Origin of the sequence: Psychrobacter sp. Ps2 (assembly GCF_022129405.1) — a bacterium.
GTDB lineage: Bacteria > Pseudomonadota > Gammaproteobacteria > Pseudomonadales > Moraxellaceae > Psychrobacter.
The window spans coordinates 115,343-173,013 of the sequence record NZ_JADQAM010000061.1 but is presented as its reverse complement, the minus strand read 5'-3'; the positions used below and the strand labels follow the sequence as shown (position 1 = coordinate 173,013).

At 43.3% G+C, this 57,671-nt stretch carries 43 protein-coding genes and 1 pseudogene (2 of these 44 running past the window's edge); 13 read left to right on the top strand and 31 right to left on the bottom strand.

The annotated features are described in order from the left end of the window. Positions 1-2,799, top strand: the 3' portion of a protein-coding gene (locus I3254_RS12400; protein ID WP_238053068.1) for a LysM peptidoglycan-binding domain-containing protein. It extends 192 nt beyond the left edge of the window; only the last 2,799 of its 2,991 coding nucleotides appear in the window; its start codon lies off the left edge, out of view; it ends in the stop codon at positions 2,797-2,799. Positions 2,800-2,965: 166 nt separating this feature from the next. Here the strand turns inward: I3254_RS12400 and I3254_RS12395 are convergent, their stop codons facing one another. Together I3254_RS12395 and I3254_RS12390 are read right to left on the bottom strand one after the other, a co-directional pair. Then, positions 2,966-4,174 carry a transglycosylase SLT domain-containing protein gene (locus tag I3254_RS12395; protein WP_160020845.1) on the bottom strand — a complete coding sequence of 403 codons (1,209 nt, stop codon included), beginning with the start codon at positions 4,172-4,174 and terminating at the stop codon, positions 2,966-2,968. Between the two features lie 1,108 nt (positions 4,175-5,282). Continuing rightward, the gene (locus I3254_RS12390; protein WP_238053067.1) at positions 5,283-6,107 is read right to left on the bottom strand and encodes a Nif3-like dinuclear metal center hexameric protein; all 825 of its coding nucleotides are present in this window, start codon (positions 6,105-6,107) and stop codon (positions 5,283-5,285) included. Between the two features lie 380 nt (positions 6,108-6,487). On the opposite strand from I3254_RS12390, the gene I3254_RS12385 reads away from it, so the two are divergent. After that, positions 6,488-7,813, top strand: a complete 1,326-nt coding sequence (locus I3254_RS12385; protein ID WP_238053066.1) for a trypsin-like peptidase domain-containing protein — start codon at positions 6,488-6,490, stop codon at positions 7,811-7,813. Positions 7,814-7,998: 185 nt separating this feature from the next. Here I3254_RS12385 and yfaE read toward each other — a convergent pair whose 3' ends face one another. From yfaE to I3254_RS12345, 8 genes are all read right to left on the bottom strand, one after another. After that, positions 7,999-8,268 carry a class I ribonucleotide reductase maintenance protein YfaE gene (yfaE, locus tag I3254_RS12380; RefSeq protein WP_101205363.1) on the bottom strand — a complete coding sequence of 90 codons (270 nt, stop codon included), beginning with the start codon at positions 8,266-8,268 and terminating at the stop codon, positions 7,999-8,001. A 155-nt stretch (positions 8,269-8,423) separates the two neighbouring features. Then, complete coding sequence (gene nrdB, locus I3254_RS12375) at positions 8,424-9,557, bottom strand: class Ia ribonucleoside-diphosphate reductase subunit beta (protein WP_201608429.1); 1,134 nt, start codon at positions 9,555-9,557, stop codon at positions 8,424-8,426. 97 nt (positions 9,558-9,654) lie between these two features. Next, on the bottom strand, positions 9,655-10,026 hold the full coding sequence (locus I3254_RS12370; protein ID WP_238053065.1) for a hypothetical protein: 372 nt from the start codon (positions 10,024-10,026) through the stop codon (positions 9,655-9,657). 353 nt (positions 10,027-10,379) lie between these two features. After that, positions 10,380-11,309, bottom strand: a complete 930-nt coding sequence (locus I3254_RS12365; RefSeq protein ID WP_201606787.1) for an S-4TM family putative pore-forming effector — start codon at positions 11,307-11,309, stop codon at positions 10,380-10,382. A gap of 3 nt (positions 11,310-11,312) precedes the next feature. Next, the gene (locus I3254_RS12360; protein ID WP_201606789.1) at positions 11,313-12,305 is read right to left on the bottom strand and encodes a nucleotidyltransferase; all 993 of its coding nucleotides are present in this window, start codon (positions 12,303-12,305) and stop codon (positions 11,313-11,315) included. A gap of 110 nt (positions 12,306-12,415) precedes the next feature. Next, positions 12,416-14,692: a class 1a ribonucleoside-diphosphate reductase subunit alpha gene (gene nrdA, locus I3254_RS12355; RefSeq protein ID WP_238053064.1), complete on the bottom strand. Its 2,277-nt coding sequence runs from the start codon at positions 14,690-14,692 to the stop codon at positions 12,416-12,418. A 499-nt stretch (positions 14,693-15,191) separates the two neighbouring features. Further along, complete coding sequence (locus tag I3254_RS12350; protein WP_346015398.1) at positions 15,192-15,503, bottom strand: DUF493 domain-containing protein; 312 nt, start codon at positions 15,501-15,503, stop codon at positions 15,192-15,194. Between the two features lie 506 nt (positions 15,504-16,009). Next, positions 16,010-16,969, bottom strand: coding sequence for a bestrophin family ion channel (locus I3254_RS12345; RefSeq protein WP_238053062.1), 960 nt, complete (start codon positions 16,967-16,969; stop codon positions 16,010-16,012). A 707-nt stretch (positions 16,970-17,676) separates the two neighbouring features. Between I3254_RS12345 and I3254_RS12340 the strand changes: the two are divergent. Further along, positions 17,677-19,176, top strand: a pseudogene (locus I3254_RS12340) (SulP family inorganic anion transporter). Between the two features lie 271 nt (positions 19,177-19,447). On the opposite strand, the gene I3254_RS12335 reads toward I3254_RS12340, so the two are convergent. The 8 genes from I3254_RS12335 to I3254_RS12300 all read right to left on the bottom strand — a co-directional run bounded on the left by I3254_RS12335 (position 19,448) and on the right by I3254_RS12300 (position 28,495). Then, a complete protein-coding gene (locus I3254_RS12335; protein ID WP_101204781.1) occupies positions 19,448-19,756 on the bottom strand; it encodes a metalloregulator ArsR/SmtB family transcription factor in 309 nt (102 codons plus the stop codon). A 543-nt stretch (positions 19,757-20,299) separates the two neighbouring features. Beyond that, on the bottom strand, positions 20,300-20,467 hold the full coding sequence (locus tag I3254_RS12330) for a hypothetical protein (protein ID WP_238053061.1): 168 nt from the start codon (positions 20,465-20,467) through the stop codon (positions 20,300-20,302). Next, complete coding sequence (locus I3254_RS12325) at positions 20,454-20,831, bottom strand: DUF2798 domain-containing protein (RefSeq protein ID WP_238053060.1); 378 nt, start codon at positions 20,829-20,831, stop codon at positions 20,454-20,456. Before I3254_RS12325 ends, I3254_RS12330 begins: the two co-directional genes overlap by 14 nt. 30 nt (positions 20,832-20,861) lie before the next feature. Next, positions 20,862-21,656, bottom strand: a complete 795-nt coding sequence (locus tag I3254_RS12320; protein ID WP_238053059.1) for a siderophore-interacting protein — start codon at positions 21,654-21,656, stop codon at positions 20,862-20,864. A gap of 16 nt (positions 21,657-21,672) precedes the next feature. Continuing rightward, entirely contained in the window at positions 21,673-22,116 is a 444-nt protein-coding gene (locus I3254_RS12315; protein WP_238053058.1) for a hypothetical protein, read from the bottom strand. Between the two features lie 382 nt (positions 22,117-22,498). Further along, entirely contained in the window at positions 22,499-24,421 is a 1,923-nt protein-coding gene (gene rpoD, locus I3254_RS12310) for an RNA polymerase sigma factor RpoD (protein WP_101204784.1), read from the bottom strand. Between the two features lie 530 nt (positions 24,422-24,951). After that, complete coding sequence (locus I3254_RS12305; protein WP_238053057.1) at positions 24,952-27,174, bottom strand: CHC2 zinc finger domain-containing protein; 2,223 nt, start codon at positions 27,172-27,174, stop codon at positions 24,952-24,954. A 139-nt stretch (positions 27,175-27,313) separates the two neighbouring features. After that, entirely contained in the window at positions 27,314-28,495 is a 1,182-nt protein-coding gene (locus tag I3254_RS12300) for an outer membrane protein assembly factor BamD (RefSeq protein WP_057759574.1), read from the bottom strand. Positions 28,496-29,246: 751 nt separating this feature from the next. Here I3254_RS12300 and I3254_RS12295 point away from each other — a divergent pair. Beyond that, positions 29,247-30,482: an RluA family pseudouridine synthase gene (locus I3254_RS12295; RefSeq protein ID WP_238053309.1), complete on the top strand. Its 1,236-nt coding sequence runs from the start codon at positions 29,247-29,249 to the stop codon at positions 30,480-30,482. 40 nt (positions 30,483-30,522) lie between these two features. Next, complete coding sequence (locus I3254_RS12290) at positions 30,523-31,401, top strand: polyphenol oxidase family protein (protein WP_238053056.1); 879 nt, start codon at positions 30,523-30,525, stop codon at positions 31,399-31,401. A 233-nt stretch (positions 31,402-31,634) separates the two neighbouring features. Here I3254_RS12290 and I3254_RS12285 read toward each other — a convergent pair whose 3' ends face one another. Next, positions 31,635-32,888 (bottom strand): YeeE/YedE family protein, encoded by a 1,254-nt coding sequence (locus I3254_RS12285; RefSeq protein WP_238053055.1) that lies wholly within the window; start codon positions 32,886-32,888, stop codon positions 31,635-31,637. A gap of 746 nt (positions 32,889-33,634) precedes the next feature. Here I3254_RS12285 and I3254_RS12280 point away from each other — a divergent pair. The 5 genes from I3254_RS12280 to guaD all read left to right on the top strand — a co-directional run bounded on the left by I3254_RS12280 (position 33,635) and on the right by guaD (position 42,017). After that, complete coding sequence (locus I3254_RS12280; RefSeq protein ID WP_102092149.1) at positions 33,635-34,252, top strand: flavodoxin family protein; 618 nt, start codon at positions 33,635-33,637, stop codon at positions 34,250-34,252. Positions 34,253-35,171: 919 nt separating this feature from the next. Beyond that, complete coding sequence (locus I3254_RS12275; RefSeq protein ID WP_238053054.1) at positions 35,172-36,884, top strand: FAD binding domain-containing protein; 1,713 nt, start codon at positions 35,172-35,174, stop codon at positions 36,882-36,884. A gap of 81 nt (positions 36,885-36,965) precedes the next feature. Further along, positions 36,966-39,539: a xanthine dehydrogenase molybdopterin binding subunit gene (xdhB, locus tag I3254_RS12270; protein ID WP_238053053.1), complete on the top strand. Its 2,574-nt coding sequence runs from the start codon at positions 36,966-36,968 to the stop codon at positions 39,537-39,539. Continuing rightward, the gene (locus I3254_RS12265; RefSeq protein ID WP_238053052.1) at positions 39,532-40,503 is read left to right on the top strand and encodes an XdhC family protein; all 972 of its coding nucleotides are present in this window, start codon (positions 39,532-39,534) and stop codon (positions 40,501-40,503) included. The genes xdhB and I3254_RS12265 overlap by 8 nt, the downstream gene beginning before the upstream one ends. Positions 40,504-40,607: 104 nt before the next feature. Next, entirely contained in the window at positions 40,608-42,017 is a 1,410-nt protein-coding gene (gene guaD / locus I3254_RS12260) for a guanine deaminase (RefSeq protein ID WP_238053051.1), read from the top strand. Between the two features lie 89 nt (positions 42,018-42,106). Here the strand turns inward: guaD and I3254_RS12255 are convergent, their stop codons facing one another. From I3254_RS12255 to uraD, 6 genes are all read right to left on the bottom strand, one after another. Then, a complete protein-coding gene (locus I3254_RS12255; RefSeq protein WP_238053050.1) occupies positions 42,107-42,637 on the bottom strand; it encodes an ureidoglycolate lyase in 531 nt (176 codons plus the stop codon). Beyond that, complete coding sequence (alc, locus tag I3254_RS12250; RefSeq protein ID WP_238053308.1) at positions 42,637-43,734, bottom strand: allantoicase; 1,098 nt, start codon at positions 43,732-43,734, stop codon at positions 42,637-42,639. The genes I3254_RS12255 and alc overlap by 1 nt, the downstream gene beginning before the upstream one ends. A gap of 147 nt (positions 43,735-43,881) precedes the next feature. Next, the gene (gene puuE, locus I3254_RS12245) at positions 43,882-44,862 is read right to left on the bottom strand and encodes an allantoinase PuuE (protein WP_238053049.1); all 981 of its coding nucleotides are present in this window, start codon (positions 44,860-44,862) and stop codon (positions 43,882-43,884) included. A gap of 81 nt (positions 44,863-44,943) precedes the next feature. After that, positions 44,944-46,299 (bottom strand): urate hydroxylase PuuD, encoded by a 1,356-nt coding sequence (locus tag I3254_RS12240; protein ID WP_238053048.1) that lies wholly within the window; start codon positions 46,297-46,299, stop codon positions 44,944-44,946. A 110-nt stretch (positions 46,300-46,409) separates the two neighbouring features. Continuing rightward, positions 46,410-46,778, bottom strand: a complete 369-nt coding sequence (gene uraH / locus I3254_RS12235; RefSeq protein ID WP_238053047.1) for a hydroxyisourate hydrolase — start codon at positions 46,776-46,778, stop codon at positions 46,410-46,412. A 65-nt stretch (positions 46,779-46,843) separates the two neighbouring features. Then, the gene (gene uraD, locus I3254_RS12230; protein ID WP_238053046.1) at positions 46,844-47,377 is read right to left on the bottom strand and encodes a 2-oxo-4-hydroxy-4-carboxy-5-ureidoimidazoline decarboxylase; all 534 of its coding nucleotides are present in this window, start codon (positions 47,375-47,377) and stop codon (positions 46,844-46,846) included. Positions 47,378-47,900: 523 nt separating this feature from the next. Here uraD and I3254_RS12225 point away from each other — a divergent pair. Further along, entirely contained in the window at positions 47,901-48,566 is a 666-nt protein-coding gene (locus I3254_RS12225) for a TetR family transcriptional regulator C-terminal domain-containing protein (RefSeq protein ID WP_102092158.1), read from the top strand. A gap of 142 nt (positions 48,567-48,708) precedes the next feature. Here the strand turns inward: I3254_RS12225 and I3254_RS14335 are convergent, their stop codons facing one another. The 6 genes from I3254_RS14335 to tolQ form a co-directional block, all read right to left on the bottom strand. Further along, the gene (locus tag I3254_RS14335; protein ID WP_269117551.1) at positions 48,709-49,284 is read right to left on the bottom strand and encodes a solute carrier family 23 protein; all 576 of its coding nucleotides are present in this window, start codon (positions 49,282-49,284) and stop codon (positions 48,709-48,711) included. Positions 49,285-49,295: 11 nt separating this feature from the next. Continuing rightward, positions 49,296-50,114, bottom strand: a complete 819-nt coding sequence (locus I3254_RS14330) for a solute carrier family 23 protein (RefSeq protein WP_269117550.1) — start codon at positions 50,112-50,114, stop codon at positions 49,296-49,298. Positions 50,115-50,594: 480 nt separating this feature from the next. Continuing rightward, positions 50,595-51,887: a translocation protein TolB gene (locus I3254_RS12215; RefSeq protein ID WP_238053045.1), complete on the bottom strand. Its 1,293-nt coding sequence runs from the start codon at positions 51,885-51,887 to the stop codon at positions 50,595-50,597. 136 nt (positions 51,888-52,023) lie between these two features. Beyond that, complete coding sequence (locus I3254_RS12210; RefSeq protein ID WP_238053044.1) at positions 52,024-53,046, bottom strand: cell envelope integrity protein TolA; 1,023 nt, start codon at positions 53,044-53,046, stop codon at positions 52,024-52,026. Between the two features lie 73 nt (positions 53,047-53,119). Then, positions 53,120-53,578: a protein TolR gene (gene tolR, locus I3254_RS12205; RefSeq protein ID WP_238053043.1), complete on the bottom strand. Its 459-nt coding sequence runs from the start codon at positions 53,576-53,578 to the stop codon at positions 53,120-53,122. After that, positions 53,575-54,297, bottom strand: coding sequence for a protein TolQ (gene tolQ, locus I3254_RS12200; RefSeq protein WP_102092824.1), 723 nt, complete (start codon positions 54,295-54,297; stop codon positions 53,575-53,577). The genes tolR and tolQ overlap by 4 nt, the downstream gene beginning before the upstream one ends. Before the next feature lie 628 nt (positions 54,298-54,925). On the opposite strand from tolQ, the gene I3254_RS12195 reads away from it, so the two are divergent. Together I3254_RS12195 and putA are read left to right on the top strand one after the other, a co-directional pair. Beyond that, the gene (locus tag I3254_RS12195; RefSeq protein WP_101204806.1) at positions 54,926-56,221 is read left to right on the top strand and encodes an NCS2 family permease; all 1,296 of its coding nucleotides are present in this window, start codon (positions 54,926-54,928) and stop codon (positions 56,219-56,221) included. Positions 56,222-56,961: 740 nt separating this feature from the next. Further along, positions 56,962-57,671, top strand: the start of a protein-coding gene (putA, locus tag I3254_RS12190) for a bifunctional proline dehydrogenase/L-glutamate gamma-semialdehyde dehydrogenase PutA (RefSeq protein ID WP_238053042.1). The gene runs 2,554 nt beyond the window's last position; 710 of the gene's 3,264 nt are visible here — the first part of the coding sequence; it begins with the start codon at positions 56,962-56,964; its stop codon lies beyond the right edge, outside the window.

Sequence of the window (57,671 nt, the reverse complement as noted above, 5' to 3'; positions counted from 1 at the left end):
GCGTTTTTGGATGCAGAGAGTTTGGATGAGTTGGCTGACTTGTTAGAAGCTACTGACATGACCATGGTAGAAGGTAACCAGCTTGCTATTCAGCAATATGGTGATTTGTGGAATCGTCTACGCGCAGGCTATCGTATGAATGGTGGTAAGCCAATCTATAATCAGCGTATTGAAGGTCAAAAAAGCTGGTTTACCAGTAGACAGGATTATCTCAATCGCCTAACTGCACGTGCCAGTCGCTATATCTATCATACGGTACGAGAGGCAGAGCGTCGCAATATTCCAACAGAGCTTGCTTTGTTACCAGTTATCGAAAGCTCTTATGATCCAAGTGGTACGAGTAGTGCAGCAGCTGCGGGATTATGGCAATTTATCCCAAGTACAGGCCGTATCTATGGCTTGAACCAAAGCAGTACTTATGATGGTCGCCGCGATGTTATCGAATCAACACGTGCTGCCTATGACTTCTTGACAGCATTGCACAACCAGTTCGGTAGTTGGGAGCTAGCATTGGCTGCCTATAACGCTGGACCTGGTCGTGTACAGAAAGCAATCGATGCCAACGCAGCGCGCGGACTGCCAACAGACTATTGGTCACTTCAATTACCGACTGAAACGATGAACTATGTGCCGCGTTTCTTAGCTGTAGCCGAAATCGTTGCTAAGCCTGAGCAGTATGGTGTGTATCTACCAGCTATCGCTAACCGTCAGCATTTCCGTAGTGTACCAGTTAACTATGGTGTGAGCTTGGCGGAAGTATCGCAGTTGACTGGAGTCAGCTATGATGAGCTAGAGCGTCTAAACACTGCACTGACATCAGGCCGTGTTGACTCTTCAGGTCCACAGCGTGTCATCATTCCTAACGACGTCAGCCTCAATGCCGATGCCAAATTAAGCGGGCTCAGAGGTAACGGTACAGGTAATGTACTTGCATCGAACAATGCAGGTAGCTCAAGCACGACAGCGACTACGCCAAGCTATAATAACAAACCATATACTGCCTCATCTCTACCATCTACTGGTAGCGCATTGGCTGATTATGCGGCTAGCGCAAGTGTACCTCAGCAGACTACCAGCTATATCTCACCATCTGCGACGCCAACTAGCAGCTCGGTATACAGTGGCAATTCTTCAGCTCGTACTGAGCCACCACTGACCACAGCAGAGACTAACAAAATCAATGCTGAGCTTAAGAGCAGTAACAGTCTACCGACTACCTCAGCTCAAATTACTCAGAACAATACGATTGTCCAAGAGCCACCGCTTAGCAAAGAAGAGCGTGATTTCATCGCCAATCAGATCCGTAGAAATACTTCTGAGACCAATGTTATCAATGCTGATGGCAACATTAATCTATCAGCCGTACAAACACAGCAGTCTATCTTAGAAGCGAGTGGTGCAGAGAAAAAACTTAGCTTTGCTAAAACCTCGGTAAGTAAGCCAAAACCTCAAGGCACTCGTACCACTTATACGGTCAAACGTGGCGATACGCTCTCGAACATTGCGAGTCGAGCAGGGGTTAGCTGGCGTGATATCGCAGAATGGAACCAGATAGATGCTAGTGCCAATCTGCTCTCTGGCAGTACGTTATATCTATATGATGCCAAGACTATCGAGCCATTGAGTACTGCTAACAACGCAGCCGCTAGTCAGCCTGACAGTTACGTCGTACAAGGCGGTGATACGCTTATCGGTACGGCTAATCGTTTTGGCTTATCGGTCACTCAGCTAGCCAGCTATAACAACCTGAGCAGCCGTGCCGATCTGCTCAGAGGTCAAAAATTATGGCTCATACCGGGTAAAGTGACTGCACCTGCGACGACGCCTGCAGCGCCTTCTACCAAGCCAAGTAAATCAAGCACTGCGACCAAAAACTATAAAGTAAAAGCAGGGGATGGTTTAATTGCATTGGCGCGTCAATTCAACGTGTCGACAGATACTTTAGCCAGTCTCAATGGTATCAACAGCACCAGCTCGCTATATGTTGGTCAGACACTTAAAGTGCCAGCCAGTGTTGATTTTGATGCTGCAAGCACGACAAGTGCTAGCAGTAGTAACAGCTCAAGCTCGGTCGCGACCACCAATTACAAAGTAAAATCAGGTGATACGCTGATTGGTATTGCGAATAGCATCGGAGTGAGTGCAACGGAGCTGGCTGCGGTAAACAGCAACTTTGATGCGAAAGCTCGCTTGCAACGTGGTCAAACGATTAAAGTACCTGCTTCTAAAGAATTGGTCGATCGTCATTTGAATGACAAAGCGGTCAGCTACAAAGTAAAATCAGGTGATACCTTAACGGGTGTCGCCAAACGTTATAATATTGGCTTAAGCGATTTGGCATCAGCAAATAATTTGAATACCAATTCGAATCTGATACTGGGCCGTACTATCACTATTCCTGCTAGCGGCAGTGTGGTAAGTGCATCTAGTAGCAGCCAAAGCAGCAGCTCTGCTAGTAGCAGCAGTAGTAGCTCAGCAAGCAGTGGAATAAAACTGAGCAACACTGAAAGCTACAAAGTTAAATCTGGCGATGGTTTGATTGCTTTGGCACGTCAGTTTGGCATCTCAGTAGAGGATTTGGCGGCGACCAATGATCTAGCGACCAATGCTCAGCTACAACGCGGCCAAACGCTTAAAGTACCAAAAGCGACGGTAAGCTACACGGTTGGCTCGGGTGATAGCTTGATTGGTCTAGCACGTAAATATGGCGTATCGACGCAAGAGCTGGCTGATATGAACAATATCGCCGCTGATACGATGTTGCAGCGTGGTCAGCGTCTGACTGTACCTAATCGCTAATGAATAAAATATTAATGGATACCGTTTAAACGAGACGTCATTAATGTTAATCATTAATCGTAACGCATGAAAAAAGCTGCTCTTATAAAGAGCAGCTTTTTTTTATTTAACAAGAATAAATAACTGTGAAAGTTTAGCTTACAAACCGCCTAGTAATAGCTAAAAATTAGACCGTCTGAGTTTTAATAGTCTCAAGATAGCTTCGGATATTACTGACATAATGCATGGCTTGACCATAGCGGCTATTCGACGCTCTATTATCTGCTAAATAAGCATAGACGTTCGCCCAACTCTTATCATCGATACCTTGAGCTCGTAGTTCGCGTTGGATTCTTTTTACCGCATTGGGACCCATGTTATAACCTGCAAGGGCAAACCAAATACGGTCAGTTTTTGGCACATCAGAGAAGTCTGCTTTCACTTGCTCTAGATAGCGTGCACCGCCACCAATACTTTGGTAAGGATCAACGCGGTCTGAGACGCCCATCGCTTTTGCAGTGTTGTTGGTCAGCATCATTAACCCGCGTACGCCAGTCGGCGAGACAGCGTTGGCATCAAGATGTGACTCTTGATAACCCATCGCGACCAGCAGTTCCCAGTCGTGATTATAATTGCGTGCTTGCTCTTCAAACGAAGACTGATAGTCTGGTAACTTTTCCGTCAACGTTCTCTGGAAATGATCCTGACTATAGGCATCTTTTAATAAGTTTTGATTGTAGAACGCGGCAAGTTTTTGTGTGTTTTGTAGCTTGATGCTATCGCACAAAAAGTAACTGGCCTTTCTTGATAGTGGGTCATTGGATGAGCTAAACGTCCAACTTACCTTAGGATGTAGACCATTTTTAGTCAGACTAGAATCATAACCACAGCTAACATTGATAGACGATAGATTCAGCTGGCTTTTTAGCTTAGTGCTAGCCGTAGTCAACGCCATGTCAGCGTTGCCGGTTCTTAGTGCTTTTAGCGCCGCTTCTTCACTGGCGTAGGCTTTTAGATTGATATCGACACCGAGCTCGTCGGCATAAGTGCGCACCAGATCAAAACCAAAACCATGTTGGAAGCCATCGGTAGCAAAGTAAGTGCTATCGCCTGGCACCGCAGCAATGGTCAAGGTATTTTCCAGCATGACATTGTCATAGGCTGGTACCGATGTGTTCATGGTCGTCAAACTCTCAGCAGGCAACGAGAGTAGAGCGATGCTAGAGATTTGTGCCAGCTTCTTGGTTCTGGCAAAATGATTAGACGCAATAGGGGTAACGGATGAAACGATGTTACTTTTGGTGTTCAGTAGGCGTTTAGATGGACGCAGTAAATAAGAAATACGGCGTTTGGCCCCTTGCGCAGATACTTTTACACGATAAGTAATACGCTGCATGGATGTCTCCTGATTTTAGCCATCCTTCTTACCGCAAAAACACGTATAAATATATGTGCATAATATTGACATATATCGATATCGTATCTTAAATAGAGTGGCATTTTTAATAGGATAAATGCCGCTCTATCTTGTTTGACTATAGCGCCACTAGCGTACTCTCTCTAAGAGTTAGTGGGATAGTTTGTCGTCAGCCAGCTATCGATATGTCATAAAAGCGTTCTAAACAGTGTTTATAAGTACTGGTTTAAAATACTGAACGCACAACGACGCGAAGGATATAAATCAGATGATTCCTTCATCGATAACTAAATATGGCTAGTGGCCAAACAACTATATATCAAACATAGGTAAGGTCATGATTAAGTTATTGAGACAAAGACATAGCTTGAAACATTGATGTAAGGTTTTGCCAATGAGGCAAATACATTCAACTGTTTTAACTATGCTAACTTTGATGGCTGGCTATACTTTGAATCACTAATATTAAGTTACTAGTAATAGGATAGCTGGCTACTAAAGTTGTTTGTCCAGCAATGAGGGTAAGCAAAATAACCAGAATTGATAGTTTATAGCTGTCTATCAAACTGACTATGTCATACCGTCATCGCGACACCAAAAATAAAAAAATACCATGCCGCTAACATATATAGTGCAAACATAGTATTTCAATAGGTAGCGGTTTAAAATCTTATCGCTGATATAGCATGATAAAGTCTTAAAAAACTACCAGCATTATTTTAGTGCCATAACCGGAAGCTGTAATAATGGGAAGTTTCATGACAAAACGTTCTTTCTTACGGGTAGTAATATGCGGTTACTAATTGCATTATTCAAGTAGAGTTAAGAAAAAAGCGATAAAACTTAACAATTAAGATATAAACGGTTAATTTTCCAGATATTTGGTACACGATAATCAAAAATAGAATAACAAAGTTCAAATAGCAGTCAAACTAGACTTTGTGCTTATGGTTTGACTGAAGCTGTTAGCAAGTCTAGTTTGGCTTTTGAACTATCGTTTTCTCTAGAAGTTTTTCTCTACAAGCTTTTCTCTACAAATTTTTCTCTATAAATGACCACCGTTTAAACTGATTTTTAAATGGCTAGTTTATGCTGGATTTTCGATATCAATAAAAGTAACCGGCAGACCAAATTTTTGAGCGACTATCTCTCCTAACGCTTGAATACCGCCACGCTCCGTTGCATGATGACCACAAGCAAAATAGTCAATCCCAAGCTCACGCGCGCTATGCGTGGTACGCTCAGATATCTCACCAGAGATAAACGCATCACAGCCCATAGTAGCAGCCTGCTCAATCATATCCTGCGCACCGCCCGTACATATACCTACACGTTTGATCAGCCTGCCATTTGTCTGAGTAGAAGAGTCTGCATGATATTCAGCTGAGATATGTAATGGCGCGCGACCTAAAGCTTGAGTAATGGTTGAAATGAGATCGTCAGCAGTTTGCGGTGTGCAAGTAGCGATATTGCCCACAGGATGGGATTCGGTAGGATAGAGCGCACCAGTAATCGTCATGCCGAGCATGTCAGCAAGTTTTGCGTTGTTGCCAGAGATTGGGTGTGCATCAAGCGGTAGATGATAGCCAATCATAGAAATACCGTGTTGCATCAGCTTGCGCACGCGTCGACCTTTCATCCCAGTGAGCGTAGCAGGTTCGCCTTTCCAGAAGTATCCATGATGTACCATAATCGCATCGGCATTGTCAGCGATGGCAGCATCTATCAAGGCTTCACAAGCCGTGACACCAGTGACGATACGTTGAATCGGGCGTCCACCATCGATTTGTAGACCATTTGGCGCATAGTCTTTAAACGCGCTGGTAGATAAGTAGTCGTCACAGAACTGTGTCAATGCCTGAGCGCTAATGCTTTGAGTATTGGATTCAGCTGTCGTATGATTTGCAGTCATTATGTTTTCCTGTCATCAATAAAATGTATGTCGTAAGGTGCTATAGATTAACTAAGCAAAAATTATGTATTATCTATCATGTTTGAGAGTGTTTGGTTTTGCTCTTTTGACTTTATGTTCAATTTTCAAGATGCTTAAGTGTTGAGGATCGTAAAAGTTATTTTAACATGCCGTTGTAAGCAAGCAGACAAGCTGGATAACTGAAATGGTACACGATACGTTACTATTTACTGGTATTGCGGTTATAATTTATACACGTGAGTCTGCCTAGCTGTATAGCATTTAACCATTCTATGAATGGGTAAAGATTAGCTAAGCGGTCGCCGTTATCTCACATCGTTTTTTACTGTCTGTTTGCAATAAATTTATAGAGGTTTTATATGTCGTCATCCCGGAACACCAATAACAAGGCGTCTTTATTAAAATGGTTACCTTGGGTCTTATTGCTGCTAGTGTTGGCAGCGTTTATCTGGTTGTTCACGAGTATGAAGTCGACGTCAGAGGCCACATGGGAGCCGCCGAGAACCCCGCCTGCGGAGCAGCAAGCAGCAGAGCCAGTGTCGGACACGCCAGCGCCTATCTCTTCTTATCATAATGCAGTGGCGCGTGCGTCGCAGTCTGTAGTCAATATCTATACGACGCAAACGATGACCGAGCATCCTTATATGGATGATCCCGTACTGCGCCGGTTTTTTGAGTATCATGGTGGCCCATCACAAGAGCAGGGCAATACCAATTTAGGCTCTGGTGTGATCGTATCAGAAGATGGCTATATCGTGACCAATGCCCACGTAATCGAAAAGGCCGATGAGATCACAGTCGCGTTCAATGATGGTCGTAAGAGCCGTGCCAGAATCATCGGTACAGATCCTGATAGCGACTTGGCCGTGATCAAGGTCGATATGACAGGGCTGACACCACTTGGCTTCCGCGAAGATCCAATTCGTGTGGGGGATTTGGCGCTAGCAATTGGTAATCCATTTGGTGTGGGTCAGACAGTGACGCAGGGGATTATCTCAGCGACTGGTCGTACTGGACTGGGCGTTAATAAGTTTGAAGACTTTATCCAGACTGATGCGGCGATTAATCCGGGTAACTCAGGCGGCGCACTGGTCGATGCTCATGGCGAGCTAGTCGGTATCAACACCGTGATATTCTCGCGCTCTGGTGGCTCGATGGGTATTGGCTTTGCGATTCCAACGGCATTGGTTGAGCAAGTGATGAATGCCTTGATTAAAGATGGCCGTGTTAGTCGTGGTTGGTTAGGTATCGAGATTCAGTCACAGCTACGTGACCCAACGCAGCTAGAGACGTCAACAGGCGTAGAAGTACTAAACGTCATTGACAACAGTCCAGCGGCAAAAAGTGGTCTACGTGTCGGTGATATTGTCCTAACCATCGATGATGTCGAGATGACAGATGCCAATACCTTGATTCAGTATGTTGCTCGTAAGCCACCAAACACTGAACTGGATGCGCAAATACTACGTCAAGGTAAAAATACTCAAGTAAAAATCACGCTAGAAGAGCGTCCAGCACAAGAGCCACTTGAGCGTCCTGTCGTACTACAAAATGAGAGCATGGGCGGAATGGAGCAGCCAACCATCCAAGGCGATGAAGAAACGCCAATGATGTCAAAGGCAGAGCGTGATCGTATGCGTGAAGAGCTGATGAAACTGTTTGAACAAGATGCCGCGTCGCAGTAAGTCGTGGTGGTTCTTATCACTAGGTGCTGACTCATAATGTATATATGAGTCAGCATTTTTATTTAGCTGATAACAACAAAAAGCGCGCTCCTTATATAAAGGAGCGCGCTTTTTGTTGGAATTGATTTTTCTAAATTTTAAAGGCTAATTTTACTTACTTATAATCCTTCTTGCTTATAACCCTGCTATAACTTCTCAATAGGGTCATGATTGATATAAATAACACCTTGCACACGGCAACAGCAGGGCAGGATTTCATCTTCTTCAATCATTGCCAGTGGGTCAAACGGATAATCGACCGTATGCGAGCTGGCAATACGTTTGACTCGGCAACTACCACAGTAGCCTTCGCGGCATTGATAGTTTACCTCGTGTCCGGTGCGTAGCAGTCCATCTAGCAGACTCTCGTCATCATGCAGATAGAACTGCTTTTTACTGGTCATTACCCAAGTCATCGTGAATCCTATTGGGATATGTCTGTGCTACTGCTATCCCTACTATTAACCCATAAGACGATTACCGCGATAGAAATTTTATAACTTCAAATTTCTACCGCTTAAGCCTTTATCATATAAAGTCTTTCTAGCTCAAAGCTCTTACAACTCAGCTCTTATAATTCAAAGTCATCAAAATCACTGTCTGACAAATCAGAGTCAATCTGACCGACCAAGTATGAGCTAATCTCAGTCTCTTGCGGTGCTACTTGCACATTGTCAGACGACAACCACGTGTTGATCCACGGGATTGGGTTTGATTTTGAGTTCGGGAACGCCGCTGGCAAGCCGACAGTTTCCATACGCAAGTTAGTGATGTATTCGATATATTGGCAAAGGATATCTTTGTTCAGACCAATCATCGAGCCGTCTTTAAACAGATAGCCTGCCCATTCTTTTTCTTGCTCAGCAGCCTTGCGGAAGATTTCAATGCTTTCTTCATAGCACTCTGCGGCAATCTCGACCATCTCAGGATCGTCACGACCATTACGCATCAGGTTCAGCATGTGCTGCGTACCAGTCAAATGCAGCGCTTCATCACGAGCGATTAGCTTAATGATTTTGGCATTACCTTCCATCAATTTGCGCTCAGCAAAGGCAAACGAGCAAGCAAACGACACATAGAAACGAATGGCTTCTAGGACATTGACTGCCATGATGCATAGATACATCTGCTTTTTCAGTGATCTTAAATCAACCGTCACTTGCTCGCCATTGATGTTGTGCGTACCTGGACCGTACAAGCTATATAGCTGTGAGTTGCGATACAGCTCATCATAGTATTGGGCGATATCAGAGGCACGGCCCAAGATGTGCTCGTTTTGCATAATGTCATCAAAGATAATATTTGGGTCATTGACGATATTACGAATGATATGCGTATAGCTGCGTGAGTGAATGGTCTCAGAGAACGACCATGTCTCAATCCACGTCTCAAGCTCAGGGATAGACACTAGCGGCAGTAGCACCACGTTTGGACTACGACCTTGGATAGAGTCGAGTAGGGTCTGGTACTTGAGGTTGCTCAAAAATATATGCTGCTCATGCGAGGACAGATTACTAAAGTCGATACGGTCTTTTGATACATCGACTTCTTCTGGACGCCAAAAGAACGATAGCTGCTTTTCAATCAATTGCTCAAAGATAGGGTGCTTTTGTTGGTCATAGCGTGCCACGTTGACGGGCTGACCAAAGAACATCGGCTCTTTTAGCGCATTGTTTGGCGTTTGAGAAAAAATCGAGTAAGTCATGGGACTGCCTTTATAATTGATACGGTTATTAATTTATAGGGGTTTGACTGGTTTTGATCTGATGCGATAACACGTTTTTGGATTATAGCGTTTTAGCTTAGAGGTTCTCTAGCGATATCTGTGACGACTCTTGCCCATCGTTCATATAGGCTTTGAATATTTCGCTCAGTTCACTATCATCGAGCGCTTCTAACTCATCAAGCGCGCTTTTGCGTAGGGTACTCACATCAGACTCTTCTGCTGCTGTTTTTACGTCTTTTTTAGCTGCTCTCGATACGGGTTTTTTGGCTGCCTTTGCTACGCTTTTTTTGGCGACAGTTGTCTTTGGTGCTTCATCCACACTTAACTGCTGACGCACCTCTGCAATATCAACCTCGACTTGTACGATATGCGAGCCACCATCGTTTAGGTCTGAAAATACATTTGGGATAAACAAACCACCGTCTTTGATGATTGCGGTATATTGCACATGACCTCCGTCGTTTTAGTTCTATCTGTATGTTTTCATTATAACAGTAGCCAATCCCGCCTACCGCTTGTATCTGCTTAGTCGCTGGCGTGCAGTCTATTGTGTCTGACCGCATTCCTGTTGTCTCGATACTGCGTTCAGCCACAGACTGCATCGCCATCGTCGTCAGCAGGATACCGCTATAGTCGGGGCTAAGGAGCCTTGTTAGGGCGGGGCTTATACTTCTATAAAGACTCTACTATTTATACATGTTCTGTAGGGTGCGCCTCGTGCACCTTTAAATACAGTTTTTATATCATCGATGCGCTAGGCGCACCCTAGAACTAAGTCTACGACTGTCACCCACGCTATTATTAATAACCATCAAGATACTTCTGCATACGCTTAGCAGATTCATCTTCTTGCTCGTTTCTATTTTTTTTATGCAGCCAATTAGGAATAGGTCGTGCAGATTTCCTGTGCTGATATATCGCTGTTTGTAATTGACGACATCGAGCAGTAAAATCATCTGAAGTTAAATCATTCGATAAAATAGAATCTATTAACTCTCTATTGATATCTTTTAAGCGAGCCATTTCTTTGACAGTATCATTCTGCTCTGCAATTAGCTTGTAAAAAAATAAGAAAATTGGTAATAAGAGGGACAATATATTCGTAAAAAAAGATCTCAATGTAAAATCATTTAAAATACCTAGAGTCAATATAAAGACTACAGTAATAATAAGAATAATGGTGGCTGCTGTTATAACCTGTTGTCTCAACTCACTATCCCAGTTAAGATTTTGTTGCTGACAAAAGGCAATTGCTTGAGGGTACTTGAATGTCGCAGCCTTAATCGTATACCAATCTTTGAAACCTGTATAATTCGGATGTTTTTTTTCAAAAGCATTGCTGTTTTTTAAAATTATGCCAAAGTCAGGTTTTTCGCCAACATTTATTTTATCCCAAGCTATTTTAAATACACTTGTATCAAAAGTTTCTTGTATTTTGGCAGATGTTTCTTTCATTTTCTTTATGAACTGGCTAATAACTATAACGGAAATAGCAGCCATCATGCCAATAGGAGCAGATATATAACTTATATCCTTACTTTCAAAGCCTAAAGCTGAAGATAACGTATTATTACTAAAAACAAAGACTAAGATACTAATAGTTAGTGGAATAATGACACCGACTACTAAGTTGGCAACCATCCATCTTTTAACATTAGAATACATTTGCCTTTGCGCTTGTAATATCTGAATGTTATCTGAATTATTTTGGCGCTCTGCTATGTTAGTCATTTTTCATTCCGTGTAATTTGGAAAATCACTGCCAAATATATTTTGCCACTCTTTAATAGACCTTTCTTGGTCTTGATGAATTATTTCCAAATTATAGGCTTTTCGAGCTGTGATTAAATCAGATTGAGCTTTGATAGATATTTTTTTTCTATCCTCTACACTAAGTGTATTAATGTCCCCATCTATTCCTTTAGGGTCGTCAAAGCTATCATAAATTTTAATACTTAAGAATTCGAGTAAATTTATAAATGCTATATCAATGTATTCAGACAGAGCATTGTTCTCACAAAAATTGAGCACTAAACTTTCTAGTAGGTATGAAGGCATACGAGGCATTGTAGATCTTTTTTGCCAATATTTTGCAAGCCTAACTATATTAAGAACCCTACCTTTTTGTCTTTGGTTGATAGCAGTAATTCTTTTTTGATCAATCCTAGGATCTGTTTTCATCCAGTGACCGTGACCGTTTGGTATGATATAAAAGGTTCTACCATGTACATCTTCATTAGTAAAAAATGCTGGCACAATATCAAAGTTCCATTCATAACTATTGAGCAAAAACGTAGCAGAATGCATATTTCGATGAATTTTTGCTGTAGAGTAATGAGGGATGGTTTTTAATGATGAAATAAATTTATTTATAATCATTCTTGAGTTAAGTAATGAGGAACTGTCATGACAGAAATTTCTATAGTCTTCTGAGTTTTCAGGAGTATGAATATATACTGTTCCATCTGTATCTTCTGACCAAGTACAGCCATTAGCACTCAATGTAAAAATTAGATCTATATCATCTAAATCTCTTATTTTGGTCCTTCTAGCAAAAGATCCATAGCCAATATTTCTATCACTATACAAAGGTAAAAAATCTGAAAAACTATCGATTTTTTTAACTAGAAAGTCTCTACTATTTCTAGCTATAGTAGTTCTTTGGTTATCTAAATTCACACTACCTTTCATAAACTGATCAAAAGCTGAGTTTACTGTTTTAGGCATTATTTCATCCTTGATAGATTAAAGTTTATCGCAATAAACAGCGAGCTTAACTAGATAAGCCAACCTCGCTATCCATCAGAAATTCTATTTAAAGAGCTTCTTTTGCAAACCTAGATCTTACAAGCACCGCCAGCACAATCATCTTCCATATCCGCTTGGGCATCGTTCGCACCATCACGAGTGTTATGGTAGTACAACGTCTTCACACCCATTTTATAAGCGTTTAGCAAGTCTTTTAGCAATATCTTCATCGGTACACGGCCCCCAGCATAACGAACTGGATCGTAGTTGGTGTTGGCAGAGATACTTTGATCGACGAACTTCTGCATGATAGCGACCAACTTTAGGTAACCGTCATTGTTTGGCATTTGCCATAGGAGCTCGTACTGATCTTTTAGCTTATCAATCTCAGGCACGACCTGCTTTAGGATACCGTCTTTTGACGCTTTGATAGAGACCAGACCACGTGGTGGCTCGATACCGTTGGTCGCGTTGGCGATCTGACTAGAGGTCTCAGACGGCATCAAGGCGGTTAGGGTAGAGTTGCGTAGACCGTGCTCGGTGATCTCGCCACGTAGCGTTTCCCAATCGAGATGTAGCGGCTCTTGACAGATTTTATCCAAGTCCGCTTTGTACGTATCAATCGGTAAGATACCTTGTGAATATGTAGTTTCATTGAATGCAGGGCACGCGCCTTGCTCTTTTGCTAATTTGTTTGACGCTTTCAAGAGATAGAACTGCAACGCTTCAAACGTCTGATGGGTTAGACCAAGCGCGCTATCGTCAGAGTAGCGTGCGCCATTCTTGGCTAAGTAATACGCATAGTTAATCACGCCCACACCAAGCGTACGGCGACGCATACTGCCGTTTTGAGCCGCTTTTACTGGATAGTCTTGATAGTCGAGCAGGGCATCAAGTGCACGCACGATTAGCTCGGCTGGCTCTTCGATATCGCTGACGTTTTCGACTTTACCCAAGTTGACCGCTGATAGCGTACAAAGAGCGATTTCGCCTTCTTCGTCATTGATGTTATCGAGTGGTTTGGTCGGTAGCGCGATTTCCATGCATAGGTTTGACTGGCGAATCGGGGCAACCGTCGCGTCAAATGGGCTATGGGTGTTGCAATGATCGACGTTTTGGATGTAGATACGACCGGTACTGGCGCGCTCTTGCATCATTAGGCTGAACAAATCAGCAGCTGGGATTTGACGGCTACGGATGTTAGGATCGTTTTCGTACTTGGTGTATAACTCTTCGAACTTGTCTTGATCTTCAAAGAACGCATCATACAAGCCTGGCGTGTCACCTGGTGAGAATAGTGAGATGTCTTGGCCTTTGATTAGGCGAGTGTACATCGTTTTGTTTAACTGTACGCCGTAATCCATATGACGGACACGGTTGTCTTCGACGCCGCGGTTGTTTTTGAGTACCAGTAATGACTCAACTTCTAAATGCCATAGCGGATAAAATAGAGTCGCAGCACCGCCACGGACGCCACCTTGTGAGCAGCATTTAACTGCCGTTTGGAACAATTTGTAGAACGGGATACAACCAGTATGCTGTGCTTCACCGCCACGGATAGGGCTACCAAGGGCACGAATGCGACCTGCGTTGATGCCGATACCAGCACGCTGTGACACATAGCGTACGATGGCGCTAGTGGTTGCGTTGATAGAGTCTAGGCTATCACCACATTCGATCAGTACGCACGAGCTAAACTGGCGCGATGGCGTACGTACACCTGACATAATTGGCGTCGGTAGTGAGATTTTGAATTCTGAGGTCGCATCATAGAAGCGTTTGACGAAATCAAGACGATCTGACTTGTCGTATTGGCTAAACAGACACATACCGACCAGCATATATAAGAACTGCGGGCTTTCATAGACAGTCTTGCTCACGCGATCCTGTACCAGATATTTACCAGCCATTTGCTCAACAGCAGCATAAGCAAGATTCATATCGCGCCAGTGATCTAGATACTCTTCTAGCTCGTCAAATTCAGCACGGCTATAGTCAGCTAGGATATGTTGATCGTATTTACCAGCATCAGTCAAAGTTTTGACATGGTCATATAGGTGCGGCGGGGTAAATTTGTTATAAGCAATCTTACGTAGATGGAAGATAGCCAAACGCGCAGCCAGATACTGATAGTCAGGCGTGGTTTCAGAGATTAAGTCGGCGGCAGATTTGATGATGGTTTCGTGAATATCACGAGTCTTGATACCTTCATAAAACTGAATGTGCGACTTTAGCTCAACTTGAGACACAGACACGTTGTCCAAGCCATGAGCTGCCCACGCTATTACCTTGTGAATTTTGTCTAAATCAATAGGCTCTAAACGTCCATCACGTTTGGTTACTTGGATTTTGTCAATATGTGTCATGCTGGCCTCTATTTTGATTGCTTATTGTGATGCTGCGCGCCAAAGGAGCGGCAGACATTCTTTATGACGCGATTGTAGTCGATGGTAGCAGTAGTTTTTTGGCAACAAGCAGCCACTACCCATAGTGATAGCAAAGATCACTGAGTACTACATATAGCGTGTTTGTTAATCGGTAGGCACAATATAGCGGGAAAATTTTGAAAATACTATATTGATTTTAGGATAAAACTATGTTGCTACAAGGTTGTAGGCAGTCCAAATTTTGGCAAAGGACGATGGGATAAGGGTTAGACGCAAATGCGGTCGATCATAAATTTTTTGTAAAAATAGTGCGGCCGTTTGCTTTTTATTTTCTCAGTGATTGTCGCCTGATAACCATCATCATGGCGGCAATAATGCGGGCGCAGATTGTACATCAAACCACAAAAAATCGCCACCCATATGTTATTACTAGCGAGTGACGACTTGGACCAAAAGGCTCTAAACCTGTCTGAACGATTTACAAAACCATGCGGACCGTCTTGGCGTTATCGAGCGAGGCATAAAGCGCATTCACTTGCTCAGCAGCCGTTAGGTACAGATTGACCCGTGCTGAATGAAAGCGACCCGTTCTAGAAGGTTTCACTTCAATAGAGGCCAAATCAAAATCAGGGAATTGGCTACCCAAGATCAGCTTGATTTCATTAAGCAGGCTCTCGTGCTCACCTTCATGACCAATGATGCTGAGTGGGTAGTTCATCGGGAACTCCCAAAGCTCTGGGTTTTGAATATCGGTCTTTTTGCCTACCAATGCGCCTTTATTTGGCGTCAGGTCAGTGACTTTAACTGATGGCTGATTGCTGGTTGAGTTATTTGCGCTGTTGTCGTTGTTGTCTTTTGAATCATCACTCATGATATGAGCCTCGCTTATATAGGTAAATAGGAAAAAGTTAATCAGTTATTAGTAGTAAGTAACATTAAGTCATTCGAAAATCGCTGCTATAGACATTTAGTTAGTTAGACATCTGCTTAAATGATGCCAAAAGCATAACGCCAGAAACTGAGACAGGCTCAGTATGGTCGTAAGTGGCATTTAAATCGGTCAAGCTATAGTCGATTCAATTTAAAAGTAGTACAAGGCAACCGAGTGTAGATGTATGTGTGATACTTCAAGCGAGGTTAACGCTGTCATACTTTTATAATGGAATGGCTATATTAGGCAGAGAATATATGCACTGTTTATAGTGGTCTATGGACGATTATTCAAGTAAAGTCTGTATTTAGTCCGTTCCATCTTGAAGTAAGCTAAGTGGCTTTTATTAAAACTGTTAATAGAAGCTATTGCAAATAACCATTGATAGGAGTGATATCAGGCGGAATATCCGTCTCTCCCAATGCTTCTCTTAGATTAATCTCGATGGTGCGTGATAAGGCAGTCAAAGGTAACTGATTAGCGGCCAAGCCAAAAGGCTCTTCTAACTCTTCACTAAGCGCGTCCAAACCAAAAAAGGTATAAGCAATCACCGCACAAATCAACGGGGTCGCCCAACCAAGTGAAGCTACTAGACCAAAGGGCAACATAATGCAGTATAGATAGGTGGTGCGATGTACCAGTAGCATATAAGCAAAGGGCAGTGGAGTGTTATGAATGCGCTCGCACGCTGCCAGTACAATTGTCATAGAGGTCAGGCGCTCGTCCATGTTTTGTATGACTTGCTCCGATACCAGTCCTTGACGCCGAATATCGCCAAGCTGCTTACCCATTAGGCGCATTATATAATCAGGTACGTTTTTCGCTTGGCGCATACGGTCATGATGTATCGCTGCAACAAGAGGCTCGATATCCGCCCAAGGTGGCGTACCACGCAATCGATGACGCACCGCATGGGCAAAAGAAATGGTCAGATATACCATCGTTCGCTGAGTATCGTGTGCAGTCGCATTGTCATCCTCGCCATCATCTATGGCATTCGCATCGTCATCATCTATAAAAGACAGCACTTGGCGCGTTAAGCTACGAGAGTCATATACCAGCTGACCCCACAGTCCGCGCGCTTCCCACCAACGCTGATAACTGGCATTGTTTCGAAACCCAAGAAACAACGATAAGGCAATCCCGAGCAAGGTAAACGTTGCCATACCATAATAAGGAAACGAGTCAGGCATCCAGTGCTGAATAATCGTGATGAGCGTACTAAGAATAGTAATCAGCAAAATTTGCGGATAAATTTTTGGAATGATTGATCCACGCAGAGTGAAAAATATCTTAAGGGCATTGGGTGTTTGCCGGACAATCATGTCAGTTTCCTAGCGATGAGGTATATGGAGACACTATTCAATGTCTCGTGTGATTCTAATATAGAAATGAGTTCTGTAAAGCCTAAAAGATTATAAATTTATTTAATCAAAAGAGTAGGGTGGTTACTTAAGCTCGGTAATTGAGATAGCTAAAAAGTTAAATCCTCGGCGAAAAGGGCGATGTTTTTATTAATCTACTTTATGTATGTTAAAATGACGCCAAATATCACTTCTTAACTCTATAAAAGCTGTCACCACAAAGATGAATACGCCACCCTAGCTGTACCCCTCCTCAGTAATGATTGCTTCCTATAGCAATTACTCTCATAAAGCGTCTGACGCTTTTTCTTGTGCGCATGCACTGCTTTAACGTTTGTATCACTATTCGATATATCTAATGGATCGTAAAGATTACCCCACTAAAAGTACGTTATGACGATCACTCGCTAACTATGAACGTTCACATTTTTATATTTGTCATTTGATAGGCAATGGGCAAAGTATCTAGATAAAGATGTACCTAGATCGAGATGCGTCAAACTTTTCATGTGAGCTGATTTTTAACTACTTTTTAGATACTTTCCAAATAGATACTTTCCAAATAGATGCTTTCCAAATAGATGCTTTCCAAATAGATGTTTTCTAAATAGTGATTAGATACTTCGTTTATTGACAGACTAAAGCAGTTCTCCAAAACTGAGTTAAATATGTTAAATACAATTAAAGAGCATTGGCTATCCAATGTGAGAGGCGATGTCTTGGCTGGCATGGTCGTCGCTTTGGCGCTTATTCCTGAAGCGATTGCGTTTTCTATCATTGCTGGTGTCGATCCCCAAGTAGGGCTTTATGCCTCATTTTGTATCGCAGTAGTGATTGCGTTTGTCGGCGGTCGTCCAGCGATGATTTCGGCGGCGACGGGTGCGATGGCGTTACTAATGGTGACGCTGGTCAAGGATTATGGATTGCAGTACTTGTTAGCAGCCAGTGTGCTGACAGGTGTTATACAGATTATCTTTGGCTTCTTAAAGCTGGGGAATCTGATGAAATATGTGTCGCAATCTGTGGTACTGGGCTTTATCAATGCCTTGGCTATTTTGATTTTTATGTCACAGGTTCCTGAGCTGATGCCGCAGGCAGGTTCAAACCTAGTACACGTATACGGTCTTGTGGCGCTAGGTCTAGTCATTATCTATGGCTATCCATATATTCCAAAGATCGGTAAAGTGATTCCATCGCCATTGGTCAGTATTGTGCTGGTTACGGCTATAGCTATCTTATTAGGTACAGAGGCGCGAACCATCAATGATATGGGTCAGTTGCCTGACACTCTGCCGATGTTTTTGATACCTGATATCCCGTTGAACTTAGATACGTGAATCGTTATTTTTCCGTATTCTATCAGTTTGGCGATAGTTGGCTTACTTGAGTCTATGATGACCATGACTATCGTAGATGATTTGACTGATACCAAAGGTGACCGTACGCAAGAGTGCAAAGGTCAAGGTATTGCCAATGTGGTTAGTAGCTTTTTTGGCGGGATGGCAGGCTGTGCGATGATTGGGCAGTCGATCATCAACGTCAAATCAGGCGGCTATACACGTCTTTCTACTTTAGTGGCAGGCGTGTTTTTATTATTGATGGTGGTGTTTTTAAGTGATTGGTTAAAGATTATTCCAATGGCCGCATTGGTCGCTGTGATGATTATGGTGTCTATCGGTACTTTTAACTGGGGTTCCTTTAAAGAGCTAAAAACCAAGCCGCTGCAAAGTAATGTGGTCATGATTACGACCGTTGCTGTGGTGGTCGCAACGCATAACTTGGCCTATGGCGTATTGATTGGCGTGCTGCTGTCAGCATTGTTCTTTGCCAATAAGATTGAGCGCTATATGAGTGTGCATAGTCACATGAATGAAGCAGCGCAAACGCGTTATTATCGAGTGGACGGACAAGTATTTTTCTCATCAGCAGAGCGTATGATTGACTCCTTTGATATTAAAGAATCTGTCTCTAACGTGGTCATTGACGTGTCGCGCGCGCATTTTTGGGACGTGACAACAGTCGCCGCCATAGATAAAGTGATTATTAAATTTCGCCGTGAAGGCACTGAGGTAGAGCTCATCGGTTTGAACGAGGCGAGCCAAGCGATGATAGACAATTTCGGTGTGCATGATAAGCCAGATGCTGAGCAAAGCTTAGGCGCGCATTAAATTAGCTATGTATCAATAGTGTCATATTGATAAATACAAAAAGGCTGAGTATATCTCGGCTTTTTTTATGCAGATTAAAACCTGATTAGAAGACTATATTCTTTTATGGATAAAGTTTTTACAAGCTAATAGGATGGCAGAAGAGAAGGAATAGCTAGAAGGGAAGAAGTACTGGTTTGGATGATGCGGTATGAAGATAGTTAATCGTTATATTGAAATATCTAGATGTTTTTTAACAAAGAAAAATAGCTCTAAAGATTATGAGAAATTTTTAAAGCTTCAACAGCTCTTTTTCAACTTCATTGAGAAATGCTTCGATGTTAGCTTCATGACGCTGATAAAACGTCCATTGTCCATGGCGTTCGGACGTAACCAATCCTGCTTTTTTTAACACACCCATATAATTTGAAATGGTTGATTGCGACAATCCAGCTTTTTCTTGGATGTAACTGACGCATACACCATCCAGATTAGCATGCTCTGGTAATGACGCTGGAAAGTTCGACCTGTCCTTCAACCACTTTATGATTTGACGACGCATGGGGTTGTTAAGTGCAGATATTATGTTTTCTGTATTCATAAAATGTGTGATATCGATACCTAGTTAATAATCAACAACTGTCAGAGTGGAACATTAGGTTTTTAGTTTACTCATTATAAGTATAAACACTAAAGCGGAGTAGTGTTTATTTACCGCCAATGTGCCAACCATATACAAATAAACGGCTACTAGTAGGATACTGCTTATAATTAGCGTTTATATTCTGACTATACGTTTCTATAACAGTAGAGTATACAGCCAAAACTAGCTTAATTATGACAGTTGTACTGTCTAGTCATCGGAATATTGTCGAATAGTAACAATATATGACGGGTAAAAAAAGACTGTTTCAAATCGAACTTAACACTAAAAGTTGTTACGACTGACTTATTAAATACACGTTAGTTCTTTGCCAAACCAGCAGTAAAATAGTATTAGAAAGTTTCTGACATGACAAGGGCGTGTTGAATATTCAACACGTCCTTGATGCTTTATGTTCTTAAATTTTATTAAGCTTTTTTATTAATTTGGTTAGCATCGCGGTAGAGTACCGAAAAACCTAATAAGCATAGTTGTGATATCTTAGCTTTTTAGAAATGCCTCAATTTTTGGTTTAATAGTCATAGAAACAATGACCATTAATGTCAATCCTACTGGTAATGCAACTAGAAATCCTTCTAACCAACCGTTCAAAAATGCTGTCTGATTAGCAAAACCGATCGTCTTTGAGGCAGTACTAAAGGCCAGCATAGACTCCATTATGCAAGCCATCACTACACCTGTGATGAGATTGCGTTTGTACGCTTTGGTAATTAGGTAGCTTGTGATTAATAAATTTTGTGACCAGACCCATCAGTAAAAAGCCAATCGGCATGATCGCATACGCCGCTAGTAGCGCTCTAGACCAGTCTATAAAAAATGTATCGGAATATCCGACATTCATATAGGTCATCACACCTGTTAAGAGACCACCTATGACAGTCATTAAGGCAAGTATTAATAACACTTTGTAGAGCAATGGTGTTTTTTTAGTGCCATCATTCTTAGCGCCACCACTTTTAGAGCCATCAATGAGCAGGGTCTCGGTATTTGACGGCATAGTATTTGGAGCCATAGTCATTTTCCTATCATAAAGAGCAATTACTTAGTCGGTGTTTTTTTCTGCTTGTCGATCGCTTACAGACTGGTCTTCTGCAACACCTGCTTTCCAGTAAGAAAAGGCATATAGTTCATCTTTAGACCACTGTTGCTCGACCTTTAGGTAATGACGTAGGGCTTTGACAGATGAGAATTCGCTAGCGATATAAGCAAAACGGCTCTGTTCTACAGTTGGTAATGTGAGAGATTTTACTGTGTCGATTAATTGACTGCCTTGTGTTGGATCTGGGTTATGTAACCATGTCATGGTGATATTGGCCGCTGTCGGCAATTCTTGCTCATCTTCTGTACCGTGCACTCCAATGATGCATTGACCAGTCGCACTGGCAGGCAAGCTTTCTAATATTGAGCCGAGCACTGGTATCGCTGTGGCATCGCCAATCAGTAGAAAATAATCTGCATCAGGACAAAGCGCTTTGGTTTTAGGCTTCATTAAGATACCGATCTCGTCGCCAACCTCAGCATGAGTGGCCCAACCTGAAGCAGGCGCCTCGTCACCATGAGCGACAAAATCAATCCAGATCTGTTGTTTTGCTACATCAGCGCCGCGATGAGTATAAGTGCGAACTACAAAAGTAGTATTGTCATTTAGGTCAATTGGCTGAGCTTTATCGACAGGGATAAGTACTTTGTTATTTGCGCCAACTGTCATGGTCGCGATATTGGCAATAGTATCTGCTTGGCCTGTGAGGTATATACGGATGTAGTGCGGAGTAATCATTTGCTTGTGAGCCACGGTCATGATTTCGCGTACTGGTTTTTGATTTATTGTGTTATTCATACGGATCTGTCCTTACTTATTTATCGGTAGTCTTGCTGCTGCCAACGTTGTCTATCATGGTGCGACTGACACGGAAAAATAACGCAAGCTCTACGAGGCTTAAATCTTTCGTTAATTGCTGCCTTGTCCATTCTTCTGCTGCATCAAGCTTTGTCATAAGTTCTTCGCCTTTAGAGGTCAGCTGTAGTAATTGGCTTCGACCATCAAGCGGGTTATCTGTCTTCAAGATTAGCTCAGCCGCCAAAAGGTCATTTAAGGCACGAGTGATTTGCGCTTTGTCTCGCTGCATATGTTTAGAGATAGATAGCGCAGTGCTATTGGGGTTATAACAAGCACCTTTTAAGGTTCTGATATTGGTCACGGACAACTCGACACCTTGCTGACGAATGCCTTCTAGCAGCAGGTTGGTATAGGTATGCATCAATTGATGTAGTGTTTCGCTCAATGAATTGTTAGACATAAAAACTCTTTGATATAGTTGATAGAAGCAACTATATAGAATAAGGTTGATAGTGTCAACTATAAAGTGATTTTTAAAGGAGAGTCTGTGTCTATAATTAGATAATTTTTAATGAAAGAAGGTAGTAGAAGGTAAAGAAAATAGGGATATATTGAACGAGGAGCTCTCGGATTAAAGGGATTTATGACTAGGAGGCTTTGCAATTAAGAAGCTTTATAATTAAATAGCTTTGCAATTAAAAAAAATTGTAATTAACAAACGCTGTAATTAATAATTTCGAGGATTAAAAAGCAGGCATAAAAAAAGCTGAGATATACTCAGCTTTTTTATTTTTAACGATTATCAAAATCCTATTAGCTAGGCTCAATATTTTTCTGAAAATTTAGTCATTTTCAAGGAAAGAGCGCAAGTGTTCAGAACGTGATGGATGACGCAATTTACGCAATGCTTTCGCCTCAATCTGACGAATACGCTCACGCGTTACATCGAACTGTTTACCGACTTCTTCTAGAGTATGATCGGTTGGCATATCGATACCGAAACGCATTTTTAGGACACGCGCTTCACGCTCAGTCAGGTTGCCGAGTACATCACGAGTTGCTTCTTGCAGACCAGCAGCAGTCGCATCATCAACAGGGCTTGAAATCGTACCATCTTCGATAAAATCACCTAGGTGCGAATCTTCATCATCACCGATCGGAGTTTCCATAGAGATAGGTTCTTTGGCAATTTTCAGTACTTTACGGACTTTAACTTCGTCCATCTCTAAGCGTTCGCCTAATTCCTCAGGTGTTGGCTCGCGCCCCATTTCTTGTAGCAATTGACGTGAGACACGGTTGATTTTGTTGATGGTCTCAATCATATGCACAGGAATACGAATGGTGCGCGCTTGGTCAGCAATAGAGCGGGTAATCGCCTGACGAATCCACCATGTGGCATAGGTCGAGAACTTATAACCACGGCGATATTCAAACTTATCAACGGCTTTCATCAGACCGATGTTACCTTCTTGGATAAGATCCAAGAACTGTAGACCACGATTGGTATATTTTTTGGCGATAGAGATAACCAGACGTAGGTTAGCTTCAACCATTTCTTTTTTCGCGCGGCGAGCTTTTGCTTCACCAACAGCCATGCGACGTGCCACATCTTTCATATCGTGGATTTTCATATCGAGCTGCTGCTCATAATCACGGATACGACGTTGTAATAAAATAACGTCATCAGTGACTTTTTCTAGCGTACCAGCAAATGCAGGCTTACCTTTGATACGTTCAATCAACCAATCAACATTGGTTTCATTGCTAGGGAAGGTCTTACGGAACTCTTCACGCGGCATACGACCACGGCGAATCACCAAACGCATGATCTGACGCTCTTGCTTACGCACGTCGTCATAGACGTCATGCATGATAGCCATGACTTGGTCTGACAAGCGATTGTTTAGCTTTAACATCATAAAGCGTTCAGCAAGTAGGGCATATGCTGTATCAGCCTGTACACTACCACGGCCATAATCAAGCAATGCTTGCTTAGCTTTGATAAATAGATGCTCGATCTCTTCTAGGCGTAAACGAACTTCTTCTGGATCAAGACCGCTGGTTTCTTCTTCAGCTTCGTCTTCAACGTCATCTTCATCTTCGTCGTCATTATCAAGCGCGGCTGCTTTCGCATTGACCTTAGCTTTGATAACCGGTGGGTTTTCTTTTTCTTCTTTGATGCGCTCACGCTCTTCTTTCGCCGCTTCCTTTGCTTCTTGAGCTGCGATTTTGTCTTCTTCGGTCTCAGGGTCTAAGAAACCAGTGATGACGTCAGATAGCTTTTTTTCGCCGTCTTGGACTTTTTGATACTCGTCAAGGACAAACTGTACGGTACCAGGCCAGTAAGACATGGCATGCTGTACATCACGAATACCTTCTTCGATACGCTTAGCAATGGCAATTTCGCCTTCGCGAGTTAGTAGGTCAACCGTACCCATTTCACGCATATACATACGTACAGGATCAGTGGTACGACCAGGCTCAGTTTCAACAGAGGCGAGTACTGCCGCTGCCTCATCTGCTGCCATATCATCATCACTTGAATCATCGTTCATCAAGATGTCATCGGCATCAGGAGCTGATTCAAAGATTTTGATACCGACATCGGTCAGCATTTGCACAATGTCTTCGATCTGATCGCTTTCGGTAATAGAGTCGGGCAGCTGGTCATTCACCTCAGCGTAGGTAAGATACCCTTGCTCTTTGCCCATTTGGATTAAGGTGGCCAGTTGAGATGTGGACTTAGAAACTGACTTATCGTTCATAAATACTCGCTTACTTGCATCGGACATTTTTATATTGTGACACGCTATCGCTCGCTCTTTGCGTTGATCTTATCAATCGATTGATCAAAATATGGCGTAGAGGTTGTCAATAATATCAAAAATGAGTTGATATGAATAAAGGCTCAAAACACTACAATAACAATGCTGATAAACAGCTAAAAATTAGAAAAGCTAAAAAGACTTCAATACAGTACCCAAAAAAATATAGTACTTAAAATTTAATACTCAAAAATAGTATCTAAAAGCTGATACGTAAAAATAATACCTAAAATTTGTGCTTAACGATGCATGCTCACAATCATTCACCAAGCAGTGCTGTCAATATACAGCGACACAGTTTAACACAGACCACAGTCGTCAAGCACGAGCTAGTGATAGCTACCGACCATTTTTTACTGATTATTTGCCATCAGCTAAATGATTTAGGAGCGACTCATGCTACTGGGCATAATCATTAGTAGTGGGGGCAGCTGCTAGACTTTTAAAGGGTCAACATTTGAAATTAAACATTAAGACTGCACAGTGACCATCTGTGCCGATTGCTCTGCCTGCTGTGCGCGTAGCCAATCATTCAATAATTGGGTTTGTTTACGGACGATCGCAAGCTTAATATGATCAGGGTTCTGTATCAGCTCTTGTATTTTTTTCTTCATATTGCGCTCAAGCAGCTGGCTGACTAGCTCTTCGATTAGGCCATCAAGCCCCAGAATATTACGTGCGGTTAGCGCTTTATAGAAGCCGCCCCAATTACGGCTAAGCATGTCTTGGGTCGCAGGCTTTACGTTTGATAAGATAAAATGCGCCGCTGCATTGACATCTTTTGGTAGGTAATTAAGACAGCGCTTGATAGTACTTACGATATCTAGCAGAGCAGCATCTTGCAAGTCTTCCCACGCAAGAGGACGCAGCGTATCAGGCGATGCTTTTTGTTTGATATGAGCAGGTAGGTGTAAGCCATTAATCCCTGACTGTTGCCAAATCGACTCAATAGGGTCATCGATTAACGCGCGCGGCTGAAACAAAAAGCACAGCTGCAATTGCTGACTGATGGTCATATCACCATCAAAATCTAGCAGCGCATCTTTGGCCTCGACATTCTGACTGCGCCTGCCGCCAAGCTTTTGATAAACGTCATTGTTGAGCAAATAGCGAAAGCTACTGCCTTTGGGTAACGCAGTCGTCAGCGAGCGTACTTGAGACATAAGCTTGGCTTTGCCTTCAGCCAGACTCATGTCATAACGCTCACTCAAGTATGCAAAAATATACTGTGATAGCGGCATGGCATTAGCGATTTGCTCACGCATGGCATCGCTGCCCTGACTCTTAATAAAAGTATCAGGATCATGATTGTTAGGCAGGGTTAAAAACCGCAACTCTTTATCATCGGCCAATACAGGCAGCGCAACTTCAAGTGTACGCCAAGCCGCTTTTTGGCCTGCGCTATCTCCATCAAAGCTCAAAGTAAGCGTTGGATTGAGTGTCAGTAGACGTGATATTTGGCTTTCATTAATCGCTGTACCCATCGAGGCGATTGCCCCATAGATACCTGCTTGATAAAGGGCTATAACATCCATATAGCCCTCGACGACCAACCAACTGTCTGCGCGCTGCTGACGTGATTCATAATAGCCGTATAGTACATGCTGCTTATGAAAGACGGGCGAGTCTGAGGAGTTAATATATTTAGGTTTTACTTCGTCATCGAGCGCCCGACCACCAAAGCCAATGGTGCGGCCTTGATTATCACGAATTGGGAAGATGACTCGGTCGCGCAATAGATCGTAGTCGCGGCCAGACTCTGATTGACGTACCAATCCTAAGGCTTTTAGACCATCAATATCCTGCGGAAATTGATGCTCAAGATGCTGCCAACCAAATGGCGCATAGCCAAGACCAAAGGTCTCAAAGATATCTTCTGTAATACCGCGCGATAAAAAGTAGTGTTTGGCATGGGGATGCGTGGTCAGATTGTGCTGATAGAACTGCTGGATTTGCTCTAGCAGCTCATACAGGTTGCCATCTTTATCATCGCTTTGCTCAATGTTATGAGCATCATGCATACCAGCGCTAGTATCGGTATCTGTCAGCCATGCTGGCGGATAGCCACTGTCATCTGAATGGTTTGGTGAATACGGCTCTGAGGAATACGAGTCTATCGAATAGGGCGCTGAATCATAAGCGTCTAACGGTGGGAAATTCTCATAGCCCTGATTGTCATCATAACTGGGCTGATCGATGTAATTTTGGTCGCTTTGGGCGACATTGTTTTGATGACTGTCTTGATAAATCTCTTGACGATTATTTTGATGGTTGTTGGCTTGATTTGTACCATCTTGCTTTGCTTTGCTATGTTCTACAGTTGGGCTAGGCACATTGTGCACAGGCGGCGGTGCAATAGGTTTGGGTGCGCGACGTTGATAACTAACGTTTTGCTGTTCTTCTTTCGGTACTTCAATGCCTGTTTGCTTTGATAGTTCATTAACAGCTTCAATAAATGTCAAATTTTCATAATCACGCAAAAAACTGATGGCATTGCCACCGACGCTACAGCCAAAGCAGTGATAGATGTTTTTTTGTGGATTAACATAAAAGGAAGGCGATTTTTCACCGTGAAAAGGGCAGCAGCCTTTATATTCACTACCAGCGCGTTTAAGCGTGGTGTGTTTGCCAATGATACTGATCAGGTCAGCTTGGCTATTTAATTGTTCAAGAATATGGTTAGGAATGCTCATACAAAAAACAGTTTACCATAGGTCGATTATGTTGGGGCAGAGGTAATAAGATACTGCTAGAAAAATAAGGCCAACATAATGTTGGCCTTATTATCAATGAATACAGACTGTGTTAGTTAGGCTAAAAGACTTAACGTAATCAATTATTATCCATATCACTCACACTGTCGTCATTTAACGTAGTGCGACGTGTTGGATTGGTATTTAGGGGATCGACGTTGGCTTCTCGTGCAGTCGAGCCAGTACTTGATTGGCTGGTCACGCGCTCAGCTGATGCTTCAGGCAGACCTAAGCCTACGCTAATACCATTACGCGCAGCAGCATTATTGGCGACTGGAGTATTGGCAGGCGTCGTGTTAGTCCCTGCTAGTCTCAACTGGGCTGCATTACGAATCATTTGTGTCTTGGTGGCGCCGTTATACTCGCCAGACGCGACTGATTTGTCAGTCGTGTTCGAACGACCAAGCTTGCCAAAGGTGATCTTGTTGAGCCAAGTACGGTCACGTTTGGTACTCAATTTCACACTACCATTACTGGTTAGCATTTCTGGGTAGTTGATCTGCAACAGCGTTTTGTATTCATTGGCCAAATCGGTTAGACCCAGTTTTTCATGGCTATAGGCTAGTACCGCAAGAGCATCTGGGGTTGATTCACTTAGCGGGTAATACTGGAATACCCATTTGGCACGGTTGACCGCTGCTACATAAGCTTCACGCTCGATATACCAGTTGGCTGCGCTCATTTCGCTCTCAGCAAACTGATTGTAAATGAACGTCATACGCTGAGCGGCATCTGGTGCATACGGGCTGTTTGGATATTTATTGATAAGCTCTTGGAAGTTGGCAAAGGCAATACGCAAATACGCAGTATCACGCTCAGCTTGGTTCAGCTTAAAGAGCTTTAGGCTCTCAGATGAACCTTCCATATTGGCAACGCCGCGCACATAGTAGGCGTAGCTGACTTGTGGGTTAGATGGGTAGAGACGGATAAACTGCTCAGCACTTGCTGCTGCCATTTCATACTTGTCGCCTTCGTATTGTGCATACATCATGTCCAGCAAGGCTTGCTCAGCGTACTGTCCGGTTGGGTAGAATGTGCGCAGATTGGTCAGCTCTTCGATACCTTGGATATAGTGACCTTTGTCAATCTGATTGACGGCCTCGTTATAATACCCTTGCTCTGATTTTTCAGCTGTTTCTACTGCCTCGCCATCTTTGGCGCCAGTTAGATTTTTGAAAGTCTGGCAACCCACTAGGTTGACGCTAAGCGCCAGTAGGGTTATTGAGGACAGTTTGATAAACGTATTGCCAACAGCTTGCATACTTCTTCTCCGACACAAGACGCATAATAGCAGCGGCGCTATCATGCTATATAAAAGGTTAGTGATAAAAAACGATGCTAAATAGTCAGCGATCCACCAGCAAAAATTTTTTATCGAATGCAGTTTTTTTTATGACGTATTGTACTGATAGATTGGGTCTGATACATAGCGCTTTTATAGTAAGCCAGTCATAGACCACATGCATTCAACCATAATCAAACGGTTTAAATGGCAAACATGATCAACAAAACTCAATGCTATTTTCAAACTGTATCTAAGTACGGCATTCGCATACAGTGCCATAGCATACAGCAAAACATGGCTATACTTTATAGAATAACATTTGCTACGTCTATTTTTTCGCCATCTATATTGTATAGGCAGTTTAACATGAGCGGCTGTCACGAGCGATATCGAATGTCGCTAGCATGAGTAAATATACAGTAAATTACAGCAATGTCATGTTCTAGAGAGTTAAGCGAGGCATCTTACAGCCCAAAGGTATGCTCAAAAATTAACAGATAGCATGCAGCTTCTATAGGGCTTATGCGTGCGACATGATACACTAGAGCGGTATTGTCTTCGCTTTTTTTGTACCTTAAAGGTGGTTATCTACTATTTATAGGCAAGAAACGATAATCAAAAAACGACAATTTTTTATACTGCTATTTATAATACTATCTTCGAAGTCACCTTACAAAACACTGTTAGGGACTTTGCCATGTATCAATCCGCTATGAATAATGATGCCATGACTACCAATTTATCACCGAATCAATCGCTAGATACTGATTCATCAGCACAAGAGTCACCAATGCCAAATGATGTTTTGAACAATAATGAGCTACCTGATAATCAACCAATGATGAGTGATCAAGTGCATGATGATGCGCTTGATAATGAAGAGTTGCTCATCGATGATGGTAATGATCTGAACGATAGCGACATTGATGATAATGATATTGATGACAGCGACATGGACGGTGACGACGATGAAGCCCCAGTAGCGGGTCAAGCTGTACCAGTGATTGTAGATATGACGCATGTGGTCACAGAAGATCAAGCTGGTCTGCGTATTGATAAGGTCGCCTCACAAGCGTTTTCAGACTTTTCGCGTGTACAACTTCAGAACTGGATTACTGACGGCAGTCTGCTCTATAACGGCAGTGTTCAAAAACCGAAAGTCCGTGTCAAAGCAGATGACGTATTGCATCTATCAACGACGTTACAGCAGCATGGTGAAGACCAACCAGAAAACATAGATATCGATGTTGTCTATGAAGATGATGACGTATTGGTAATCAATAAACCTGTCGGTATGGTGGTTCATCCAGGCGCGGGTAATCAAAACGGCACCTTGGTCAATGCATTGCTATATCATTATCCTCAGCAGCATCATTTACCGCGTGCAGGTCTCGTACACCGTATTGATAAAGACACCTCTGGATTGCTATTGATTGGCAAAACCAAACCTGCTCAGATGGCACTGATGGAACAACTAAAAGACAAGTCTGTTTATCGTCACTATAAGTGTGTGGTGGCAGGGGACCAAGCAAGTTTATCTCGTCATCGTCGTATCGATGCGCCGATTGGTCGACATCGCAATCAGCGTACTAAAATGACGGTGATGACCGCTGGTCGCGAAGCGGTAACGCATCTGCTAAATGTCACACCATTGAACGAAAATTACTGTCTACTAGATGTCGGACTTGAGACCGGACGTACGCATCAAATTCGTGTGCATCTAAGTCATATTACTTATCCATTAGTCGGTGACCGTGTCTATGGTGGCCGTCGTCAGTTGCGCTCTGGGTTGACAGAAGCCCAGCGTCAAGCTATCAATAATTTCCCGCGCCAAGCATTGCACGCCTATACGTTAGGATTTGTACATCCGACGACAGGTGAAGACATTGAAGTCACGACGCCACTACCTGAAGACATGCAAAAACTCATGGCAGTACTAAGCGACGGTTATTATGAAGAGTAAACGCTAACGTTTACTAGATGAGAGGTGAGAGCGAGCAGCCATGACGAACACGTTCCCGATGACAATGATTGCGCAAATTGATAATGTGGCTGTTTTTCAGACGGCTGCTTTTGTGCATGATGATATTGATGATTCTGCTGCTAAAAACCAGCGTACAGGGTATGAGGGTCAGTCAAATTACGGCGAGCTAAATCTAGGTCTGCATGTCAATGATAATGCACTGCAAGTATTAGATAACCGCATGAGTCTATTGGCTGCTATCAATGAGCAACTGACAGATAAGTCTGCACAAAATGAGCAGCATGAGGCTATTAATCGCTTACATTGGGTCAGTCAGGTTCATGGTAAACATATTCATGATGTCGATGCTACTACACTGAATATGGCGCCACTGTCTGCTGATGCGATGGTCAGTCAACAAAATGGTCGCGGTCTGGCAATCATGACGGCAGATTGTGTGCCTATCGTGTTATATCAACCTACCAGTGGCAAAATCGCAGCGATTCATGCAGGCTGGCAAGGATTGGCCTGCGGTGTGATACAAGAAACTGTTAATCGCTTTACCGATTCAGGCCCTATACAAGCTTGGATAGGCGTTTGTATCAGTCAGGAAAATTATGAAGTAAATACAGACGTTCGCGATAAGCTATTGGCTGGGTGTATAGCCAATCAGACGTTGCCAGAGACGCATATCGATAACTTTGTGTCTCTATTTTCCATATCGTCTTATGATGACAAGATAAAGTTGGATTTACCCAAGCTTGCTGCCATGCAGTTAGAAGCTGCTGGTGCTACAGTTGTGAATGATTTACCTGTTGACTGTAGTTACGCAGATACTCACTATTACTCGTATCGCCGCCAGACTCATATGCAGCAACCTGCAACGGGTCGGATGGCGCTGGTCATCGTCCGTCGCTAGCAGCTTTATAGTCAGCGAACTACTAAACCGCTACGGTGTTACCCTCCCTAGATGTACTAGTTGTACAATCTACGGTCGGCTGCCTTGTAGCTGTTTTAGATTTCTTTGGCTATATAATAATGAGTAGTGGCAAGGAAGTGATAAACAACAAAAAACAGCAGATTATTCTGCTGTTTTTTATTTGAGTGCTACATTCGTATTAACATAAGGTCTGTATTAATACAAAATCTGTATTAACAAACGGAGTCGCTAGATTTTGGCACTGATAGGCCAAATAGAGGACGTAAATATAGTGCCAAGAACGTACCTGCCATTGCCAGTATGCCCCAGATATAACCATGTAAGCTAAAAGAGGCGATACCACCAAAGTAAGCGCCGATATTACAACCGAACGCTAGACGGGCGCCATATCCCATCATCAATCCGCCGATGACTGATGCTGCAAAGTTACCGGCAGTAATCTTAGTAAACTTAAACAAACCACCCGCAGCAGAGGCGATAAACGCGCCAATAATAATGCCGATATTTAATACAGTGGTTGAGTCAGCAAATATAGAGGCTTCAAGCGCTGCTGCATTAGCGCCTTGCCAATAGCCCCAGCTAGCCACATCCATGCCAAAGCCGCTTGCAATTTTAGAGCCCCACAATGTAAATGCTGACGTAATGCCCCACGGTTGACCACGTGTAAGTAATGTCAGACCGTTAAGTAAAGCCAGAACGATTGCGGCAGCAAAAAGCGGCCAAGAACCACGAAAGATTCGTTTCCAACCAGACTCAGAAGGTACGGGCGCCATCTTTGGTGCGTTTCTTTTTTTCTCAACGACTAACGTCACCCATGCGATAATGCCGAATATGGCCAGCGACACCAGCCATGCCCCTGTATAACCAAGACCTGTAGAGGTTGCCAAAGAGAAAGGCGCGTAAGCGGGCATATCTTCTGTCCAGAATGGCAAGTGATAAGCACCAATCGTGGCACCCACTATGAAGAAAATAAAGGTGATGAACATAACAGAGCGTCCACCGCCTACCGCATAGAGCGTACCAGAAGCACAGCCGCCGCCCAATTGCATGCCGATACCAAATACAAATGCGCCTACAACTAGACTGACCCCTAATGGCGCGACATAACCTGCGACAGGACCGCCAAATAGCGTCGTGCCATAAGCAAGGATTGGCGCAAACAGCGTGACAGCAACCGCCAACATTAGCATGTGAGAGCGCATCGCTTGACCGTTGCCCACTGCCATCATACGTCTAAAAGCAGAGGTAAAGCCAAAGCGGGCATGAAAAAGGGTATAGCCTAACAAAAGACCTATGCCAAGTAGCAATGATTGAGAGATATGTTGAGTGGCCAATAGATACGCGAGCACCATCAATCCTACGATGCCACCACCCATAATTAAGGGTTTTTGCGGTGCGTTTAGGGCCAGATCATCTCTAACGATAGGGTCTTTTGTGTCATTTACAGGTTGAACGAGAGTAGTCAAGGTAATAGCTTCCTTATCCGATGATGTTATCAGATATCATTTTTATAAGAATTTATATGAGTATAGTTACGCAGGTTTGCAGGATTGGAAACTGTATTTCTGTTAATTCGATTGATTTGATTAAGCAGTAAGAAGCGTTACAGCATAATCCTATTGTCATTAATGTAAATACGAAGTGGTTAGAAAAAGTAGAATTAGTATATGATGATATGGAATAAATAAACCGCTGTGTATATGACCTGATATCAATAGTTGTCTATAGTACTGATAATTATAGGTTTATTAGGTATCAGGAATTTGTTTGTGTCATATTATCAGTTAATGCGACTGACCCATTTATATAAAATATATTAAAAGTATATGTGCTCTGATTAGTCAGACTTTAATAAATAACTTAAAAACAAAAATACGTCTGATACAATGGACTTGAATTCAATGAATTTCATCGCATATATACTGGTATGTATATGCTGCCGTATAGAGACTATGTAATTAAAGACTATGCAGTTATAGACAGTGCAATTAAAGACTATGCGATTGCTCTATCATTATTGATGTTTTTACCAGTTAAATTGACTCAAAGAAACGTTGCTCGGCTCGATTCTATTGTATCGCCTGAAAGCTTAAGAGCTTGAGCTATCGATAAGCATTTATCGTGAAAGTGAGGCCACTAACTATCGATTGTGGCTAAGTATCCAATATTTTGTAAGTTTATATTCAACCAATTATTTATTATTAGAGTACGTATGAATACACCTGCTAAATCGTCTAACACCTCTACATCTACTGATAACGCGCCTAATGTTTCAATCGCCGTTATTTTCCATAGTAATTATGGTCATACCAAGCGTGTCGCTGAGGCGATAGTACAAGGTGCGCATCAGCAATTGCCAGAAGCGCAAGCCAAGGCTGTCGATGTGTATGATGTTGATTGGGACTACTTAGATCAGGCAGATTTGCTGGTTTTTGGTAGTGCGGTGTATATGGGCAGTGTGACGGCTGAGTTTAAGACCTTTATGGATGAGACATCCAAGCGTTGGTATCATCGTAAATGGGAAGGTAAATGGGCAGCAGCGTTTGCCAATTCGGGCGGCCTGAGCGGTGATAAACTTGCTGTATTGCAGCAGATTTCTCTATATGCGATGCAACATGGTATGAATTGGATTGGTCTGCCATTGATGCCGACAGGTCATGAGGCTCACGACTTAAACCGTCTGTCTAGCTTTTTGGGTTTGATGACTCAGTCGCTTGATGGCCCACCTGAAGAGACACCAGGTTCGGGCGATATTGATACTGCTATTTGGTTTGGTGATCATCTAGCCAAAACGATTATTAAGCATCAACCAGCTGATGCTAAGCTATAAAAACAGCTAGAACCGACAGAGCGATCGAATAAAAAAGCAGACATTATTGATGTCTGCTTTTTTTTGCGCCAATTTTTATTGAGCGGTAAGTTCTATTAAGTGCTAGGATTTTTATGGAGTAACAAGCTTAATAGGGGCGGGCTTCACGGGGATAGGACTGTCAACGAATTGAAACGATTGACAACCTCCTAACAACATCGTTGCCACTAGCAAATAGGTAAAGGCAAATGACTTCATAGTAATATCTCAAAAACGATTTTAGCCCAACGATATGTCACGATTACTTATCATTAGAAGTCACAACAGTGAAGAGTCAGGCTTATTTGCAGACATTATATATAAAAATCAGCTGCTGATAGCAGTTTAAAGGCGATATATGTATTCGGTACTGTTTTTACGCAGGCTATCTCGCTGTTTATAGTATGGCTTATCTAACGCTCAGCTTTATTATTCACTATGTATAAAATTAGAAATATTTATAAAAACAGTGTCTGGTTTTGAGTGGCTGAGTAATGAATAAAATCTACAAACCGTATAGATATTCCCTTAGATTTAAGTTATTCACCAATTATTTGCCAACTGTTCGATAGTATCTATAGGCATTTTAACGGGTTGTGTTATAAATAAGAATAGTGATAATATGTTGAAAGCTGACCAAATAGTCAAGTATCCTATAGTACGAGTTTTCTAACAAAATTGTTCGATGCTTGCTGATATTTGCAACCGATTTACCTGATATAAAAAGTGCGCTGTGCTGATTTTTTTATCTCTTAAGAATGTATTAGCAAATAAAACAGAATAACCGTACTTAAAAAGTTGCAGCATGATGTAAACCAAGTGCTTACGTTCAGCATTTAAACCATCAAACTCCTTAAGCCTTATGCTTATCTTCATTATTTTATTTTAGCCGAGTCTTGCTATGATTAGTTTTTACTTAAATGGGAAACGCCACGAGCTAACCCAGCTTAACCCTAATACGACGGTGCTTGAGTATCTACGATTGCATGAAGGCCAGACGGATACGAAGGAAGGCTGTGGTAGTGGTGATTGCGGTGCCTGTACTGTGATGGTTCAGCGCCTGCCTAACGCTAGCCAGCCAGCGCTTAATGATGAAAATGGCGACGAAAAAAATGCTACGCCACCGTTCTATACGATCAACTCCTGCATTACGCTAGTGTCGCTCATGGATGGTCATCATCTGATGACGGCTTCTTATTTGGCAGATAATCCTGAGCATCATCCAGAACGTGCTCTGCTGCATCCAGCGCAGCAAGCGATGGTTGAATGTCACGGGTCGCAGTGCGGTTTTTGCACGCCTGGGTTTGTGATGTCGCTGGCTTGTGTTTACGAAAACAATCGTATGCAGACAAGTCAAGAAGCAGCAAGTCAGAAGGATACCAAGCAATTAAGTTACGATGAAGTGGTTGCTTCAATATCTGGCAACCTATGTCGCTGTACAGGCTATCGACCGATTATCGAGGCAGGCCTATTGATGAGCGATATCGGTCAGCAGAGAGAGGCGGAGCATTCAGCGGTGAAAGACTTGACTATCAGTCTAGCCACAGACGCGATGCGTAGTACAAAAGAATCAGCAGTATCTGGAAACGTGCCAGCTGAACAAAAAAATCAAGAACCACATGGTATTGCCCCTGCAATCAGTGATGCTGGGCGACAGTTATATATGCCCAAGTCACTAGATGAACTCAATCAAGTATTAGCGGCCTATCCGCAGGCTACGATTTGGGCAGGCGGTACGGACTTGGGATTGAGCGTAACTCAGCACTTAGTCGATCACGAGGTCATTATCCAGCTTTCAGCTGTTGAGGCACTAAAATCATGGTCATTATTTGACGCAAAGTCTGACTCAAGCAATGAAGAATCGGATAACGAGCAAAGTTCTAGTCAAACACTAGTACTGGGCGCTGGCATGAGCTATCAGCAGATGTTGCCTGTGCTTGAGCAGTATTTTCCAAGCTTTGCGCAAGTATTTGAGCGTATTGCCTCTCCGCAAATCCGTAATATGGGCACCATCGGCGGCAATATAGCCAACGCTTCTCCAATTGGTGATTTACCACCGATTTTATTGGCGTTAGATGCGTCAATTCAGCTGCGTTATTGCGCGCCTAATCGTAAAGAATCAGGTGAAAATTTAGATAATAGCGATTCGATTTATACGGATGAGATCATACCTTTATCAGAATTTTTCTTAGATTATAAAAAGACCAAACTGCAAGCAGGCAGTTACGTAGTCGCTATCCATATTCCTCTGATGCATGACAATCAGCACTTATTTATTCATAAAATTAGCAAACGTTATGAGGATGATATTTCTGCTTGTTTACTAGCGGCGCGAATCGATGTATCAACAGATGGCATGACGATAGAGAATGCAAAGCTTGGGCTTGGTGGCATGGCTGCCATACCGTTATTAGCCACAACCTGTCAGCAAGCGCTCGTTGGGCAAGCGGCTGAAGTTGCGAGTTTTGAGCAAGCAGCACAAGTCTTGTCTGCAGACGTTACGCCTATGACCGATGTCAGAGCCAGCCGTGAATATCGCTCACATGTGGTACAGCGTCTACTGGTGAAGTGCGGTAAGCAATTGGTAGCAGGTAGACAGACTGAGACTGCTTAATTAGCAGAGTTGTAAATTGCTAATACCGCCTTATCGTTATATTTGCCAAGAATAAAAGCGTCCTAATAAAAGAGATCCGCCATGAGCCATCATTCGTCCTTATTTGACAGTTATAGTATCCGCCGCGTGCGTCCGCCAAAAAACAAAATTGGTACCTCGGCTAAGCATGATAGTGCGATTAGCCATGTCATGGGGACGGCGACTTATGTGGATGATATTGCAAAACCGCAAGGCACGCTACATCTGGCAGTAGGTAAAAGTAGCCACGCTCACGCACGTGTATTGAGTATGGATTTGAGCGCTGTTAGAGATGCGGATGGGGTGGTAGATGTCTTAAGTTTTAAAGATTTGCCTGCGCAGACGGATATCGGTGCGGTGTTCGACGGTGAGCCACTGATGGTGGATGACATCACAGAGTATGTGGGTCAGACGCTATTTGTGGTGGTGGCGACCAGCCATCGCGCTGCCAAAAAAGCTGCGACCAAGGCAGTGGTTGAATATGAGCCATTGCCAGCGGTACTGAGTATTGATAAAGCGTTAGAGCAAGAGTTATTTGTGCGTCCGAGTCATTTTATGAAGCGTGGTGACGCGGCGACTGCACTTGAGAATTCACCGATTCGCATTGAAGGTCATATTCATATGCGCGGGCAAGAACACTTTTATCTCGAAGGCCAAGTGTCTTATGTCGTGCCTTGTGACGATGGCGGGCTAGAAGTGTACACGTCGTCACAGCATCCAAGCGAAGTACAGCAGCTGGTCGCCGAAGTGACAGATCTGCCATTTCATGCGGTAAACACAGTCGTGCGCCGTATGGGTGGCGGGTTTGGTGGTAAAGAAACGCAAGCCGCTGCATGGGCATGTCTGTGCGGTATCGTGGTTAAGCGTCATAACGTCCCTGTCAGTATGCGTCTAGATCGCCAAGATGATATGGTTGTGACAGGTAAGCGCCATGAGTTTGCCAACCGTTACGAAGTTGGTTTAGACGAGTCTGGTCGTATATTGGGCGTGGACATGCAACTGGCTGGTTTGTGTGGCTATGCGCCAGATTTGTCTGATGCTATTGTCGATAGAGCGATGTTTCATTGTGATAATGCTTATTATTATCCAGCTGCTCATGTAGCAGGTCATCGCTGTAAGACACATACGGTATCTAATACTGCCTATCGAGGGTTTGGTGGTCCGCAAGGTCTGATGACTGCTGAGTATATGATGGACCATATTGCCTATACGCTAGGGCAAGATCCGCTACAAGTGCGCCTAGCAAACTTATATCAAGATGGTCAAAGTACCCATTACGGTCAAACCATTGAGCATTTCGATTTGGCGACCATCATGACCAAGTTGGCAGACGATTGCGACTATGACAATCGTCGTCAACAAATCCTAGAAGCCAATCAAAAAGCTGCGGCTGAAGGCAGTGATAAACGCTTAGGACTTGCGTTGACGCCAGTAAAATTCGGTATTTCATTTACAGTACAGACGCTCAATCAGGCAGGCGCATTGGTACATATTTATACTGATGGCAGTATCCATCTCAATCATGGTGGTACGGAGATGGGGCAGGGTTTATATATAAAAATTGCCCAGATTGTCGCCAATGAATTTGACGTTGATCTGGACACGGTCAAAGTATCAGCGACACGTACGGATAAAGTGCCTAACACTTCACCAACCGCCGCGTCATCAGGGACAGATATTAATGGTAAGGCAGCACAGAACGCTTGTCTAAGCATTAAAGCGCGCATCATTGAATTTGCGGCTGAGTATTTCGAAGTAGCGCAAGAAGACATACGTTTTGAAAAGAATCATGTCTATATCAGCGATAAAGAAACGCTGACTTTTGCCGAGATGATTCAACTGTCGTACCAGAACCGTATCAGTCTGTCGTCTACTGGCTACTACAAAACACCGAAGATATTTTATGATCGCTCTAAAGCATGGGGACGTCCGTTCTTTTACTTTGCCTTAGGCGCTGCCTGCGCTGAGGTTGAGATTGATACGTTGACAGGTGAGTACAAAGTACTACGCTGTGATGTGCTGCATGATGCAGGACAATCGATCAACCCTGCCATTGACATTGGTCAGATTGAAGGGGGTTTTGTGCAAGGTATGGGCTGGCTCACGGCAGAAGAGCTGATCTGGAATGATAAAGGTAAGCTCGCATCTGATAGTCCTGCTAATTATAAAATCCCAACCGCGCATGACTTGCCTAAGCAGTGGAATGTCAAATTGTACGATCGCAAAAACGAAGAACAAACGATTTATAACTCTAAAGCCGTTGGCGAGCCGCCGTTTATGTTGGCAGCCAGTGTTTGGTGTGCCCTCAATAATGCGGTCGCGAGCCTTGGTGATTATAAAAAGAATCCAGAGCTGACCATGCCTGCGACGCCAGAAGCGGTCTTAAAAGCAGTGATGCGCATGCAAGGCACGTCGTGGGATTTAACAACTAAAGCAGATACAGATACGGTTGATAGTTTAGTAAAAGGCGCAGAAGAGAACAGTGACCTTTACAATGAAAAAGCAATGCCACAAGACGTACGTCATGCCAAAGACATCGATCCAAAAGAAGTTAAAGGGAAACAAACTGATGACCAGCCTAATGCGATAGAGCATCCAAATGTAGCAGGGGCAAGAGGTCCTGCACACAGTGAATGAGTCGCTAGCACCGCCAGTCGTCTGGTATGAAGGTCTAGCGCGATATCAGCAGCGCGGCATCGCTCATGTGTTAGCGACAGTCGTGGCTGTAAATGGATCTGCTCCTCGAGCGCTACAGGCAAAGATGATCGTCGCGCAAGATGGCATCGTAGACACATTGGGCGGCGGCGGTCTAGAACATGACGTTATCAATACTGCACGGCAGCTATTAAATGGTGAAATAGCAGCAACGGTATCAAAAGAAGTAAAACCAAAAGTCGCTGAAACTGACGGTGAAAGCGCATCAGTACCTTCTAAAGGGGTACGCCGTGATGCTGTCTATACTAAGCACTACCCGCTAGGTGCGAAATTGGCACAGTGTTGCGGCGGTAGCGTCACCGTTATGTTCGAATGCTTCAATGTAACGCCGCCGATGTCAGTACTAGTGTTTGGTGCAGGGCATGTAGCATCAGCGCTAATGACCATCCTCGCTGAGCTACCTTGTCAGGTAGATTGGGTGGACAGTCGCCCAGAGATGTTTAAGCGTTACTTAGTTGATGAATCTACTACTAATCAATCCAAAATTTATAACTTACCAGCGCATATCCGTCCGCATATCGATGATGAGCCTGTAGATTTTGTACGCCCATTTATCGAACAGGGTGGTCAGCGTTTTATTCTGGTTATGACGCATGATCATAGTGTTGATTTTGAGTTAGTACGGGCGGCATTAGATACTATTTCTGACATGAGTGCATCACGTGATAAATGCTCAGATACTTTGACACCTTACATAGGTTGCATTGCCTCGGCAACCAAAGCCAAGCGTTTTAGAGATCGTTTGATGCAGCGTGGCTACAGTGAGCAACTGGTCAATCAGTTGGTCATGCCAATTGGATTGCAAATTGGCGGAAAAGAGCCGATGGCGGTGGCGATTTCTATCGTGGCACAGCTCCTACAGAAGTATCATCAGGCTACTCCTTGAACGGCTCACTTCATATAAATTTTATACTTTTTATCAAATTATTAAAGCGCTCAGTACTATTTATCAAAACGCTCAGGACTACTAAGCCATTGTGAGATCTACGAATGACCCTACATATCTATCAAGCTCGACTGCTACACTATTTGACCGAAAGCGATCGTCCTGAGCGTACAACCTCTGATTATTCACAGACATTAGCTGTGGAACGAGACATTACGTTGCTACCAGTGATTGAAGGTGTACAGGTTTATCCTGAATATATCGCTGATGGTGCGCTTGTCGTAGATGGTGTGACAGGGTGCATTGTAGAGTATGGGCATAACGAGACAATATTAACGAAATATGTTAATACCACTGAGCAAGCAGGACAGTTAGTAGTCAAAGTACATGATTATCGTGACAAACTTATCATGCCAGGCTTTATCGATACTCATGTGCATTATCCGCAAATAGATATGATTGCTGCTTACGGTGAGCAATTACTTGACTGGCTTAACAATTATACTTTCGTCACCGAGGCCAATTTTGGCGATCCGAAAGTAGCGCATGATACGGCACAGTTCTTCTTAAACCAGCTGCTGGCAAATGGTACGACGAGCGCCATGGTGTTTTCTACCAGTCATCCTGAATCAGTGAACGCATTTTTTACGGAAAGTCACAAGCTCAATACTCGTATGATCACGGGTAATGTCTTGATGGATCAAAATGCGCCTGATAATTTGTGTGTGCCTGCTGAGCAAGGCATTCGAGATACCCAGAACATCATTGATAACTGGCATGAGCGCGGCCGTCAGCATGTGGCGATTACCCCGCGCTTTGCTATTACTTCGACACCCAAGCAACTACAAATGGCAGGTGAGCTGTATGCCAGTTACGAGAGTGTTTATCTGCAGACGCATCTTGCAGAAAATCATGATGAGATAGCTTTTGTGAAACAGCTGTATCCCAATCATAAAGGCTATCTAGACGTCTATGATACGATGGGATTACTGGGTCGACGTACGACTTTGGCACATGGTATTCACCTTGAAATATCTGAGTATGAGCGTCTGCGCGCAACTGGCACACAAATATCACACTGTCCGACGTCCAACCTGTTTTTGGGTAGTGGACTATTCGATTTACCCAAGACGTTAAGTTATACCGGTGTCAGTATCGCCACTGACGTTGGAGCAGGGACGAGTCTGTCGATGCTGACGACTCTGTCAGAAGCGTATAAAATCCAACAACTACAAAGTAATCAACTATCCGCTCACCAAGGGCTATATCAAATTACTTTGGGCAATGCACAGTCTCTAGTATTGGATAATAAAATTGGTAACTTTATGCCCAATAAAGAAGCAGATTTTGTGGTCATCGATATGGGTGCAACGGCATTGCTTGAGCGACGTATGGCGCAGACCAAAACACTGGAAGAGCAGTTGTTTGTACTAATGATGCTAGGCGATGATAGAGTAATTGATCAGACAGTCGTCGCAGGCGTGAGTCGCTATCGTAAACCCATGTCTTGGTAAATTAGCGAAAAATATGAATAACGAAAAAGCCCTGTTTATGTTAAACATAAACAGGGCTTTTATCAGTTTGATTTGTGCTTAACGACAGCTTAGTTGCATTCATCTTCTAACTCAATAGACACATGCCAATCCGTGATATCAACCTCATGACAATTATTACCCTCGCCATTGATACGATCAACAACTAGGAAATCACTGTCACGCCCAAGCGCGAGTAGAGGGTGATGCCAGACATTAGCATCGTACTGTACACCTTGGTGAGATTTCGCGTAAAACACTGCTAGGTCATCAGGCGACTGCGGCGGCACACCAGCTTTAGCAACTACGACGATATAGTCTTGGCCTTCCATAGATACAAATGCTTGTGTCCCAAGCGGATGATATTCCATGACCGAAAGGGCAATCGGATTCTCACGCTTTTTGGCTCGAAAGATACTCATGCCAACTGCACCACCGTCTAGTTTACTTTCGGCAAGTGCATGATGACGAACCGCATAGCCATTATTGATCTCATAAGTATTATCAGCGGTTTGCTCATTATCACTATAGCGCTCGATGACCGAGCCATAGGGGGCAAAGTTTGCCTTGGTCAAAGGCTTAGCCGTTAGTGTGACACTCATTATTCAGCCTCTTTGCTATCAATATCAGTACCATTGTCAGTATTAGCCTCAGCAATTTTGCCATACACGCGTACACGGCTGATACCACCATCTGGGAAGATATTGACCCGAATATGGGTGATAGGCTGGTCTATCTCAAGCTTATCTTTACTAAAAGTATGAACGTCGTCAGCATTGGTTTTTTGCGGCTCAAGCAGGGTTTCCCAAAACATACTCTGAGTCACTAAAGTTTGCTCTGGTGTATTTGGTGAGTAGACGGCTTGAATCGAGACTTTATCAGGATAATTGCCTTTAAAATGAGCAGTATCTATCTCGATAGAATCAACGATACCTGCTTGGCCTAGCGCAATGATACTCCAATCATTGCCTGGTTCACGGCGACGACGAGTCTCCCAGCCATCTCCCATATTAGGCGCTTTAGTCGGCAATAGTAAATTACTAGCAGCACCAAAATGCGCGTCGTTACTGGCAATAGCACGACCACCATTTAGCGCACCTGCCAAATCGAGCATTTCGCTCTGTTTGTTCAGACTAGCGTCAAGTTGAATATCACCATAAACCCGTAGTCGGGCAACGCCACCATCTGGATAAATATTCAAACGAATATGGGTTACCGTTTGTCCATGATCAATCTCGATAAGCTCATGATTGTGACCTTGTAGTGGAGTCATACCCACTAGCGCCTGCCATTTTTTACCATCCCAGTCTTCTTTGTTTAGACCAGCAAGCTCAGCTTCATCTTGCTGCAGCAGCTCGGGCGCGTATAATGCATCGACACTGGCAGAAGATGGAAAGTTACCCGTAAAATGACTGGTATCAATATCGAGACCGGCTATTTTGGTTGGGCGGGCCAGTTGGATAACCAAGTAATCGTAACCCAAATGACGCTTACGACGTGTTTCCCAGCCGTCCATCCATTTACCATTGTCATCGAACTTACCCACGACAAAGATAGGTGCATCAGGGTTTAGAATACGGCTTTTATCTGCAAAGAAATCATCGGTAGCGAATAGGGATTTTGCACCCAAGCGACTGTCGGCTACGTTTGATTTTTTGGTGAATGCTGGCAGAGTATCAGGTAGATTGTTTGCGGAGATAATTTGTCCAACTTCTGAAGTGTTTTGACTCACAATGATTCCTTTTTTAATAATGGTGTTTATTAATAATGTATGGCTTATTTTATATATTAACCTATGCTCATTAGTACTCGATTAGCTAAGCAGAACTAGAACAATAGCCTAAGCTTACATCCAGTTGGCAGTATTGTCTGAGGTGGCAGGATGATTTTCGTACCAGTGCTTGGCAATGTCATCACGGCGGCATATCCATACGTCAGGCTTGCTGGTGATATATTGCAAAAACTGCTTTAGCGCTTTGATGCGTCCTGCACGCCCGATAATGCGACAATGCAAGCCAATGGTCAGCATCTTAGGGGTGTGCTCGCCTTCTTCGTATAAGGTGTCAAAGCTGTCTTTCAGGTACTGATAGAAGGGCTCTGCATGAGTGAATCCCGGGCTAGAAGAAAAACGCATGTCGTTGGTCTCTAGGCTATAAGGTATGACCAAGTGCGGTTTACGTGTGATCATATTGCCGTCTTGGACTTTTACATTGAGCCAATATGGTAACTCATCACCGTACGAGTCAGAGTCATAGGTATAGCCACCTTGTTCAGCGACCAGTTCACGAGTATTTGGACTATCGCGTCCTGTATACCAGCCGAGAGGTTGACCACCGAGCATACGTTTAAATATCTGGGTAGCACAGCGAATGTGTTCGCGCTCCGTCTCACGGTACATATCCTGATAAGTAATCCAGCGTAGACCGTGACTAGCAATCTCATGACCATCTTCTAATACACGCTCGACAATATGCGGTGTTTTTTCAGCAGCGGCAGCACAGGTAAACGTGGTGATTGGCACGCCATATTCTTTAAAGACATCTAGCACACGCCATACGCCGACACGGCTACCGTATTCGAATGCAGACTCAATAGACTGGTGACGGTTGTTAAATTCTGGTGTGCCTAAGATATCAGACAAAAAACGCTCTGATTGACCATCGCCATGGATGACGCTATTTTCTGCACCTTCTTCGATGTTTAATACAAATTGTACGGCGATTTTTGCGCCGCCTGGCCAGTTCGCTTTTGGTGGATTGCCAGCGTAGCCTTTTAGGTCGCGAGGATACGTGCTCAGATCAAAGTCACTGGTAATTTTTTTGCTCATTATCTATATTCCTATATCGCTTAGAGCCTTAAATATTTATTTGAATATTGCTCGTAAAGGACAGTTATTTTTTATCAAAAATTAAAGTGATGATGCATAGGCCACGAGCTGTTGGCGCTCCGCATCCGTCAGCTGAGTAATATTACCAAGCGGCATATAGCCAGTCTGTACTGCAGTGACGATTTTAGCTTTATGTATTTTCAGGTCTTCTGGCGTCTGCAAAATAATACCTGCTGGCGGCGCAGCGAAGCCTTGTTGTGTTGGCTGCACCGCATGACAAGTGCTACAGCGTGTATGTACGACATCCATCATGGCGTCATCTGTTGACGTGCTCACAGGTACAGCTTCGGTAGTAGCTGCATCGTTGTTAACACTGTTATTAGCACTATCATTAGAATTGTTATTAGCATTCGCAGCGATATCAGTGCTTGAGTCAGTAGTCGCGCTTGCAGCTGGCGGCGTGCTATCAGTCGTTGTAGGTGCTACGGAAGCAGTAGCAGACATTGCAGGTGCTGGCTCAATCGGTTCAGGTCGCATCCAGATAATCAACAATACGGTTAATACGGCTGGAATAACCAAGTAGCGTGGTTTTTTATGACCCAAATGCTTTTGGTTAAAGTAATGACGAACAGTCGCGGTGATGATACCGACGAAGACCAATACCAACCATCCTTTCTCATGAGCATACATCATTGGGTAATGGTTGCTGATCATGGTAAAGATAAGCGGTAGGGTGAAATAGTTATTCATCAGTGAGCGATTTTTGGCTTGTAATGCCAATTCAGCCACTTCTTTACCTGGTTTTTCGCCGCGCCGCACACAGTCAACGAGTGCACGCTGAGCCGGCATAATACCGAAGAATACGTTACCTACCATTACCGTGCCCAAGATAGCACCGATATGTATAAATGAGGCGCGATCACTGAACAGCTGGTAAGAACCCCAGCTCGCGATGACCAGCAAGATAAAAATCAAGGTACTAAAGATAAACGCGTTTTTACCCAAATGACTACGCACGATAACTTCATAAATGAAGTAACTACCAAACAAGAAAAGCAAGCTGGTGGCAATGGCACCGATACTAGTAAAAGGCACTTTGCTTGGGTCAATTAGGTAGGCAGTTGCATTGGCATAATAGACGATAGACATCATCGCCGCACCCGTCAGCCAAGTGGTATAAGCTTCCCACTTAAACCAATGTAGCGTCTTTGGCATCTCTTCTGGTTCGAGTTTGTATTTGGCAATCTCATAAAACCCGCCGCCATGGACGGCCCAAAGATCACCCGAAATGCCTTTGTCTGTTTTCCACTGTGGCGGTTTGCGTAGGCTTAGATCTAGCCACACAAAATAAAACGATGCACCAATCCATGCTACCCCAGCGATAACATGAAACCATCGGAAAAATAAACTCAACCATTCGAGAAGATAGGCGCCCATGTAATAAATGTCCTTTAATATGACAGTGTCTTAATAAAATGTCTTGGTAATTTCTTTTGATAGTATTTCTTGAAAACTAAAACAAAGCAGAGAGCTAAACAGCACCAAAGCTACGATCCGCGATAAGTGCTATAACCGTGAGCACTAAGCAGAAGTGGCACGTGGTAATGACTGGCATCGTTTATCACGAAGTCGATAACCACTTGCGGGTAAAATGCTGTTAGCTGCTGAGCATCAAAATAAGACTGAGTATCGAACGTTATGGTATAGCGTCCGGTATTTAGCTGATGCTCTGTGCTATCGATGGCTGTATCAAACTGCCAAGCGTCTGGTGTGACACGGCCATCACGATTGGTTGTGCCATGTGCTAGTAATGCGCTGGCACCGTTGTCTTGTACGCGATGTAAGGTAACGGCGACATCAGCCGCAGGTTTGCCAAGATGAGTGTCTAAGATATGTGATGATAGGGTGGCAGACATAATGCTTCCTTTGTATTCGTAAGAAATATAAATCGGATGAAAATGCTAGTCTAACTCTGCGACTACTATTTGCTTGTCGAAGCATTACCTAGCAATTTAGTTAAACGTAGACGCGTAATTTTATTTTGTTCAGCGGCTGCATTTGCCAGTTCAGTAGCACGATCATTAGGCAGGCGCGCTAATAGCAGATCCAGCATTTGCTGCGCGCTTTTACCCGTCGCAAAGACAATAAAAATAAAACCAAATTTATCAAGATAGTCGCGATTGCCTTTGGCAAGTGCTTCGAGCACCTCATCGGCTGCATCGTTAGCGCCTGATTGTTCATGTGCGGCGCTACTTTGTGTGTTGCGATATTTTTCTTTTAGAGATGCCACGTTGCCGATTTGTGGATGCCCATCAAACGCTTCTAATAGGCTAGCCTCATCATTTCGTACTTTGTTCCAGATAGCGTCGCTACTTGCTAACAGTGCATCAACGTCTGCAAAAGGGCGGGCGACTGCAAGTTTATAGGCCCAGCTTTTACTGGTGCAGCAAGTCAATAGCTGAGCGATGGCGACTTCTTGTGATAGGTCGTTGAATTGCGCTAAGGTTAAGCTCACGATGACATCCTTTTCTAATAGGGTAGCCCGTTATCTGTATTGGGCGATAAATGTTTGATAGAGGTTTATACCTTATGATTATTTGCATAAACTTATAGGTACAAGCAGTAATTTTGATAAGTAGCGGTTGCTTCAGCTTCATAGATGATTTGATTAAGCTAGCAGTTATTAATTTGCATAAAATCAAAAGCTGATAATCTATGTGTTCGTAGTCAGAGCTTTGGCGTTTATATACGCTTTGCATAATTTCAAGTTATAGTGAACTGACAATATGAAACAGATTTGCTAAGGAAACACTGATATTTTAGCCGTCCAAAACGTATGGCAAGAAGTGATTAATGACGGCGTAATTGATTTACAGTTCCCATTTTGCTAAAACCTGACTAATTGGTCAACTGTTTTATGCGAAATATTTTTCTTTAACAGGTTATGCTGATCAAATCTATGTATTTATACAAGAATACACAGCAAAATATAGCGACTATTTTGTCGAACCTGTCTCTTAAAGTGAGATACCACTGCTATGACTCAAAATAATCAAAAGGAAGAAACCTCAGTGACTGATACGCCCTCGCACCGTAGCCAACAAGCCATTCGCGCACAGAACCAAGCGCTTATCTTAGCGGCAGCTGAAGAAGAGTTTGTGCTCCAAAGCTATCGCGGCGCTACGATGCAGGGTATTGCCGATAGAGCAGGCTTGCCTAAAGCCAATGTTCACTACTACTTTAAAAACAAAAAGAATCTCTACATGGCAGTGCTGCGTTCGATCATTCAAGAATGGAACGAAGGTTTGGTAACCATTACAGTAGATAGCGACCCAAAAACAGTCATCGAAAAATTCGTCCGTACCAAGCTACATCAAGCCTTTGTCAATCCAAGTCGCCATAAATTGTTTGCGATTGAAGTTATCGGCGGTGCACCGCATTTGCATGAATTTATGTCCACTACGATGAAGGAGTGGGTACACGATAAAGCACAGGTAATGAAAGAGTGGCACAAGCAAGGCAAAATTGGGATTACTGACCCTCTACAACTACTGATTTTGATTTGGGCGACTACCCAACGTTATGCTGAATTCGAGATTGAAATCGTTGGATTAATGGATAAGACGGCGTATGACGCAGCAGATGAAGCACGTGCGGCAGACTTTCTGGTGCCTTTTATTTTAAAAGGCTGTGGCCTTGAATAATGACAAGGTACCTATTTGACAGGGTGCCTATTTAATAAGTCAGGTGCTTAATCAGCGAAGTGCACAGATTATTTCTATTTTTCTGTGCACCTCGTTTACGGCGAAACACTTCGATATGTTCAGCCCTAGCTTACACTTAGCCTTATGCTACTTCTTGCGTTGGTTCTAAGTTGTCTTTTGCATGCTGTGCTTTGGTATCAAACTCGATGCCATAGTTTTGAGGTAAAATCATATCAAGGGTGATGGCCACAATCCCTGCCATCGTTACCGCTGAGCCAAAGATATTCTGAAAGAACTGGGGCGTTTGTGACAGTACATCAGGGACAAAGGCGATACCCGTTGCCAGACCCAGTGAGGTGGCAATGATTAAGACATTACGATGCGTGAATTGCACGGTAGATAAGATACGAATACCAGCAGTCGCTACCGTCGCAAACATCAGTAGCGTGACGCCGCCAACAACAGGCTTCGGTAATTGGGTAAAAATAGCACCAAGGACGGGGAATAGCCCCATCAGGCATAGAATGCCGCCCACATAGAAACCCACATAGCGACTGGCAATACCCGTCATCTGGATTACACCGTTGTTTTGGCTAAAGGTTGTCACAGGGAAGGTATTGAATATCGCCGCAATCAGAGAGTTAACACCATCTCCTAGTACACCACCTTTGATGCGTTTCTCATAGAGAGGGCCTTTGATCGGTTCACCTGATATCATCGAGGTAGCTGTCAGATCGCCTGAGTCTCGATACTGGTAATGATGTACATAAAGGCAATAGGAATAAAAGCTTGCCAATCAAAACCAAAGCCATATTTAAAAGGGATCGGCACCGTAAAAAAAGCCGCTTCAGAAACCAGAGAAAAATCAATACGTCCCATAAATACGGCAGCAATAAGGCCGAGCATCAAACCGATAAAGATGGCGCTTGAGCGAATGACTTTATTATTGATGATACTAATCAGTACGACACTTGCCAGTACACCACCGCCTAAAGGTAAGTTCGGAATACTACCAAAATCTTCAGCACCAAACCCGCCTGCTAAGTCAGTCAGACCTACCTTGGTTAATGACAAACCAATCGTGACAATCACGCAGCCTGTAACAATAGGACTCATAAAAGATTTGAGTTTGGTAATAAACTGACTCAAAAATATCTCAACAAATGCACCGAGAAATGAAACACCAAAAATAACGGATAATATCTCTTCTGGACCACCACCGCGGTTTTTTACCACAAAACCTGCTGTCAGTACCGCTGCCAAAAATCCAAAGCTGGTACCTTGTAACGCCATGAGGCCAGACCCAATAGGGCCTACTTTACGAGTCTGAATAAAGGTTGCGACGCCAGATACTATCAATGACATACTGAGAAGGTAGGGGATATGCTCTCCTAAACCTAATGTGCCACCTATGATAAGAGAGGGTGTGATGATACCTACAAACGCTGCAAGTACGTGCTGTATAGCACCTAAAAATGCTTTGATGGGGGTAGGACGGTCATGCAGTCTATACAGTAAATCGGTATTCGCTGGAACGTTTTCACTCATGGTGGCTTCCTCCTAAAATAACTGCTTAGCACCCGCTTAACTGTAGATATCAGACAATGTGGTAGATCATGAGATCAAAGTTTTGCCTCAATCTTTGACTTGTTTTTTATCGATGTAAACAATAGTGTACGCATCCGTCTGTAAGATAAACAATGAAAATAGCTAATATATGTTGGCTAATATTTGAACAACCTGACCAATTAGTCAGGTCTATTTAGGGTATAGGTAAAATACAAATCATTGTAATGTTTTTTTTGATACTAGTGCGTTTACAGGTTTGTTACGAAGGAGGGAGGGTTAGGTAACATTGGAAAGCAGATCAAAGAAGAGGGGTGCTGACCATTGAGAACGAATAAGTACTAAGACCTATCGTTATATCTATTGCTGTTTTTTAAACAAAAAAAAGCCCAACCATAACGACTATGATTGGGGCATTTCAATTTTGCTTACTTGATATTTATTCTACTATAACCAAAATTGCTACTTTGGGCTTGATGACCATACGGGTGAGCGGATAACGCCTTGCCCTGATTTACCAAATGCTTCGCCACCATTGAGAGATTTGATGGTCAGCACCCCTTTGCCGCCTTGGGTCGAGGCGTAGACCACGCGTTTACCGTTTGGTGAGAAGCTTGGAGCTTCGTCGATACCTGTATTGCCAAGATTGGTAGTGATAGCACCATTGCTATTCATAATAGCCGCTGAGCGTCCACTCAAAAAGGCAATTTGTGTACCGTCACTGCTAAACTGTGGACTGGTCGCATAACCTCCATTTGAAACTTTAATGGTTTGTCCCGTGGCAAACTCGTAGCGATAGACTTGCGGCTTGTTAAAGCCAGTTTTATCACTGACAAAAACGAAAGATTTGCCGTCTGGTGCATAGCTTGGTTGTACTTCACTGCTTGGTAAATTGGTAAGCCTTCTAGGTGTACCGCCGCTGGCACTCATCTCATAGATATCAGCGCTACCTTCAAAACTACTAGAGAATAATATCTTGCTACCATCAGGAGAGAACGAGGGGCTTAGGTTACTACCTGAAAAAGGCGTCAGAGCAGTTGCACCGCCGCCACTGACGTTTTGCACGTAGATAACAGGATATGATTTCTCACGTTGTACCGAGTAGGCGATACGGTTGCCATCAGGTGACCATGCTGGTGAGAAGATAGAGCCTGCCACTTCAGTAATGGTTCTAGCGTTTTCGCCATCAGCATCCATTACTTTGAGACGAGAGATCTTTTGTTTGCCAGTTCCTGTTTCTTCAATATAAGCAATGCGTCCTGAGAAATCCCCTGGAATACCAGTAATCAGCTCGTACACTTTGTCTGCGATGACATGACCGGCATAACGCATACTTTCCCTATTATTGTCGGCGGTTAGGCTTTGCTTGCCTTCTATCACACGACCAGATTTGACATCGATGACTTCGTAATCGGTGATTATTTTGCCACGATTGGTACGCGTACTGCCGACAACCAGATACGGTATGCCCATGCTTTGCCAAACGGGTAATGTACCTGTCAGCTCTTTACTGCTGTGCGGCTGCTGTGGTAGATCTTGATTGGTTACTTTTAGCTCGGTTTTACTCAAGTCATTTAATATAATCGGTGATAAGACAGAGTCACCCGCAAACGATACAAACGCAACTTGGTTTTGCTGAACAGGAATCTCATAGTCCAATTCTAGTACAATAGGTGCAGCGAGCACGCTTTGCGATATTAGCAATGCTGAGGTACTGGCGAGTAATGAGACTAGTAGTTTTTTGTGGGTACGCATGAGTAAAGGGAGCTCCTAAAATTAGTATGATATTCATTTTTTATTTAATGAGACAAGCATCTAGATGAGGCAGCAACCTATGCGAGACAAGCCGCTTAACGTCACGTTACCAATATTATAAGAACCTAGCAACTGATTAATTGCTGCCTTTAAACTGTATGGTAAAAGTCGGGTATTTAGGGTCATCAGCATCAATCGGGAGACTGCCAGTATTGAGTACCGCTTGTTTTGCCGCTTCGTTGACCGTGTTATCAGGTCCAGAGGCCGTCACGTTGATCACATCGCCATTTTCATTGACAGTGATGGTCAAGATGGCACGTTGAGTAGAGCCTCGCGCGGCGGTAGGCGGCGTATAGTTGCGCTTGATTAAGTTGATGATTTCGCTGTTGCTGGCACCGCGACTGCCACTGGATGCAGAACGACTACTGCCCTTGGACGTACTAGAGGTTGACGTATCACCAGACATAGTAGACTGCCCATCTGATAGGCTAAAGGTTTTCCCTGCATTGCCAGAGCCGGCAGTATCAATCTCAATATTGCGATCGCTAGCAGTGGGACGTTTTATCTTTGGTGGATTGTTCTGCTTTTGACGAAACTCTCCCAGCCTTTTTTGTTCTTCTATGAGCTGGTCGCGTTTGCTTTGATCGACTTGGTCAAGCTCTTCCATGGCTGATTCATCTAATTGTGCTGCCCACTCAGCCATTTTGCGCTCATATTCTTGATTTTGCTCAAGCAGACGTTGTTGATGGTCTTCGCTCATCAGTATGGGTTGACCAGCTGGCTCCTCAGATCGTGTAAATACAGGGACACGTTGAGAGCTTGTCTGACTTGGATTTTGCGCACTGACGCTACTACCAGACACTTCTGGTTGAGCACTACTGGACGAATCGCTAGTGCTACTATCCATCTGCATCGCACTGGCTGCTGCACGGTTGGCCAATATTTGTCCTTGCATTTCAGCAAGTTGCTCAGGAGACACCATGACCGTCTCAATACTACCAGCAGTCTCAACTTCAGTGGTTTGATAGTTATAAACCAGTATGCCAATGACAAGGCCATGCGCCAGTAAGCTTAGCAACGTCGGCAGTGTTAGCCCGTTGCTTTCTGGTTCGGTAGGTACATAGACGGCAGGAGCATTATGCATGGTAAGGATACTCATGAACGTGATTTGTCAGATTGATTACTAGGATTGGCTATTGTGATATGAAACGTTTACTAAGAGATATTTATCGCTATAAAGAAGGCGTGGGTAGAGGTGCGCCGGTCAGTAACCCAACTTTTTCGATACCTGCTTGTTGCAAAGTTGCCATGAGCGTCATGATAGCGCCATATTGGTTATTTTGATCAGCATTAATCATCACTTGCAATGGCTCAGTGTTGGTATTACCGCTCTGAGACTGTAAGTTGGATAAAGTGTTAATTAGCTCAGGCTCACTAATAGGCAAGTCGATATTATTTTCATAACTGATAAAAATCTCACCCTTGTCAGTCAATGAGACGATGACGGGCAACTGGCTCTGACTCATGGTATTGGTTTGCTCTTTTGGCAAATCAACATCGACACCCGTAATGAGCATCGGCGCTGTCACCATAAATATCACCAATAGCACCAGCATGATGTCAATGTAAGGTACGACGTTCATTTCTGCATTAAGAGCTTTTTTTTCACGGCCGTAGGGGTTTGGTTTCATAGCCCTGTCACCTGACCTGCATTAACTTGGGTTTCTTTGCTAATAGGTGCTTGTACGCTGGTCTCACGCTGCAGCATGCCCGTCATCTCATCACAAAATAAGGCACGCGAGTCATATAGTTGGCTCGATTTTGCTGTGAAGTGATTGTATGCCAATACCGCAGGAATAGCGGCAAACAAGCCCATGGCTGTCGCAATCAGCGCCTCAGCAATACCAGGCGCGACAGAGGCTAGGGTGGCTTGCTCCGTTTGCGACAGTCCCAAAAACGCGTTCATGATGCCCCAAACGGTTCCAAACAGTCCAATGTAAGGAGCCACCGAGCCGATACTCGCTAGCGTCGTCAGTCCTGACTCGAGTAATTGCTGCTGACGGCCCAAGCCGACGCGCAGTTTACGTTCAACACCGTCGATGATGTCATCTTTAGGTTGACGCTTTTTATGCATTCTTAGGTATTCTGAAAAGCCCACATAAAAAATCTGCTCAAGTCCCTGACGATCAGGAGAGCCTTGAATGCCTTGATATAGTTTGGCCAAGTCTTCGCCTGACCAAAACCAAGTCTCAAATTGTTGATCAAAGTTTTTGGCTGTACCAAGTCGAGCACTCATGCGAAAGATAATAACCCAGCTGAGCAAAGAAGCTAATAACAATAGTGCCATCACAATCTGCACCAATAGACTGGCTTGGGTAATAAGATCGACAATATTTAATGATTCAGGCATGTAATGGACTCACGAATAATTGATAACAGCTGGCTGGAATAGTGATATCCGAACCAGACAACCCATAAACAAACATTATTTACTTTTTAGTATTTAATACGCAGCACGTTTCTTCACTAAAAATTTGTAACTGTGCTTAGAAAAATGCTGCAACGGTAAGTATCGCGATTTAGGTATCGGTATAATAACCCCCTAGTTTACTTCTAAATGAGAGAAAGGTCATTATTAATGTGTTAAACGACTATTTGGTTGGGCTGCTATTGATTCATTCAATAGTTAGTTGGATAACATGAATAATGACCGAGCAAATACTTATTACCTAAAACTAATGACTCAAACCGAATATTACCTTAATGACGAATAGAAAGTAGTTTTTCGAATAGCGTAGGGCAACATGACTATATATAACTTTTCATGTGGCTTTTTTGGCCAATAGTCTTGAAGTCTCTCAAAATCCTATTTTGTACGAGATAGATATTATCAACGATTGAGTTTGTAAGATAACTGGTCTAATATGTTACGCTTTGTTACTACATTATTCTTATTGTGGCATCGTTATTTTTTCGCTGAGGTCATGTTTAATTTTAGGTAATGATGACTTTTTATTATCCAGTCGGGGGCGACACTTATGAATGCAATTGAACGCTATTTTGGGATTAATGGTGAAAATACCACGATCAAAACAGAAATCATCGCTGGTATAACCACGTTCTTGACGATGGCTTATATTATCTTTGTCAACCCTAACGTCTTAGCCGATGCGGGTATGGATAAAGGGGCCGTATTTGTAGCGACCTGTATAGCAGCAGCAGTAGGTTGTTTCATCATGGGTATCTACGCCCGACTACCAGTTGCGCTTGCACCAGGGATGGGTCTTAATGCCTTCTTTACCTATGGTGTGGTGCTTGGTATGGGCTATGCATGGCAGACAGCGCTAGGTGCGGTGTTCTTGTCTGGTTGTATCTTCGTACTATTGAGTCTATTCAAGATTCGTGAAGCAATCATTAATGCCATTCCAACGTCTCTCAAAAACGGCGTAGTCGCTGGTATTGGTGCGTTCTTGGCGTTTATTGCATTGCAAAGCGCAGGTATCATCGTTAATCATGATGCAACCTTAGTTGGCCTTGGTGACATGACATCATTTGGTCCTGTCATGGCTTCATTAGGTTTTGTTGTTATCATTGGCCTGTCTTACAAGAGAGTCCCAGGTGCGGTAACCATTGGTATTTTATTGGTTGCACTGATTAGCTTATTAATGGGCTATACACAGTTCACAGGTATCATCTCTTCACCGCCTTCTATTGCACCGACGCTTATGCAGTTAGATATTGCTGGTGCATTTGATGTGGGCATGATCAGTGTTATCTTTGCTTTCTTATTTGTCGATTTGTTTGATACTGCTGGTACTTTGATTGCTACCACTAGCCAAGCAAAGCTAACGGACAAAGATGGCAATATCCCGAATATGGGCAAGGCACTACTCGCTGATTCAACCGCGACAGTAGCGGGTTCTTTACTGGGCACTTCATCGACGACTAGCTATATTGAGAGTATCTCTGGTATCGCCTCAGGTGGCCGTACAGGCTTAATGGCTGTTACGGTAGGTGTGCTATTCCTGTTCAGTATCTTCTTCTCGCCATTAGCAGGTATGATTCCAGCTTATGCAACGGCTGGCGCTATCTTTTATGTAGCCGTACTTATGATGGGTACCCTAAAGGACATTAATTGGAGCGACTTAACAGAAGCAGCACCAGTGGTCGTGGTATTGCTATTCACACCGCTTACATACTCTATCGCTGACGGTATCGCACTTGGTTTTATTACCTTTACGGCTGTAAAAGCAATTGCAGGCAAGTTTGCAGATATCAGTATCGCTGTCTGGATTTTGACTGCTATATTGTTGTTCAAGATTATTTTCTTATAATGCAAGGCGTTATAAGACATTAGATAGTGTCTTAAACAAGAAACCCTCCTTATCATTTGATGACAAGGAGGGTTTTTCTTTGTCAGTAAATAAGCCTATCGTCTTGATCTAAGCCCTGTATGCTCGATGTTAATGTTTGGTATTTTTGTTACTGGTATTAAGCAGCGTGATGACAAACTATAGGCAATAGCAAACAAAAAAACGTAACCAAAGAGTCGTAGTCAGTAAATTGCTTGTAAGTTATTGTTATTTAGATAGAAATTAATTATTTGAAAATGATTAATTTCGTTAGTTTGAAAAAAAATTTCGTGATATTATAGCCGAGTTAAGCGCATCACCTCAATCAACGCCGTAGAGGTTTTTCTTACAGTGAATTAGCATCATCAAAGATGACAGATTTGTAATTATTAGAGCGATTTTTCGGTTCAATAAGGCGATATTTGGTCATCACACTCCTTTCACTACTAACAAGAAGAAGGCACTAATGCCGCTTAGCTTTTCGTTGTTGCCTTTGTATTGTTAACGTAGCCCGTTTAACAGTCGAACGACCTACTTAACCGTCTCCAGCCTATGCTGGATTTTTAGTTTTGTGATGGCGCCGTTTGGTCTTTTGATTATTGCTGTGAATATCCGTCAGTAACCACTATTTTTTGATAGCGGTTATGAGCAGTTATACAGGACGATCAGACTTCCTAAAGCACCATTTATTATGGTTTTTAAACGATAGTTATGGAGTTATTATGAACCCAGTAGACCAATTTACCCCGCAAGAGCCGATCTTGTTTAATCCTGTTGATATGCTGTCGCCTGAGTATCTCGCCCAGTCAGCAGAAGCGCTAAATAAGCGTATTTCGCCGCTATATAGCGCCGATGAAGAACGTTGGTTGTCTGAGTTATTGCCACTTGCCAAACCCAGTATAGAAGAACGCGATGCTGCTGCTGAGCAAACGCGCAAACTGGTCGAGCACGTGCGTAATGATGGTAAAGCCGTCAAAATGGTTGACTCATTACTGCTTGAGTATAGCCTTGATACCCAAGAAGGTATCTTGCTAATGAGCTTGGCAGAAGCCTTGATTCGTGTGCCAGACAACTATACGGCTGATGCGTTGATTCATGACAAAATGAGTGTGGCTGACTGGAAAAAGCACATCAAAAATGACAACGGCTTTATGGTCAATGCTTCTACTTGGGGCATGATGATGACTGGTCGCGTTGTCAGTATTGACAGCAGCACCACTGCATCAGGTTTCTTGGATCGCATGACTAAAAAGATGGGCGAGCCTGTCATTCGCAGTGCGATGCAAAAAGCCATGCGTATCATGGGTCATCAGTTTGTATTAGGCGAGACCATCGAAGACGCCAATAAAAACAGCCAACCATATCGTAATAGAGGCTATACCTATTCATTTGATATGTTAGGTGAAGCGGCGATCACGCATAAAGATGCGGA

What these genes read in the sequence shown, in the direction of transcription:
- I3254_RS12395 (WP_160020845.1), bottom strand. Translation starts at nt 4,174, where the DNA reads ATGCAGCGTATTACTTATCGTGTAAAAGTATCTGCGCAAGGGGCCAAA.
- I3254_RS12390 (WP_238053067.1), bottom strand. Translation starts at nt 6,107, where the DNA reads ATGACTGCAAATCATACGACAGCTGAATCCAATACTCAAAGCATTAGC.
- I3254_RS12385 (WP_238053066.1), top strand. Translation starts at nt 6,488, where the DNA reads ATGTCGTCATCCCGGAACACCAATAACAAGGCGTCTTTATTAAAATGG.
- yfaE (WP_101205363.1), bottom strand. Translation starts at nt 8,268, where the DNA reads ATGACTTGGGTAATGACCAGTAAAAAGCAGTTCTATCTGCATGATGAC.
- nrdB (WP_201608429.1), bottom strand. Translation starts at nt 9,557, where the DNA reads ATGACTTACTCGATTTTTTCTCAAACGCCAAACAATGCGCTAAAAGAG.
- I3254_RS12365 (WP_201606787.1), bottom strand. Translation starts at nt 11,309, where the DNA reads ATGACTAACATAGCAGAGCGCCAAAATAATTCAGATAACATTCAGATA.
- I3254_RS12360 (WP_201606789.1), bottom strand. Translation starts at nt 12,305, where the DNA reads ATGCCTAAAACAGTAAACTCAGCTTTTGATCAGTTTATGAAAGGTAGT.
- nrdA (WP_238053064.1), bottom strand. Translation starts at nt 14,692, where the DNA reads ATGACACATATTGACAAAATCCAAGTAACCAAACGTGATGGACGTTTA.
- I3254_RS12345 (WP_238053062.1), bottom strand. Translation starts at nt 16,969, where the DNA reads ATGATTGTCCGGCAAACACCCAATGCCCTTAAGATATTTTTCACTCTG.
- I3254_RS12335 (WP_101204781.1), bottom strand. Translation starts at nt 19,756, where the DNA reads ATGAATACAGAAAACATAATATCTGCACTTAACAACCCCATGCGTCGT.
- I3254_RS12330 (WP_238053061.1), bottom strand. Translation starts at nt 20,467, where the DNA reads ATGCTGGCCTTTAGTACTGCCTCAAAGACGATCGGTTTTGCTAATCAG.
- I3254_RS12325 (WP_238053060.1), bottom strand. Translation starts at nt 20,831, where the DNA reads ATGGCTCCAAATACTATGCCGTCAAATACCGAGACCCTGCTCATTGAT.
- I3254_RS12320 (WP_238053059.1), bottom strand. Translation starts at nt 21,656, where the DNA reads ATGAATAACACAATAAATCAAAAACCAGTACGCGAAATCATGACCGTG.
- I3254_RS12315 (WP_238053058.1), bottom strand. Translation starts at nt 22,116, where the DNA reads ATGTCTAACAATTCATTGAGCGAAACACTACATCAATTGATGCATACC.
- rpoD (WP_101204784.1), bottom strand. Translation starts at nt 24,421, where the DNA reads ATGAACGATAAGTCAGTTTCTAAGTCCACATCTCAACTGGCCACCTTA.
- I3254_RS12305 (WP_238053057.1), bottom strand. Translation starts at nt 27,174, where the DNA reads ATGAGCATTCCTAACCATATTCTTGAACAATTAAATAGCCAAGCTGAC.
- I3254_RS12300 (WP_057759574.1), bottom strand. Translation starts at nt 28,495, where the DNA reads ATGCAAGCTGTTGGCAATACGTTTATCAAACTGTCCTCAATAACCCTA.
- I3254_RS12295 (WP_238053309.1), top strand. Translation starts at nt 29,247, where the DNA reads ATGACTACCAATTTATCACCGAATCAATCGCTAGATACTGATTCATCA.
- I3254_RS12290 (WP_238053056.1), top strand. Translation starts at nt 30,523, where the DNA reads ATGACGAACACGTTCCCGATGACAATGATTGCGCAAATTGATAATGTG.
- I3254_RS12280 (WP_102092149.1), top strand. Translation starts at nt 33,635, where the DNA reads ATGAATACACCTGCTAAATCGTCTAACACCTCTACATCTACTGATAAC.
- I3254_RS12275 (WP_238053054.1), top strand. Translation starts at nt 35,172, where the DNA reads ATGATTAGTTTTTACTTAAATGGGAAACGCCACGAGCTAACCCAGCTT.
- xdhB (WP_238053053.1), top strand. Translation starts at nt 36,966, where the DNA reads ATGAGCCATCATTCGTCCTTATTTGACAGTTATAGTATCCGCCGCGTG.
- guaD (WP_238053051.1), top strand. Translation starts at nt 40,608, where the DNA reads ATGACCCTACATATCTATCAAGCTCGACTGCTACACTATTTGACCGAA.
- I3254_RS12255 (WP_238053050.1), bottom strand. Translation starts at nt 42,637, where the DNA reads ATGAGTGTCACACTAACGGCTAAGCCTTTGACCAAGGCAAACTTTGCC.
- puuE (WP_238053049.1), bottom strand. Translation starts at nt 44,862, where the DNA reads ATGAGCAAAAAAATTACCAGTGACTTTGATCTGAGCACGTATCCTCGC.
- I3254_RS12240 (WP_238053048.1), bottom strand. Translation starts at nt 46,299, where the DNA reads ATGGGCGCCTATCTTCTCGAATGGTTGAGTTTATTTTTCCGATGGTTT.
- uraH (WP_238053047.1), bottom strand. Translation starts at nt 46,778, where the DNA reads ATGTCTGCCACCCTATCATCACATATCTTAGACACTCATCTTGGCAAA.
- I3254_RS12225 (WP_102092158.1), top strand. Translation starts at nt 47,901, where the DNA reads ATGACTCAAAATAATCAAAAGGAAGAAACCTCAGTGACTGATACGCCC.
- I3254_RS14335 (WP_269117551.1), bottom strand. Translation starts at nt 49,284, where the DNA reads ATGATATCAGGTGAACCGATCAAAGGCCCTCTCTATGAGAAACGCATC.
- I3254_RS14330 (WP_269117550.1), bottom strand. Translation starts at nt 50,114, where the DNA reads ATGAGTGAAAACGTTCCAGCGAATACCGATTTACTGTATAGACTGCAT.
- I3254_RS12215 (WP_238053045.1), bottom strand. Translation starts at nt 51,887, where the DNA reads ATGCGTACCCACAAAAAACTACTAGTCTCATTACTCGCCAGTACCTCA.
- I3254_RS12210 (WP_238053044.1), bottom strand. Translation starts at nt 53,046, where the DNA reads ATGAGTATCCTTACCATGCATAATGCTCCTGCCGTCTATGTACCTACC.
- tolR (WP_238053043.1), bottom strand. Translation starts at nt 53,578, where the DNA reads ATGAAACCAAACCCCTACGGCCGTGAAAAAAAAGCTCTTAATGCAGAA.
- tolQ (WP_102092824.1), bottom strand. Translation starts at nt 54,297, where the DNA reads ATGCCTGAATCATTAAATATTGTCGATCTTATTACCCAAGCCAGTCTA.
- I3254_RS12195 (WP_101204806.1), top strand. Translation starts at nt 54,926, where the DNA reads ATGAATGCAATTGAACGCTATTTTGGGATTAATGGTGAAAATACCACG.